The sequence below is a fragment of the Corallibacter sp. genome (assembly GCF_048381695.1).
Classification (GTDB): domain Bacteria; phylum Bacteroidota; class Bacteroidia; order Flavobacteriales; family Flavobacteriaceae; genus Corallibacter; species Corallibacter vietnamensis.
In genome coordinates this window covers 1-57,671 of sequence record NZ_JBLXHI010000008.1, presented here as the reverse complement: position 1 = coordinate 57,671, position 57,671 = coordinate 1, and the positions used below count along the sequence as shown (strand labels likewise).

Genomic DNA, 57,671 nt, shown 5'->3' with positions numbered 1-57,671 from the left:
GGTTATCTATACTTTCATAAAGCACCAAATGCCAAAGAGTTTCATGAAGAAACGGTTCGTAAATTGAGTAAACTGCATATGTATGATTGCTTAAGAGCAAACAAGAGTTTAGCAGCTTGGGGAATTGAAGGTCGTGTGCCGTTTTTAGATAAAGAATTCATGGATGTGGCAATGAGTATCAACCCGCAAGATAAAATGATAACACCAGAGCGTATGGAAAAATGGGTAGTAAGAAAAGCTTTTGAAGACATGCTGCCAGAAAGTGTAGCTTGGAGACAAAAAGAACAGTTTAGTGATGGTGTTGGTTACAGTTGGATTGACACTTTGAAAGAAGTAGTGAATGAAGAAGTAACCGATGAGCAAATGAAAAATGCGCATTTTAGGTTCCCGATACAAACACCTCAAAATAAAGAAGAGTTTTATTATCGTTCTATTTTTGAAGAGCATTTTCCAAGTGACGCAGCAGCATTAAGTGTACCACAAGAACCTAGTGTAGCATGCAGTACAAAAATTGCTTTGGAGTGGGATGAAGCATTTAAAAACATGAATGACCCAAGTGGAAGAGCAGTTGCAAAAGTACATACTGATGCGTATTAAAAAAGTCTAATTTTATAATAATTCATACTTCAAAATCTCGCTTGTGCGAGATTTTGTGTTTTTTGTACTTTTTTAAAGATGTTAAAATTAGTCAAAATCAACTTTAAGATGCTTTTTAGGCGTTTTAAGAAACTTTTTTAGAAATTAACAAATGTTGATAATTTCTTCGTTAACTCGTTAAAATACTTTTAAAAGGCTTAATAATTTATTATCTTTGTTAGTATCTCAAAAATGATGCATATGCGTCATTTTTTTATGCTTAATTTTATTAAATAACATTAAAAATTTATGAGCGAAGAAAATAAAAAACAATATGGTGCTGATAGTATACAAGCATTAGAAGGAATGGAGCATGTTCGCATGCGTCCATCAATGTATATTGGAGACGTAGGTGTAAGAGGTTTGCATCATTTGGTTTATGAAGTAGTTGATAACTCTATTGATGAGGCTTTAGCAGGACATTGTGATAATATTACCGTAACCATAAATGAAGACAACTCTATAACCACAGAAGATGACGGTCGTGGTATTCCTGTTGGTCTTCATAAAAAAGAAGGTGTTTCAGCGCTAGAAGTTGTAATGACTAAAATTGGAGCTGGAGGGAAGTTTGATAAAGATTCTTATAAAGTATCAGGTGGATTACATGGTGTTGGTGTAAGTTGTGTTAACGCACTGTCAGAACACTTAAAAGCTACGGTATATAGAGAAGGTAAAATATGGGAGCAAGAATACGAAAGAGGTAAAACCTTATACCCTGTAAAAACTGTTGGTGATACAGACAAAACAGGAACCATTGTAACTTTTAAACCAGACCCACAAATATTTCAACAAACGTTAGAGTATAATTACGATACTTTAGCTAGTAGAATGCGTGAATTAGCATATCTTAATAAAGGTATTACAGTACATTTAGTAGACAAACGTCACACAAAAGAAGACGGAAGTTTTGAAGGAGAAACATTCCATTCAGAAGAAGGACTTTCAGAATTTGTAAAGTTTTTAGACGGTAACAGAGAGCCATTAATGAACGATGTTATTTCTTTTGAAGGAGAAAAGAACGGCGTTCCTGTTGAGGTTGCTATGGTTTACAACACGTCATATGCAGAAAACTTACATTCTTATGTAAACAACATTAATACACACGAAGGTGGAACCCATCTTTCAGGTTTCCGTCGTGGTTTGACGCATACCTTAAAAAAGTATGCTGACGAGTCGGGAATGTTAGATAAGCTAAAATTTGATATTGCAGGAGATGATTTCCGTGAAGGATTAACAGCTATCGTATCAGTAAAAGTTGCCGAGCCTCAATTTGAAGGACAAACTAAAACGAAGTTAGGAAACAGAGAAGTATCTGCTTCTGTAAGTCAGGCAGTTTCTGAAATGCTTGCAGACTACCTAGAAGAGCATCCTGATGAAGCAAAGACAATTGTTCAAAAAGTAATACTTGCAGCGCAAGCACGTCATGCAGCTCAAAAAGCGCGTGAAATGGTACAGCGTAAAACAGTCATGAGTATTGGTGGCTTGCCAGGTAAATTAAGTGACTGTTCAGAGCAAGATCCAGAAAAATGCGAAGTATTCCTAGTAGAGGGAGATTCGGCAGGTGGAACTGCAAAACAAGGTCGTGATAGAGCCTTTCAAGCTATTCTTCCACTACGTGGTAAGATATTGAATGTTGAAAAAGCAATGACACATAAAGTGTTTGAAAACGAAGAAATTAAAAATATTTTCACAGCACTTGGTGTAACTATTGGTACAGAAGAAGATAGTAAAGCATTAAACTTATCTAAATTACGTTATCACAAAGTAGTTATTATGTGTGATGCCGATATTGATGGTAGTCACATTGCTACACTTATTTTGACATTCTTCTTTAGGTACATGAAAGAACTAATAGAAAACGGTCATATATACATAGCAACTCCTCCTTTATATTTAGTTAAAAAAGGACAAAAGAAACGTTATGCTTGGTCAGATAAGGAACGTGATGCAATTGCTGAAGAGTTTGGAGGTAGTGTAAGTGTACAACGTTATAAGGGTCTTGGAGAGATGAATGCTGAACAATTATGGGATACTACAATGAACCCAGAGTTTAGAACACTTCGTCAAGTAAATATTGATAACGGTGGTGAAGCAGATCGTATTTTCTCAATGCTTATGGGAGACGAAGTGCCTCCTCGTAGAGAATTTATTGAAAAAAATGCCATATACGCAAATATTGATGTGTAAAACAAACAAAAAAGCGAAAGATTAACCTTTCGCTTTTTTAATTACATGATAAATAATTTGTAATTTCGTAATCTTAAAAATCAACACATTAAATACAAATAAACAATAAAAAAATATGAAAGTAACAGTAGTTGGAGCAGGAGCAGTAGGTGCAAGTTGTGCAGAGTATATAGCAATTAAAAATTTTGCTTCAGAAGTCGTTTTATTAGACATTAAAGAAGGTTTTGCTGAAGGTAAAGCAATGGATTTAATGCAAACAGCTTCATTAAATGGTTTTGACACTAAAATAACAGGAGTAACTAACGATTATACTAAAACAGCAAACAGTGATATCTGTGTAATTACATCAGGTATTCCTCGTAAACCAGGAATGACTCGTGAGGAATTAATAGGTATCAATGCAGGTATTGTAAAAACAGTATCAGCTAGTCTTATAGAAAACTCTCCTAACACAATTATAATTGTAGTTAGTAACCCAATGGATACAATGACGTATTTAGTTCACAAAACAACAGGGTTACCTAAGCATAGAATAATTGGTATGGGTGGAGCATTAGATTCTGCACGTTTCAAATACAGGTTGGCAGAAGCTTTAGAAGCGCCTATAAGCGATGTAGATGGTATGGTTATTGGTGGTCATAGTGATGTAGGTATGGTGCCTTTAACACGCTTAGCAACTCGTAATTCAGTTCCTGTATCTAAATTTTTATCAGATGATAGATTAAATCAAGTAAAAGAAGATACTAAAGTAGGTGGAGCTACATTAACAAAATTATTAGGAACATCAGCTTGGTATGCGCCAGGAGCTGCTGTAAGCGGATTGGTTCAAGCTATTGCTTGTGATCAGAAAAAAATGTTCCCATGTTCAGCATTATTACAAGGAGAATATGGCTTAAACGATTTATGTATTGGCGCTCCAGTAATTTTAGGTAGAAAAGGTATCGAGAAAGTTGTAGAAATAGAACTAACTGATGCAGAAAAAGAACACTTACACACAAGTGCTGAAGGTGTTATGAAAACAAATGGGTTATTAGAACTATAATAACTTACTTATTAACCTTAAAACAATCACAATGAAAAAAATATTCTTATTATTAGTTTTAGCCATCAGTTCGTCTGTTTTTTCTCAAGAAAAACTAACAGAAGGTGTTGTGACTTCAAAAATGACACTATCTAGCGAAAATGAGCAAATGAAAGCTCAATTTGCAATGATTGGTGATATCATGTCTACAACATACTTTAAAAATCAGATGTCGCGTTCAGAATCTGATAATCCAATGTCTGGAAAACAAACCGTTATCATTGATAATGATAAAAAAGAGATGTTGATGTTAATGGACAATCCTATGGCAGGAAAAATGTACATGAAACAAAACATTGAGCCATCAGAAGAAGATTTAGAAGGAACAACAGTTACAGAAGGAACCGAAACTAAAAAAGTTTTAGGGTATGACTGTAAGCAGTATTTTATTGAAACAGAAAAAGATGGTAATAAAGCAAAAATTGAATTTTTTGTAACAGATAAGTTAACAGCAGTATCTCAACAAACTGCTAGTTTTGGTGATAAAATAAAAGGATTTCCTCTTTACATGAAAATGGATATGACTCAAATGGGAATGGACATGACAATGACTTATGAAGTGACTGAAATAAAAAAAGAATCAGTTGCTGATGATAAATTTGACATGACACCACCAGAAGGTTATACAGAGGCTCAAGCCGGAATGGGAGGTAATTAAAATACAATACCATTATAAATCAAAAAAACAGCTCTATTGAGCTGTTTTTTTGTTGCATATCTTTTAGAAACTACCAAAACCTTTTGCTAAATCAGTATAGAAAATATATATTTGCTCGTTTTTAAAAATATGAACAAATAAACTAATTAATTTAACACATAATGCAAAATAAAGGATTAGTAAAACTATTTGCAATTTTGTTTGGTTTGGTAAGTATTTATCAACTATCATTTACGTTTAAGGCAAATCAAATTGAAGATGAGGCAAAAGAAGTTGCTATAAGTAAAGTTTCTACAACTGATGAAAATTACATAGAAAAAAGAAGCGCTGCCGAAAGTGAATATTTAGAATCAATTTCTAACGATACAGTTTACAATATTGGTGTTGCTAAATATACTTATAACGAAGTTAAAGAAAACGCCATGAATCTAGGTCTTGACCTTAAAGGTGGTGTAAATGTTATTTTGCAAGTTTCTGTAAAAGACATATTAAAAGGTCTTGCAGCTTACAGTAAAAATCCAGTGTTTAACAAAGCATTAGACGACGCGTCTGAATTACAAAAAAATAGTCAGAATACATATTTAGAAGATTTCTTTGTTGCTTTTGATAAAATTAAAGGAGATACAAAATTAGCTTCTCCAGAGATTTTTGCAAACAGAGCTTTAAGTGATGAGATAACATTTGATATGTCTGATGATGAGGTGAAGCCTATCATAGCTAGAAAAATAGACGAATCTATTGTTTCTGCATTTGAGGTATTACGTAAACGTATTGATGAGTTTGGTGTAACATCTCCAAACATTCAGCGTTTAGGATCTTCAGGACGTATTTTAGTAGAATTACCAGGAGTTAAAGATGCAGAGCGTGCTACAAAATTATTACAAAGTACTGCTCAATTAGAATTCTGGTATGCTTACAAAGGTGAACAATTCTATAACTTTATTAATCAAGCAAACGAATTGCTAAAAGAGATTGTTGTTACAGAAGAGGATAAAACACAAGAAGTAGCTGAAGCTCCTCAAGATGCTGAAGAAGATAAAATTGCTGACTTATTAGGTGATGATCCAGATTCTACTGATGTAGCTCAAAATAATCCTTTAGCTAAATTGATACAAGGATTAGGTTACCAAGGCGGACCTATTATAGCTAGATTTGCTTCTGCAGATAAGCAAACAGTGCTTGACTACCTAAACATGCCTCAAGTGCGTGCATTATTACCAGCAGAACAACGTAACGTAAAGTTTGTTTTTGGTAAGCCAGAGAAAAACAGTGAGATAGTTGACCTTTATGCATTAGAAGGTAACAGAGATAATATTCCACCATTAAGCGGTGCTGTAATTACAGATGCTAGGCAAGAGTATGGCCCAACAGGAAAACCTATGGTAACCATGCAAATGAATGGAAAAGGAGCTAAAATCTGGGAAGAAATGACTGGTAAAGCTTTTGCAGAAGGAAGTGAGATAGCTATCGTACTTGATAATGTTGTTTATTCAGCACCTGGAGTAACTACTGGAGCAATCTCTGGTGGAAACTCTCAAATTTCTGGAAGTTTTACACTTAATGAAGCTACAGATTTAGCAAACGTATTAAGAGCTGGTAAATTACCTGCATCTGCAGATATTATTCAAAGTGACGTGATAGGACCATCATTAGGTCATGAAGCTATTCAAAGTGGTCAAATGTCATTTATAATAGCACTAGCACTTGTACTTTTATGGATGGTTTTTTATTACGGTAAAGCAGGTTTATTTGCTGATATCGCAATGTTATTAAACATATTATTAATCTTTGGTGTGTTATCAGGATTAGGAGCGGTATTAACACTTCCTGGTATTGCAGGTATTGTTCTTACTATAGGTATGTCGGTTGATGCAAACGTACTTATATTTGAAAGAATTAGAGAGGAACTAGATAAAGGGAAATCTCAAAAAGAAGCTATTCAAGATGGTTTCAGTAATGCGTTATCATCAATTCTTGATGCAAACATTACTACAGGTTTAACAGCATTAATCTTATTCATTTTTGGAACAGGTCCAATTAAAGGTTTTGCGACTACGTTATTAATTGGTATTGCTACATCATTATTTACAGCAATCTTTATCACTAGATTAATTGTAGATTGGTACGTAAATAGAGGAGGACAATTAACATTCTCTACAGGAATTACTAAAAACCTATTCAGAGGTATTAATATTAATTTCTTAAAGAAAAGAAAAACAGCTTACATATTCTCTGCTGTACTTATTGTTTTAAGTTTAGGATCATTATTTACTAACGGATTAGATGAAGGTGTAGATTTTGTTGGAGGTAGAACATACCAAGTGCGTTTCTCTGAAGATGTAAACGCATCTGAAGTAACAGCAACACTATCTGATGTGTTTGGTAGCGCTGATGCCAAGTTAATTGGTAACACAAACCGAGAACTTAAAATTACTACAAAATTTAAAGTTGATGAAACTAGCGCTGAAGTAGATGAAGAAATTAGACAAACATTATTCAACAGTTTACAGCCACAATTAAACATTAGCTACGAAGATTTTATAGCTAATGATGAAGGTAAACAAGTAGGTTTAATGAAATATTACAAGGTAAGTCCAACAATTGCTGATGATATTAAAAAAGAATCTTTCTGGGCAATTTTAGGATCACTTATAGTTGTATTCCTTTATATCTTATCACGTTTTAAAAGATGGCAATTCTCTCTTGGAGCTGTTGCGGCAGTTTTCCATGATGTTGTAATCGTGTTAGGAGTATTCTCATTAACATACAAGTTTATGCCTTTTACAATGGAGATTGATCAAGCGTTTATTGCTGCGATATTAACCGTTATTGGTTACTCATTAAATGATACCGTGGTTGTGTTTGATAGAATTCGTGAATTCTTCAATGAGCACACTGGTTGGGATTTTGATAAGGTTATAAATACATCTTTAAGTAGTACATTAAGTAGAACATTAAATACGTCTTTAACAACATTAGTTGTGTTACTAGCTATCTTCATTTTTGGTGGAGATTCTATTAGAGGCTTCATGTTTGCTTTAATTGTAGGTGTTATAATAGGTACTTATTCATCGTTATTTATAGCGACTCCTATTATGTATGACACTGTTAAAAAAGGTGATGCAAAAGACGCTTTAAAAAATAAAGCTAAAGAAGAAGAGGAAGAAGCTCAAGCTTAATTCTCTTATAACATACAATACATAAAAAAATCCCTTTCAAATATTTGAAAGGGATTTTTTATTGAGTGATTTTTATAATGTGTATAACACTTTAAACGGAATGTAGTTTAAGCATCATAATAGCTTTAAAAAGGCCTATTCTTTTGTTCTTGTAAATTGCATGTAGTCGCCAACTTCAAGTTGCCATTGGCGCGCTAAACCACCATTAACTTCTAGTACATATTTAGCAGCAGCTTGAGATGGTAAAGAGCTTTCATCTAAAGGTTTTGCATTTTCTTTAAAACTCACAATAGTATACTTGTCATCAAGATAAATAATATCTAAAGGAATTTTTGTGTTTTTCATATAAAAAGAACGAGGGCGCATATCAGGAAAAACAAATAGCATTCCGCGGTTGTCCTGCATAGAGTTTCTATTCATCATGCCTGTTTGTCGTTCGTAGTCAGAGTCAGCAATTTCAATATCTAATTGCTTTATAATAGAGTCTGTTTGCTTTTTTAATAAGGTTAATTCTCCCTCTTTCTTAAAAGTAGCTATAGTTTGTTTAATTTCTTTTTTTTCTTCCTTACAAGATACAATAGAGGCTGTTAGAGTAGATGCTGATAATAATAAAACACCAATTTTTTTAGAAATCATATTATTTTACAGTATTTTTAGGTTTGTAAGCAAGCATAAAATACAAGCCTAGTATTATAAAAGGAATGCTTAACCATTGTCCGGTATTTAAAAACCATGTTGCGCGTTCATCAACTTGAGCCTCTTTTACAAACTCAACAAAGAAACGTATGGTCCATAATAACACTAAAAACAAACCAAAAAGAAAGCCGGTTTGCTCGCTTTTTGTTGTTTTGGTATAAATATACCATAGTATCAAAAAGACAAATACATAGGCAAATGATTCGTAAAGTTGAGCAGGATGTCTGTAAGGTACAGCGTCTAATAAGTTTTGAAACTGCGGATTATTTGCTATGGCATTATAAGCTTCTTTAGGAGTTTGTAATCCTGTAAGTTGCATAGCTTCTCTCTTTGTGTATTCTTCTTGAATAAAACGGACACCTAATGGCGAATTAGTTACTTTTCCTATTATTTCAGAGTTTATAAAATTTCCTAGTCTAATAAAAATAGCGCCTGAAGCTACTGTAATTACAACACGGTCTAAAATCCACATAAGTGATTTATACTTGTATTTTCTTCGGTATAAATACATACCTATGATGATTCCTATGGCAGCACCATGACTGGCTAAACCTTGAAATCCTGTAAATTCAAATTCAGGTTTAAACCTAAAAGGTAAAAAGATGCTAAAGAAATCTTGAGTAATTAACTCTGATTGATAAAAGATAACATGTCCTAAACGAGCACCTAAAAGCGTTGCTATAACCGTATACAAAAACAATGGATCTAAATAATCTTGATTTACTTTTTCTCTTTTAAAAATCCATTTCATTATGTACCAACCTAATAAAAAGGCTATAATCCACATAACGCTATAAAAATGAAGTTTGAAATTTCCAATAATATCAATACCAGAAACAGGATTCCAGTCAAATTGTAATAACAACATATGTTTTTGTATTTATAAGTGTAAATATAGACAAATGAAAACGGACAGAAAAGGAATGCTAGGTAAGGAAATGTTATTTTTTATCTAATTTTTCAGGAACTGGGTCATAGCCAGAACCGCCCCAAGGATGGCAGCTAAAAATTCGTTTTAAAGCTAATTTACCGCCTTTGAAAAAACCATGTTTTTCTAAAGCTTCTTTAGTGTAATGAGAACAAGTAGGCTGGAACCTGCAAGTAGCTGGTGTAAGAGGAGAAATAGCAACTTGATATATTTTTATTAAAAACAAAAAAGGTGCTATTATTATTTTTTTCATGACTAGTTTGTCGTAAAAGTAGTTCCGTCTTTACCGTCGTTTAATTGAATCCCAGCTTCAGCTAAATCATCTCTAATTTTATCTGATGTAGCAAAGTCTTTGTTCAATCTAGCTTCTTGACGTAGTTGAATTAATAGCTCAACAGCACTAGAAAGCTTGTCTGTACCTGTTTCAGATTTAGAAACATTAACAAGGCCTAAAATGTCAAATACAAATGTTTGTATTGTAGCTTTCAGTGTTTCTAAATCACTTTCAGAGATGTTTGCTTTTGCTTCTTTTAGTTGGTTGATGTATTTAACAGCTTCAAATAAATTAGCAATTAGAATAGGTGAATTAAAATCATCATTCATTGCATCATAGCATTTTTGCTTCCATGCATCAATGTCTATATTAGAACTCGCTGAAGTTTTTATGTCGTCTAATGAATTTATTGCATCCATTAATCTGTAGAATCCTTTTTCACTAGCTAATAAACCATCGTTTGTGAAGTCTAAAATACTTCTGTAATGGGCTTGTAGCATAAAAAATCTAGCAACACTTGGAGAAAAAGCCTTGGTGATATGCGGGTTGTCTCCTGTGAAAATCTCTGTTGGTAAAATGAAGTTTCCAGTAGATTTGGCCATTTTCTTACCATTCATGATAAGCATATTGGCGTGCATCCAGTAATTAACAGGTGATTTTCCTTTTGATGCTTGGTTTTGAGCAATTTCGCATTCGTGATGCGGGAATTTTAAATCCATTCCGCCACCGTGAATATCAAATTGTTCTCCCAAATATTTTGTACTCATTGCAGTACATTCTAAATGCCAACCAGGAAATCCATCGCTCCAAGGAGATGGCCAACGCATAATGTGCGTAGGTTCGGCTTTTTTCCAAAGAGCAAAATCTTGAGGATTTTTTTTGTCGCTTTGTCCGTCAAGTTCACGTGTGTTGTGAATTAAATCTTCAAGTTTTCTACGACTCAAAATACCATATTCGTTGCTTTCATTGTATTTATGAACATCAAAATAAACAGAACCATTTACTTCGTAAGCAAATCCGTTGTCAATAATGGTTTTAATAAGTTCAATTTGTTCTATAATATGTCCAGTTGCTGTTGGCTCTATACTAGGTGGTAAGAAATTGAAAGTGTTTAAGATGTTGTGAAAATCTACAGTGTAGCGTTGCACAACTTCCATAGGTTCTATTTCTTCTAGACGTGCTTTTTTAGCAATACGGTCTTCACCAACGTCAGCATCATTTTCAAGATGTCCAGCATCAGTAATGTTTCTTACATAACGCACTTTATAGCCTAGATGTTTAAGGTATCTAAAAACCATATCAAAAGACATAAAAGTTCTTACATTACCTAAATGCACATTGCTGTAAACTGTTGGGCCGCATACATACATGCCAACATAGCCGTCATTAATAGGTGTAAAAAGTTCTTTTTCTCCAGTTAAGGAGTTATATATTTTTATCTCTTGATTGTTGAATAATTGCATGGTTAGGCTATAAAATCTTAAAATTTACTAAAATTGTGTGTCTAATTTTATGTAGTCTAAAAACTCTCTACGAGTTTCTTTTTCTTTGAATTTGCCACCAAATTCAGATGTTACTGTGCTGCTTTCAATATCTCTAATACCGCGAGAATTTACGCATAAATGTTTTGCATCTATAACACAAGCAACGTCTTCTGTTCCTAAAACATCTTGTAGTTCTTTTACAATCTGAATAGTTAAGCGTTCTTGCACTTGAGGGCGTTTTGCGTAATAATCTACAATACGATTCATTTTTGATAAACCTACAACACTACCATTAGATATATAAGCAACGTGAGCACGTCCTACAATAGGTAGTAAATGGTGTTCGCAAGTAGAATATACCGTAATATTTTTTTCTACAAGCATTTCACCATATTGGTATTTATTATCAAAAGTTGATGCTTTAGGTTTTTTATCTGGGTGTAAACCTCCAAAGATTTCATTTACAAACATTTTAGCAACTCTATTAGGAGTGCCTTTTAAACTATCGTCTGTTAAGTCTAAACCTAAAGTGTTCATAATATTAGTAACATCTTTTTTAATGCTTTCTATTTTTTCTTGATTAGATAAATCAAAAGCATCTTTACGTAAAGGCGTATCCTGACTAGTGCCTATGTGGTTGTCTCCAATAGGATCGTTATTTTCAATATTTTCTAAAGAATTGTCGATCTTCATTTATTTTAAAATGTCATGTTAAAAATAGTTTGCAAAGATAAGAAAATCCCTGTTTATAGGACTTTTATTAACACAGAATTAATTTCGTGTTAATTTTAACTTAAGTTTTGCTAAAAATTTCTTAATTTCCCCCATTATTTTTAATGATTAACCCTTGTTTAGCTCATACTAATTGTTTAGTTAAACAAAAACATTTACACATAAATTCATCCCTATGAAAAAGATAATTACGCTGTGCATTATTTTGTTTGTTAATTTTTCTTTTGCTCAACTCATCGCCATTGATGATGTAGTTATTGGAAGAGCAGATAACCCAAATGCAGCCACATCAAGTGGTGATCGTGTTTTTTTAAACGATTATTTTAATGGTACAGCTATTAATTTTGGAACTTATAGTAACTTTACAATAACAGAAACTATTCCTGATTCTAGCGGATTTACAACGCTTAATCCTTTGGGTTTTGTAAATATTGCAGCAAATACACCTCAAGGTATTTATTATATTACTTATGAAATTTGTGAAAATGCAAACCCAACAAATTGTGATACAGCAGAAGTTGAAATACGAGTTTTTCCTACAACCTCTAGTTCAGGTTCTGGTTCTGCAGAGATGAGTATTTCTGTAGATAGTGGCTCTATTTCGTGTGGTGGTAATGTGTGTATTACAACAGCACCTTGTGTAGATTTAAGTACAGGAACCATACCACCATTAACGCTTTCAGCAGATTATACAGAAGTAGGACACTCTACAGGTTATGATGTGCGTTCTATACCGTTTAATCCACCATTCTCATTTGGTGAAACAGCAACAGGAACTGCCTTAACCGCTGATGATGTTTGGAGTACGCCTATTAATTTTGCCTTTGATTTTGAATTTTATAATAATGACTACACACAATGTGCTTTATCAACAAATGGTGCAGTAGGTTTTAATTTATCAGATGCAGTAGGTGCTCATTATTGGACACCTGCAGCTGGAGCATTAATACCAAACAATACAGACGCAGCCTTAATGGATGGGAATATTTTTGGGGCAATTCATGATACAGACCCTAGTGCTTCGGGTACGTTAGGAGTTGATTACAATATTACTTATAGTGTAAAAGGTGAAGCACCATTTAGAGTATTTGTGTTTAGTTTTTTCAATGTAGCGCAATATAGTGCGGCTTGTAATAGTTTGAAAACAAATCAAATGATTATGTTTTATGAAACGACTAATATTATAGAAACATACATTTTTCAAAAACCTATATGTCCAGGTTGGGCTGGAGGCCGTGCGGCTATTGGTATTCAAAATGATGCTGGTACAGATGGCGTATCGCCTCCAGGAAGAAATACAGGTGTTTGGGATGTCTCACCAACAGGCCCTGAAGCGTGGCAGTTTTATCCAAATGGGGGTGCGCCAATTACGTCTTTTGAGTGGTTGGATGACACTGGAACAGTATTAGGAACTGATCCAAATGCTTTGGTAGTAACACCTAGCGAAACAACAACCTATATTGCACAAGTAACTTATACCGATGCATTAACAGGAGTAGAAAGAGTCGCTTACAGACCAATTACGGTTGTAGTACCGCCAACACCAGTAGTAACACTTTCAGATAGTCCAGATGTTTGTGGTAGTGGTGACGCTATATTCACAATTACAGGTTCTGAAAATGACGTGGTAGAATATAACGTTAATGGAGGTGCTACTCAAACAGTAACACTTGACGCTACAGGAGAGCATATTATTACTATTACAGGTGCTACATCAGATCAAACAGTTAATTTAGAATCAGTAGATAACTTGAACTCTGTTTGTGGAGGGCCTTTAGCAATTTCTGAAACAGTACAAGTGTTTACACAACCAAATGTTGATACGCCTTCTGATGTAACTGCATGTAACGATTATACTTTACCTGCTTTAACGGAAGGTGATTATTATACAGGTTCAGGCGGAACTGGAACCATGCTAAACGCTGGAGATGTTATTACAACAACACAAACTATTTATGTATATGCAGAATCAGGAACAACACCTAATTGTGTTGATGAGCATAGCTTTATTGTAACTATAGATTCATGTACACTATCAGTAACAGCAGTTGCTGATATGCCTTCAATTTGTAATGATGCAGGTGCCGATGTCACATTAACAGCTACTCCAAGTCCAGGCACTGCTGTAGGTGCGTATAGTTATAGTTGGACAGAGCAAGGTGATGCAACTGTTTTAGGAACAGCATCAACATTGGTTTTATCGCCACCACCGGCAGTAACAACAACGTATGAAGTTACTTTGACAGATAGTGGTTTAACAGCACCTAATGACACAGCAACAAATACGGTAACAGTAACAGTAAATAATACACCAACAGTAGACGCTCCAGGAGATGTTACAATGTGTGACACTTATACCTTACCAGCCTTAACAAGTGGTGATTATTACACAGGAGCCGGCGGAACAGGAACATTATTGGCAGCTGGAGACGATATTACGACAACACAGACTATTTATGTGTATGGAGAAACTGGAACAACACCTAATTGTTTTGACGAGAACAGTTTTGTTGTAACCATTAATGATACGCCAGTAGTAGATACACCATCAGATGAAACAATATGTGATAGTTACACATTACCAGCCTTAACAGCAGGAACATATTATGATGCCGCAGGCGGAACAGGAGCTGTGTTAAATGCAGGAGATACAATTTTAACGACACAAACAATATATATTTATGCAGAAACAGGAACAACACCAAACTGTACAGCAGAACATAGTTTTACAGTTACTGTAAATACAACACCAGTAGTTGATGCGCCAGTAGATGTTGAGATTTGTGATAGCTACACATTGCCAGCTTTAGGAAATGGTGATTATTATACAGGTTCAGGCGGAACAGGGACCATGTTAAATGCGGGAGACTCTGTAACAACAACGCAAACTATTTATGTATATGCTGATACAGGAACAACACCAAATTGTTTTGATGAAAATAGCTTTGTGGTAACTATAAATAACACACCGGTAGCTGATGCGCCTACAGATGTAATTGCATGTGATTCTTATGTCTTGCCTGCATTGACTGTAGGTAACTATTATACAGGTTCAGGCGGAACAGGGACCATGTTAAATGCAGGAGATTCTGTAACAACAACGCAAACTATTTATGTATATGCAGAAACAGGAACAACACCAAACTGTTCTGATGAAAATAGTTTTGAAGTTACTATTAACACGACGCCTTTAGCTGATGCACCTGCTGACGTAACAGAATGTGTGACCTATACTTTGCCTGCATTAATTAATGGTGCTTATTATACAGGAGCAGGCGGAACTGGAACTATGTTAAATGCGGGAGATTCTATTACTTCTACACAAACAATTTATGTGTACGCAGAATCAGGGACTACACCTAATTGTATAAATGAGAATAGCTTTATAGTTACTATAAATTCATTGCCTTCGGTTGTAGTGCCAACACCACTTGTTGTTTGTGATGATACTACAATTGATGGTGTAACTGAAATGGATTTAACTGTAAAGAATGACGAAATAACAGGAAGCAATGGTAACTACAGTGTTACATATTATGAGAGTTCTTTGGCTGCTCAAAATGGTACGCCTCAAGTAACTCCTTCTGATACCGCGTATATTGGTACTGATGGTGAAGTTGTTTACGTTAGAGTAGAAGATGTTAATACAGGATGTGTTAACTTTACAACATTAACATTAAATGTTACAAACGGACCAACAGTAGCGGCACCAGCTGATTTATATTATTGTGATCCTGATAATGATAATTTAGGTGTTTTCGATTTATCAGTAGTAAGAGATGATATTTTAGCGGTAGATCCGACATTAAATGTGTCTTTCCACTTAACGTATCAAAATGCAATTGATGGTGTGAATGCTCAAGGAGACACACTTTCAAATGTTGCAGGACAAACAGTTTATGTTAGAGTAGATTATGGAACAAATTCTAACTGTCCTACAGTAGTTTCTGTTAATTTAATTGTCAATCCAACACCTATTGTTCCATCAACTATTGATGATTATGCAATTTGTGACGATGATGATGATGGTATCGGATCATTTAATTTGACTACAATGAATGGTGATATTTTAGGTTCACAAAGCCCTAGTGACTTTACATTAACATATCATGAAACTTTGGCAGACGCTGAAGCAGAGCCTGCAGCAAACCCAATAACAGGATCTGATCTTACAAATTACCAATCAGGAAATACAACAATATATGTGCGTCTTGAAAATAATAATACACAATGTGTTACTGTAGGAGAGTTTAATTTAGTTGTTAATCCGTTACCTGTAATTCCAGTTGATGCAGAAGATGCAATTTTTGAAATTTGTGATGATAGTAATGATAATGATGGATATGCAATATTTGATTTAACAACTAGAAATAGTGGTTTAACAGGAGGAAATGCATCATATGTGGTTGACTATTATGAGACAATGGCAGATATACCAAATAATCCAATACCTAATTATTCAGCTTATGCTAATACATCTGTAGGAGGATTACCTCATAACCCACAAACAATTTTTGCAACAGTAACAGAAACAACAAGCGGTAGTAATTGTTATGCTTTAACAACAGTAACACTTGTAGTAAATACGTTACCAACACCTAATGATGCGTTACCAGATTTAGTAGCTTGTGATGATAATAATCCTGGGGATATGCAGGAAGAATTCGTTTTAGATCAAAATGAGGCATTAATGTTAAATGATTTTGATGAAACAGTAACATATCACGAGTCGTTAACAGAAGCAGAATTGGGAGACAATGAAATTACAAATCTAGGAAACTACATAAATACAAGTGCTATACAAACTATTTATGTTAGAGTAACAGATACAGGAGATCCAAATGATGCTAATGATGATGGAACAGGTTGTTATACAATTGTAACGTTTGATTTAATAGTAAATCCATTACCAGAGTTTATACCTGATAATCCTTATATTATCTGTGTAGATACAAATGGAACAGAAGTTATAGGTTTACCAACAATAGATACAGGATTAAATCCTTTAGACTATACTTTTGAATGGTTAGATGAAAATGGTGTTATTGTTAGTATTGATTCAAGTTATACACCAAATTTAGCAGGTCTTTACACTGTAGAGATTACAAATTCGGCTACAGGATGTTCTAATATATTCACGGCTGAAGCTGTAGAAAGTGCTCCACCTGTTTTATCGGCTGAAGTGTCAACACAGGCATTTTCTGATCCTAATGTTATTGTAGCTACAGTTACAGGAACAGGAGATTATGAGTTTAGTATAGATAACGGTCCGTGGTTAGGTGATGGTTCAAATTCATATACTTTTACTGATGTTAGATTTGGAGAGCACCTAATTATGGCAAGAGATGCTAATGGATGTGGAATTTCTAAAGATACAGTATTTGTTCTAGATTACCCATTATTTTTCACGCCAAATAACGATGGAGACAATGATACATGGCAAATATCTGGAATTGATAATCAGCCTGATGCCAAAATATATATCTTTGACAGATATGGTAAACTTTTAAAACAGTTAAACCCTACAGGATTAGGATGGGATGGAACATTAAATGGAAAACCTTTACCATCTAGTGACTATTGGTTTACTATAGAATATAGAGAGCCATCTGATGATAGTAGAAAACAATTTCAAGCTCACTTCACTTTAAAACGATAAGAGAAGTAATAGTTGAAAAACTAATAAAATAGTAAAAGCCCAAACATTAATTGTTTGGGCTTTTTGTTTTTTCTCATAGTCTCTTATTGTGTGTTTAAGAATATGTTTAGTCAATCAATTAAAGCAATGCTATTTAAATGCGTATAAAATGAGTTGATAAGGTTTGTTACTAAATGACTGGTTTGTGTTTAGTGAATAGAGGTAAAGGGTATTTTGTAAAAGTAAAAAGGCTCTAAAATTACTTTTAGAGCCTTTTAAAGTGAGTTTTCATTAATTATAGCTATTACATAGTTAATTAGTTTTAGACTATAAATTAAAGCTTAAAGATAATGATACGTTTGATGTTTTATTGTCTACAAAAGCAGCATCGGTTAGTCCAACACTATAAAGACTGTTAGCGTCTTCTCTTTGGAATTGGTCAAAAGTAAGGTCTAGTTTAACCAAGCTTCCAAAGCTATAACCTAACCCCAAAGAGTAACCTTTAAGTTCACCAATGTTTGTTTCGTTTTTATACGGGCTTTCTTCAAAACGATAACCAGCTCTAAAACTCAACTGTCTAAATCTGTATTCGCCACCAATTTTGTAAGTTGAAGCTGTTGTTAAGCTATTTTGAATAATAGCATTTTGTCTAGAAAAATACTCGTCAGATTTAGGTCTAAACTTTGTGTTGCTGTAGTCTTTTATAGAATAGTCAAAACTAATAAGGCCATGGTTCCCAAAAATATAAGCTAAACTACCAGTAAATTTACCCGGGTTTGTAAGTTTGTAATTTGGGAAAATATTTATTGTCTGTGGATTAATGATTTGGCTAACATTAGACCCTGAATCATCTCTTATAGTTGATATATATTGAGAACCTTCTTCATCAATACTATACCAAGTAGGAGAGTTGTAAGTTAAGCCAGCTCTTAAGCCTTCAGTTACTTTCATGATACCTCCTATTTGAAATGAAAAACCAGAACCTGTGGTGATAAGATTGTTACCAAAATTTACTTGGCTAACGGTACCTGAATTGGCATTGGTTTCATATAAATTGGTAAAGCGCTCATAGTTTATAAAATGAGAATTTAGGTTAACTCCTAAATAAAACTTATCTCCAATTTGCGTTGCTGTATTTATTGTAAACTTTCCGTTATATCCTGTAGCAGCATATGAGTATTCATGGTAATAATCACCATTGCCTATGTTTGAGCCATAAACAGTATTATCATTATTACCTGAAGCAGGCTCTAATATGTAAGATTCATAGCCTAAATAAGCTTGTTGGTTACTGTAACCATATAGGCTTCCAATTTCAGCATAAGCATCAGAGTAGCTTTCTCCTGGAAGAGCAGAGATTTCATCTAGCCTTAATCCGTTTGCATAGCCTAAAAAATAACTGTCAATAGAATTATTTGTGTTAACACCATTAGCAAACCAATCATCATCATAATCCTTAAGCTTGTCATAAGCAACGCCAAGTGTAAATTTTTTCATTACAGCATTTGGGTTTCTGTTGTCAAACACAAAAACAGCTCCTGTTTGGTTTAAATCTATAACAGAGCTAGATGAGTTGTCTAGTCCGTTAAAATAGCTTGTCTTGTTTTTTAAATTAGCATATGAAAGTGTTAATGAAATGTGGCTTGTGTTAAATATAGCTGAACCAGCTGGATTGATACTCATGGCACTTACATCACCACCTAAAGCTCCAAAAGCACCGCTTAAAGCTCTATATCTAGCAGATCCTTGAATGTTGTCTTGAGAGTACCTTAAAGCGTCTGATATGTCTTGTGCAAAAACGATAGGCGCACAAAGTACGCCTGCAATGAATAATAATTTCTTCATAATGATTCGTAGGTTTCTTAATTTTATTTTGATGTCTATCTTCCTCCTCTTCTTCCACCACGGCTCATAGAACCAGAAGATCTTGTTCTAGAAGGTGCAGAGTTTATTGTGCTGCTTCTTCTTGGTGCTGAAGACCTAGTTCTAACTTGAGGAGTTGTAGTTCTTGTTCTTACTCTAGGAGTTGTTGTACGAGTTCTTACACTGTTTGTATTAGATCTTGTTCTAGGAGTAGTTCTTATGCTGCGAGACGTATTATTTGATGATCTTACACGTGTGGAATTGTTATATGTTCTTCTTGTGTTATTTAATATAGAACTACGTCTTACAGTTCTTGTGTTTCGAGTATTAGTGTCGTATTGACGAGCTATAGTGCCTCGTGAATATAAGTTACCACGTCTTCCGGGTTGATAAACAATACCTCTTCTTGAGTAAGCATAAGGAGCATAATAATTATAGTTATGGTAACCGTATCCGTAGCCATACCAGTGGTAAGGATAGTAAGCGTCATAATAACCGCCGTAGAAAAAAGGTGAGTAACCATAATAATCCCAGCCAATATTCCAGTAAGGAGAATATCCCCAACCAAAACCGGCTCTGTAAGGATTATACCAACCAAAATTATTGAACCCAGAATTGTATACATTTACAGTTACATCTTCTGTGTTGTTTCCCCAACCAGCATAGCCTGTTGTGTATTCAGATTCGTTAGAATTTTCAGTAGCATAATTTCCTTCATAAGAGTCTACATCAGTAAAAACGTCTCCTTCTTCTTCAGGCATTTCATATTCTAATGATTTCTCTTTAAAATAATTTTCGTAAAAACCACCGTTATTTGAGGTTTGAGTAACTTCACGTTCGTATTCAACAGTGTTGCTGTCTGAATTATAAATACCATCATTGTCTTGACCAGCATACTGATAGGAACCACAAGATGTCAAAACAATAGATAGACTAAAGAGCGTTAATAGAGGAATTTTTCTTAATATGTAGTTATTAAATTGCATATCTCATAGTTTTTTATTGTTGAACATAACAAAAATAGTTAGTTTTGCCGAACTATTTTCTATATTTAACATAGTCACAATATTTGTGCCAAAACCCTGTATATGAGCAAAAAATTAACTAGTAGATCAGAAGACTATTCTAAATGGTATAATGAATTGGTTGTTAAAGCAGATTTAGCAGAAAATTCAGCAGTAAGAGGTTGTATGGTTATAAAACCATATGGCTATGCAATTTGGGAAAAAATGCAAGCAGAATTAGATAGAATGTTTAAAGAAACAGGACATCAAAATGCTTATTTCCCCTTATTTGTACCAAAAAGTTTATTTGAAGCTGAAGAGAAAAATGCCGAAGGGTTTGCTAAAGAATGCGCAGTAGTTACCCATTATAGATTACAGAATGATCCAGATAAACCAGGAAAACTGCGTGTTGATCCAGAAGCAAAACTTGAAGAAGAGCTTGTAGTAAGACCAACTAGTGAAGCGATTATTTGGAATACTTACAAAAATTGGATTCAATCATACAGAGATTTACCAATTTTAGTAAACCAATGGGCCAACGTAGTACGTTGGGAAATGCGTACGCGCTTATTTTTACGTACAGCAGAGTTTTTATGGCAAGAAGGTCATACAGCTCACGAAACAGAGGCAGAGGCTATTGCAGAAGCGAAGCAAATGAATGAAGTTTACGCAACTTTTGCTGAAAACTTTATGGCAATTCCGGTAATCCAAGGTGTAAAAACAGAAAGTGAGCGTTTTGCAGGAGCTGTTGAGACATTTTGTATTGAAGCGTTAATGCAAGATGGTAAAGCATTGCAAGCCGGAACGTCGCATTTCCTTGGTCAGAACTTCGCAAAAGCTTTTGATGTTAAATATGCTAATAAAGAAGGTAAACAAGATTATGTTTGGGCAACTTCTTGGGGTGTATCTACGAGATTAATGGGAGCGCTTATTATGACACATAGTGATGATAACGGATTGGTATTACCACCTAACTTGGCACCAAACCAAGTTGTAATTGTTCCTATATATAAGAATGAAGAGCAATTAGATGCTATTACAGAGGTTGTAAACGGAATTGTTAAAGATTTACGTAGTAAACATATAACGGTTAAATACGACAGTAGAGATACATTGCGCCCAGGAGCTAAATTTGCTCAGCATGAACTACAAGGAGTGCCATTACGCATTGCAATAGGAGCAAGAGATTTAGAAAACGGAACTGTTGAATTAGCAAGACGTGATACGTTAACAAAAGAAGTAGTATCATTAGACGGCTTAACTGATAAGGTAGAAGGGTTAATGACAGAGATTCAAGAATCGTTGTTTAAAAAAGCATTAGACTTTAGAGATTCTCACATTACTGAAGTGAATTCCTTTGAAGAGTTTAAAGATGTTTTAGAAAATAAAACAGGATTTATCTCGGCGCATTGGGATGGAACTCCAGAAACTGAAAATAAAATAAAAGAACTTACAAAAGCCACTATTAGATGTGTGCCTTTTGTAAATAAAGAAGAATCAGGTGTTTGTGTGTATACTGGAACACCTTCAAAAGGAAGAGTTTTATTCGCAAAAGCGTATTAAATAAATTTTTTTTGAAAAAAAATCAAATAAGTGTTGTAGCATTCAAAAAGAGTTGTATATTTGCATCCGCAATCACGAATTGCACAGTTCATTAAATAATGAAATAACCTTAATGGCCCGTTCGTCTATCGGCTAGGACGCCAGGTTTTCATCCTGGTAAGAGGGGTTCGATTCCCCTACGGGCTACAATTTTTTTCAATAAAAAATATTAGTAATAAAATGGCAAATCATAAGTCAGCATTAAAAAGAATCAGAAGCAACGAAGCTAAACGCTTAAGAAATAAGTATCAGCACAAAACTACGCGTAATGCTATAAAGAAATTACGTGATTTAAGTTCTAAGAAAGAAGCTGAAGCGTTAATGCCTTCTGTGTTTTCTATGATTGATAAGTTAGCAAAAAAGAATATTATTCATGCTAATAAAGCAGCGAATATTAAATCTGGTTTAGCTTCTCACATAGCTACGCTTTAAGATATTAAAATAATATAATAATGAAGCTTCTCATTATGAGAAGCTTTTTTTTTATTATAAATTTAGTTTTGTTTGTAGTAAAAGCCTTGGTTTAAATCAAGGCTTTTTTTTGTCTCTTTATGCGAATTAATTTGGCTAGTTTTAGTTTGTAATATTCATATAAAATGATAAAACAAATAACTCCACTTACAGCAAAGAAGACTAAAAACTTTGTTTTGAAATAAATTACTCCAGCTAAAATACCGCCTGTTAAATATGAAAAGGCAATAGCTAAAAACACATTAAATTTTCCTCGTAAGCTTTTATTGTTTCTATATTTTTTTTAGTGAACATAGCTGTTAGTATACCAACATCAGTTGTAAGCCCTGTAAGGTGAGTGGTTTTTACAGAGAAGTTAGAAATACTAGCTGTTAAACCGTTTTGTAATCCCATAGCTAGTAGCATTAATGCAACCATTATTTCAGTCTCGGAGAGTGTTTCTTTGTAAAATAGGTGACCGTAAAATCCAACAGACAACAAACAAATGATTTCTAATATTAATGGAGCCGCATGTGCAGCATACGAGTTTTTACTATTAAAGTTTATGATAATGATTGATGTTTATTTTTTCATAAGGAAGTTGCTCTAAATACTCTTGTCTAATTTCTTTTACAGTTCTTGTATCATCAAGGTTTTCTAGTTTTATTGTAGCGGTTGTAATAGATCTAATTTCTAGTCTTTTGTAAAAGTCGTCATATGAGTAATTTGAAATAGAATAATATATAAAACCACTAAACATTAATGTAAACAACAAAAATATTGAGGATAGAAATAGAATGATTTTAGTTTGCGTCCTCATCAGCTTCTTTTAATACATAACCCATGCCTATTATGGTTTGAATTATTCTTGTTGGGTTATTTTTTTCTCAAATAGTATATGTAAACGTCAACTACGTTAGTCGCTAAATTAAAGTTTATACCCCAAACATGTTCTAGAATGGTGTTTCTAGAAAGTACTCGCTCTTTATTATTTAGAAAAAGAAGTAGTAGTTTATATTCTGTAAGCGTAAGAGAGAGCTCAATACCACTTCTTGTAGCGGTTTTTTTTGTGTCATTAACTTCTACGCCTAAAAACGTATAAAGGTTTTCTTCTGTTTTGTGTTTGTAATCTTCAGAGCGTCTTATAAGGCTATTTATTCTAGCTGTAAGCTCCTCAAATTTAAAAGGTTTAACAAGATAGTCTTCTGCGCCATTGTCTAAACCTAGAGCTATATTTTCTACACTTCCTAAAGCGGTTAAAATAAAATGGGAACTTGCTGGTTTTTAGCTCTGATTTTTTTTTGCAAATTTCAATACCATTCATGTCAGGAAGCATTATATCAAGAATATTAATGTTAAACTTATTGCCTAAAGCCCAATTTAATCCATGTTCGCCATTAAGAGCAATAGTAACCTCAAATCCTTTTTCAGAAAGTCCTTTGTTTATAAAGGAGCAAACTTTAATATCATCTTCAATTAACAAGATTTTTTTTTGAGAGTTTGGCATTATAATATGTGTTATAAAAAATGGATTTTAAAGCTATAAATTTAATGAATTTTAAAAAAAAATGCTTTCAAAAAAATGAATTCTTGAAAGCATTAGTTTAATCTTTTTTTTAGATTTTTTATTATCCGTTCATAGAGATCAGGAACTCTTCGTTGTTTCTTGTTTGTTTAAAACGTTCGTTAATGAATTCCATAGCTTCAACAGGGTTCATATCTGCAAGGTACTTTCGCATTACCCACATACGCTGAATTGTGTTGTCGTCAAGTAAAATATCATCACGACGAGTGCTTGATGAAGTAAGGTCTATGGCAGGGAAAATACGACGGTTAGATATTTTTCTATCTAACTGTAGCTCCATGTTACCTGTTCCTTTAAATTCTTCAAAAATAACTTCGTCCATTTTAGAGCCAGTTTCTGTAAGTGCTGTAGCTATAATGGTTAATGAACCTCCGTTTTCAATGTTTCTTGCTGCACCAAAAAAGCGTTTAGGTCTGTGTAAAGCATTAGCATCAACACCACCACTTAAAATTTTACCTGAAGCAGGTTGTACAGTGTTATATGCTCTAGCTAAACGCGTAATAGAGTCAAGAAGTATTACAACATCATGACCGCACTCAACTAGACGTTTCGCTTTTTCTAATACAATATCGGCTATTTTAACGTGTTCGTGAGCTTCTTTATCAAAAGTAGAAGCAATAACTTCACCACGTACATTACGTTGCATATCTGTTACTTCTTCAGGACGTTCGTCTATTAACAAAATCATTTGATATACTTCAGGATGATTTGCAGCAATAGCGTTAGCAACGTCTTTAAGTAGCATTGTTTTACCTGTTTTAGGTTGTGAAACAATCATACCACGCTGGCCTTTTCCTATAGGAGAAAATAAGTCCATAATTCGAGTAGAAATAGTACTTTGTCTTTCAGCAATATTAAATTTTTCTTGAGGAAAAAGAGGTGTTAAATGCTCAAATGAAACACGGTCACGCACTACATTAGGATCTTGGCCGTTTATTTTATTTACTTTGATAAGCGGGAAGTATTTTTCGCCTTCTTTTGGTGGGCGTACGTTACCTAAAACGGTATCACCTTTTTTAAGACCAAATAATCTTATTTGTGATTGTGATACATATATGTCGTCAGGTGAAGATAGATAGTTATAATCTGAAGATCTTAAAAATCCGTATCCATCTTGCATGATGTCTAAAACACCTTCGCTCTCTATAATAGCATCAAATTCAAAATCAGGCTCACGATAACGGTTTCTATTGTCTTTGTTACCGTTGTTTCCTTTGTTGCTGTTGTTGTTATTGTTGTTGTCTCTTTTGTTAGAGCGGTTATTGTCTTTTCTTTGAGGCTTATTGTTTGTGTTTTGTGGAGTGTCTTCTTTTTTGGTAGAAGCTGTGTTGTTGTCTTTAGCTGCTGGTTTGTTTTGCGTTTTAGCTTCGTGGTTTGCAGCTTGAGACTTGTTGTCGTTTTGAGGTTTATCGTCGCTTTTTTCTTGTTGCGGCTTATTCTCTTTATTTGTTTGAGGTGCTTTTTTTGCAGCAGGTTTTTGTACGCGTTGTCTTGGAGCTCTTTTAGGTTTTTCCTTTTCCTGTTCTTGTTTGTTGTCATCTTGTTTAGCAACTTCTTTTACTGCTTTAGGGTTTGCAGCTTGATGATCTAATATTTGATAAACAAGATCTAATTTTTTTAACGAACGGTATTTAGAAACGTTCAGTTTTTTAGCTATTTCCTGTAATTCAGGAAGCTTCATTTCTTTTAATTGCGTGATTTCAAACATTGATGTTGAATTGTGAATATTTGAGTTAAATATTAAATTAGAATTTTTCTGAAAAAAATGATTTTATTCTGAAGAATTAACAACTTACAACTCTGATAGTTGGTGATTGTTACTGCAATTATACAACATTTATTTTAATAATTTCACGTATTTTTTAAAAAGAAACTATTATTTTTGTGCCATAATTAAAGAAAATTAATGCTTCAAAGAGTACAAACCATATACTTGTTATTATCTGTAATAGTGTCTGCAGGATTAACTTTTGTATTTCATTTATGGACAACAAATGATGATGTTATGGTTTTTGCTAAAGATCATGTGGTATATTTTGCTATGTTTTTAGCATCAGCAATACTATCTTTAATTTCTGTATTTATGTTTAAAAATAGGAAGTCTCAATTTGTTTTGGGGCGTCTTAACATCATATTAAACTTTATTTTACTAGGATTATTTGTGTATCAATCTCTAAATTTATCTGGAGAAACAAACGTTTCTGAGAAAGGTATTGGGATTTTTCTTCCTATTGTTTCTATCGTGTTATTGGCCTTGGCCAATAAAGCCATTAAAAAGGATGAAGATCTTGTAAAATCTGTAGATCGATTACGATAAACCTATCATCTTAGTAGTATTAGTGCGTGAGCCCAAGGTGAAGATCTTGGGCTTTTTTATTTTTTAAATTCAATAACTTCTAAATCTTTAATAGTTCCATTATCTACAATAAACCGTAGCATGGTTCGCACTTTATGAAATCCGTGTTTTCCAACAGCACCAGGATTCATATGTAATAAATTTAGTTTTTTATCAGGCATCACTTTCAAAATATGAGAGTGACCAGAAATAAAAAGTTTTGGTGGGTTTTTTGTAATAGCTTCTTTAACACGAATATTATATTTGGGAGGATAACCACCAATGTGTGTTATCCAAACATCAACACCTTCACAAGTAAACCGATTGTGTTCAGGAAACTCTTGTCTGGCCTTATCGTCATCTATATTGCCATATACGGCGCGTAGCGGTTTTAAAGCTTTTATGGCATCAGTGACTTTTAGATCTCCAATATCTCCTGCGTGCCATACTTCATCAGCGTGTTTTACATGTTTTAAAATGACATCATCAATGTAACTATGGGTATCTGAAAGTAGGAGAATTTTTTTCATTATAATAAATACAGAAATCTTAAGTTTTTATTAGCGTTTTATTTAAAAATTAAAGAGAGATAAAATTCTATCTTTGTAGCTTCAGAAACAAAAGTAGCAATTCAATTTGAGATATTTTATTAAGCTTTCGTATAACGGAAAAGCGTATCATGGTTGGCAAAATCAGCCTAACGCAATTTCAGTACAAGAGGTTTTAGAAAAAGCGTTATCTACGTTACTTCAGCAACCAATAGCTATAGTAGGTGCCGGACGTACAGATGCCGGAGTACATGCTTCTCAAATGTTTGCACATTTTGATACAGAGCAAGAGTTTTCAGAAGAACAGCTTGTGTTTAAGATGAATTCATTTTTGCCAAACGATATTGCAATACAAGATATTTTTAAGGTACAGCCAGAGGCTCATGCAAGATTTGATGCCTTAAGTAGAGAGTATGTTTATAGAATTTCGTTAGAAAAAGATGTTTTTAATTTTAATCAAACGTACTATATGAAAATGATGCCGGATGTTGATAAGATGAATGAAGCATCAAATATTTTATTTGAGTATAAAGATTTTCAATGTTTTTCTAAAAGCAATACCGATGTAAAAACGTATAATTGTGAGATTATGAAAGCGCAATGGCAATATGTTGATGGAGAATTACAATTTACAGTAAAAGCTGATCGTTTTTTGAGAAACATGGTAAGAGCTATTGTAGGAACAATGATTAATATAGGTTTAGGTAAAATTAAAGTTGCTGACTTACATGAGATTATAAAGTCTAAAAATAGGAGTGAAGCCGGATATTCTGTTCCAGGACATGCGCTGTATTTGATAAAAATTGAATATCCAGATTCGATCATGTTTCAAGAGTAATTTTTTTAAAACGTTTCTATTTGTATAGAAAATATTATGAGTAAAAAGAAAGAACAGGTACTTGATGTTAATTTATTTAAACGATTAACAGTTTATATAAAACCTTATAAAGGTGTGTTTTTTGGTGTGCTTATTGCTGTTATTTTATTAGCAATTTTTACAGCGGCAATTCCTTATATCACCCAGCAAGCAATAGATCAGAATATAGCCCAACAAAAGGAGCAGGATTTTCTGTATTATATTATTGCTATGTTGGTGCTTTTGCTTTTTCAAACAGTTTGTCAACTGCTATTCATTTATTATGCTGGATGGCTAGGTCAAAGTGTTGTAAAAGATGTAAGAGTGAAGCTTTTTAACCATATTCTTGGTTTCAAAATGAAGTACTATGATAATTCTTCTGTAGGTGTTTTAATTACTAGGGCAGTTACAGATATGGAGCGTATTGCAGATATTTTTGGCGAAGGATTATTTATGATTTTTAGAGACCTACTTACCATGTTAGTAGTGTCATCTGTAATGGTTTATATGAATTGGAAATTAAGCTTTATAGTGTTTTTAATGCTTCCTTTGGTATTGTATGCAACACGCTTATTTCAAAAGTATATGAAACGCGCTTTTGAAGAAGTACGTACTGAAGTTTCAAACTTAAATTCATTTGTTCAAGAGCGTTTAACTGGAATGAAAATCTTACAGTTATTTACTAGGGAAGATACCGAGTACAAAAAGTTTAAAGAAATAAATGAACGCCATAAAAAAGGTTGGCTAAAAACAGTTTGGTATAACTCAATTTTCTTTCCAATAGCAGAATTGTCTTCTTCTATAACTATAGGGTTGATTGCTTGGTATGGCGGACTTAATGCTGTAATGAATAATACAGCTTCTTTAGGAGATTTAACAGCATTTATTATGATGATTCCAATGTTGTTCAGACCATTACGTCAAATAGCAGATAAGTTTAATACGTTTCAGATGGGAATGGTTGCGGCCAATCGTGTTTTTAAAGTGCTTGATACAACATCTCAAATTGATAATTCAGGAACAGAAGAAGCTACTAATTTTAAAGGAGATATAGCTTTTGAAAAAGTGCATTTTAGTTATGTAGATAATGAAGAAGTATTAAAAGGTATATCGCTTAATGTTAAAGCTGGTCAAACCGTTGCAATAGTTGGAGCTACAGGAGCAGGAAAATCAACCATCATTAATTTATTAAATAGATTTTACGATATAAATAGTGGTGTTATAAAAGTTGATGGTATAGATATAAAGACACTTACATTACAATCTTTAAGAAAGCAAATAGCTGTTGTTCTTCAAGATGTTTTTCTATTTGCTGATACCATACTAAACAACATAACCTTAAACGATACTAATATTACTCAAAGCCAAGTTGAACAGGCAGCAAAAGATATTGGTATACACGAGTTTATAATGAGCTTGCCTAATGGATATCAATATAATGTAAAAGAACGTGGTGTTATGTTATCTTCTGGTCAGCGTCAGTTAATTTCATTTTTAAGGGCTTACGTTACAAATCCTAGTATACTAGTTTTAGATGAGGCAACATCGTCTATAGACTCACATTCAGAACAATTAATACAAACAGCTACAGATAAGATCACTCAAAACCGAACATCAATAATAATAGCACATAGGCTAGCAACAATAAAAAAAGCAGATACTATTATTGTTATGGATGCAGGTAAAATTGTAGAACAAGGCACACACGAAGAGTTACTTGCTAAACAGAGTGGTTATTACAAAAACCTATATGAAGTGCAATTCTTAAAAAAGGAAGAACTGGCTTGATAATTGAGAGGCTTCTTTTGCAGATTTTTTTGCTTCAATCATTTTTTGTAAATCTCCGTTTAAGTACATGAATGCTCCCATAACGATTGTAACTACAAACATTATAAAAATTAAAATAAGGATAAATAAAAAGGTTTTTAGTGCAATTTCACTTGTTTTAATTTGATATAAACGCTTAAAGCAGTAAGCTGTAAATAGAACTTGAAATATAATAACAATACTACTTGTTATTGAAAAGTGAATACCAAACAGTGATGTTATTATAATAAATAAAGAACTTATAATAGAAAAATGCGCTGAAGTGTACATGTTAATTACCAAATGCTCGGTATAGTTGTATTTTTTATGATTAAAGAAAACAACTTTAGAAATTAAAGCATAAATAGGAACAGCAAGCATAAAAATAAGCCCCTGATAGTCTTTGCTAAAATCCATGTTTTTTTGCTGAAAACCTTCCATGCCTTCTTGGTCAAGAAAATCCATGTTTAATAATTCTGGGAAAAACTTATTTAAAATAAACATTTGAAAACCAGCAATTGTTAGCGCTATGGCAAAGTAACTAACAACGTTAACATACTTTTTTCTTGTGCCGCTTATATAGTTGTCTATAACTATTTCTGGTTTTGAAAAAAGACTAGTAAATGTTTTGAAAAATTTATTGTCAACATTAAAATATTGTTGGGTAACGTCAACAAATAGGTTGTTTAGAGTTAGTCGGTTTCGTATAACTTTTGCACCACACTTATTGCAGTAATCATCATTGTTGTGCAGAGCGTTTTTGCAATTTTTACAAGTCATTTTTATGGTTTCATTATTTAACCTAAATCTTGTTTTATTAAGTCAACAAGCTCATGAGTGTCTTTAAACATAATAAACTCACCGTCTTTAAAGTAAGATATTTGTCCGGTTTCTTCGCTCACAGCAATAGCTAAAGCATCAGTCTTTTCACATATTCCTACAGCAGCTCTATGGCGTAAACCAAATCTGTTAGGAAGGTTTTTTTCATTGTTTACAGGTAAAATTACACGCGTTGCTTTTACGATGTTATCAGCAATAATGATAGCACCATCATGTAGCGGACTGTTTTTAAAAAAAATGCTTTCAATGATAGGTTGTGTGACTTTAATATTCATTTCGTCACCTGTGTTGGTCAGGAAATCTAGGTTGTTATTGCGCTCTAAAACAATAAGTGCTCCTGTTTTTGTTACGCTCATTTTATTGCAAGCGTTTACAATGGCTTCAACGTCAGTCTCTGTGTTAGTTTCATTTTTTAAAAACTTAAGTTGCTTAAAAAACTTCCCACGTTTACTAAAATTTGTAGAGCCAATCATAAGAAGAAACTTTCTTATTTCTTGCTGAAAAACAACAATTAACGCAATAAGCCCAACACTCATAAAACCACCTAGAATTTTGCTTAACATTTTCATTTGTAAAGCTTCTGTGATAACATAGATAAAGTAAATAATTACAATACCTATAAAGATGTTTATAGCAACAGTACCTTTTACTAACTTGTATACATAGTAGAGTAGTAGTGCTACAAGAACAACATCTATAATGTCTATAATGGTAAATTTTAATAGGTCGTCAAAGATTTCCAATTGGATGGCTTTTTGGTAAATTTAAAAAAATTAAAAAGAGTCTGTAGGTAATTCAGAAAATAATTTTACGCATTCCATAGCTTCTTTTACATCATGTACTCTTAAGATAGAAGCGCCTTTTTGCAATGCCATAGTGTTAATTACCGTGGTTCCATTTAGTGCTTCTTTAGGTGTAATATTTAGAGTTTTATATATCATAGATTTTCTTGAAACACCAGCAAGTAAGGGTTTTTCAATATGTTTAAAAAGCTCTAAATTGTTTAAGAGTTCAAAGTTTTGTTCGCGTGTTTTTGCAAATCCAAAACCAGGATCTACAATAATATCTATAATGCCAAGGGCCTTTGCTTCTGTAATTTTCTCTGAAAAATAAAACAAAATATCTTTTGTAAGATTGTTGTATGAGGTTAGTTGTTGCATGGTTTTAGGAGTTCCGCGCATATGCATCATAATATACGGCACTTGCAGTTTTGCAACGGTTTCAAGCATTTTGTTATCAAGTTGTCCTGCTGAAATATCATTAATTATTGCAGCACCTGCGTGAATAGCTTGTTTGGCTACTTCACTTCTAAAAGTATCTATAGATATACATATATCGGGAAATGTTTTAGTGAGCAAAGTAATTACAGGCAATAAACGTTTAAGCTCATCAGCTTCAGAAACAAAATCAGCATTAGGCCTTGAGCTGTAAGCTCCAATATCAATAAAAGTAGCGCCTTCTTCTAGCATGAGAGCTACTTGTTCTGTAATGCTTTTTTCACTTTTATATTGTCCGCCATCAAAAAAAGAATCAGGTGTAAGGTTTAAAATTCCCATCACTTTTGGGGTAGATAAATCTATGAGTTTGCCTTTGCAATTTATGGTCATTTGATAATTGTTTGTTGTTATAAATTCTTGTTAAGAAAACTTTAAACCTGAAACTTTTGAAGGTTAAATATTTTATGCGAAATTTACGCAAAATTGATTTTAATTTATGCAAGATACTTCAAAACTATACGATGGTGTGATTACAAACTGTAGGAGTTTGTTTATAAATAAAATGAAAGATTATGGAAGTGCTTGGCGAATATTACGCTTGCCGTCACTTACAGATCAAATATTTATAAAAGCACAGCGTATTCGTGGTCTTCAAGAAAATGATGTAAGAAAAGTAGATGAAGATGAATCTAGTGAGTTTATAGGTATTATAAATTATTCAATTATGGCTTTAATTCAGCTAGAAAAAGGTGTAGCTAACAAGCCTGATTTATCTGTAGAAGATGCAACTGCACAATATGACGAAAAAATAGCGATTACTAAAAAGCTAATGATGGACAAAAACCACGATTATGGAGAAGCCTGGCGTGATATGCGTGTAAGTTCATTGACAGATTTAATTCTTCAAAAACTATTGCGCGTAAAACAAATAGAAGATAATAAAGGTGAAACACTAGTAAGCGAAGGCATTGATGCTAATTATCAAGATATGATAAACTATGCCGTTTTTGCAATGATTCATTTAAACAAATAAATAAAAACGAATGAAATTTATAGTCAATATTAGTAGGGTATTAGTAGGTGTTTTATTCATCATATCTGGATTTATAAAACTTAATGATCCATTAGGGTTTTCATATAAGCTTCAAGAGTATTTTAGTGTAGAAGTTTTAAACCTGCCTTTTTTAGAACCTTATGCATTGATTATTTCTGTGTTAGTCGTCGTTTTTGAGGTTGTTTTAGGGATATTTTTACTTATAGGTTATAAGCCTAAATTTACAGTTTGGAGCTTGTTGTTAATGATTGTCTTCTTTACATTTCTAACATTTTATTCAGCTTATTTTGATAAAGTAAAAGACTGCGGATGCTTTGGAGATGCATTAAAACTTACACCATGGGAAAGCTTTACTAAAGACGTCGTTTTACTAGCCTTAATTCTTATTCTATTTTATGGAGTAAAGCATATAAAGCCAATTTTAGGAAGATTGGGCTTATCTGTTGCAGCATTATTAAGTTTTGTGGCTTGTTTATGGTTTGCCTATCATGTGCTTATGCATTTACCTGCTATAGATTTTAGACCATACAATGTAGGAGCTAATATTACAGATAATATGACAGTGCCTGATGATGCTCCTAAAGCAGATATAAACTATAATTGGGTTTTTGAAATAAACGGAAAACAAGAGGTTATAACTACAAAAGGAGATTATCCTAGTGTAGATGGAAAATATATTGATGTAACTACAGAAGTTTTAGACCCAGGTTACGAGGCGCCTATTCATGATTTTACTATTGAAAAAGATGGTCAAGATTTTGCTGAAGATATGCTATCAGAAGATAACCTAATTATGATTGTTGCTTACAATCTGTCTAATTCAGAACCAGATGGTTTAAGTGCATTAAAAGAAATGACAATGCAAGCATCAAAAAAAGGATATCGAGTTATAGGAATGACAGCTAGTGGTCCAGATGTACAAGAAAAAATAAAAACTACGTATGGGTTAGACTTTGATTTTTATTTCTGTGATGAAACAGCATTAAAAACCATTGTAAGATCAAGTCCAGGTATTTTAAAGCTTAAAAAAGGAACCATCATTCAAAAATTACACTGGAATGATATTGATGAATTAGAGTTGTAATTGTTTGATAAGCTATTTTTTAAATAAAATATTTTATGCCTTACTTACATTATTTGGAGTAGTAACTGTTATTTTCTTCCTATTTAATGTTTTGCCAGGAGATCCTGCGCAAATGATGTTGGGTCAAAATGAAAATAGCGAACAATTGGCTATAGTAAAAGCAAAGTATGGTTTTGATAAGCCTATAAGCACGCAGTATTTTTATTACCTAAATGATTTGTCTCCCATATCGTTTCATTCTAACACAGAAACGGATTATACGTATTTAAAAGAAGGTAAGTATTCGGCAATATCATTATTTACAATAGGAAATACCACAACAGCTTTAAAGTTTCCATACTTAAGAGAATCTTTTACAAAACAAGGAAAAAAAGTGAGTCATGTTTTAGCAGAAACTTTACCCAATACATTTGTTTTGGCTGTCAGCGCAATAACTATTGCATTATTTTTAGGCATGCTTTTAGGAGTTTTGTCTGCATTACAAAAAGATACGGTTATTGATAAAACAATTCAGATATTAAGTACTTTAGGAATGAGTGTGCCTTCCTTTTTTAGTGCTATTTTATTTGCTTGGTTATTTGGTTTTGTATTACATAATTATACAAATTTAGAAATGACTGGGAGTTTGTATGAGTTAGACGATTTTGGTGAGGCTATGCACATTCAATGGAAAAACTTATTGCTGCCAGCAATAGTTTTAGGTATTCGCCCGCTTGCAGTCGTTATTCAGCTTATGAGGAACTCATTATTAGAGGTTTTTAATCAAGATTATATTCGTACGGCAAGAGCAAAAGGCTTAAGTGAGTTTCAAATCATAAAAAAGCATGCTATAAAAAATGCTTTAAATCCTGTAGTTACTGCTGTTTCAGGTTGGTTTGCGTCCATGTTAGCAGGAGCTGTTTTTGTGGAGTATATTTTTGGCTGGAATGGTTTAGGAAAAGAAATAGTAAATGCTTTAAATACATTAGATTTACCAGTAATAATGGGATCAGTGTTAATTATTGCTTTGCTTTTTGTAATTATCAATATTTTTGTCGACATAATTTATACATGGTTAGACCCAAAAGTTAAATTAGAATGAAAAACATGAAAAACGTATTAAAAGTACTCATCGTTAGCTTATTTTTTATAAGTTGTAAAGCACAAGAGCCTACAGAGTTTTCAGAGAAAGCATTGCAGGACATATTTATTACACTAAAAGGAGAATCAGTAACTTTTCAAAGTATATTAGATGCTCACAAAGGAAAAACAGTATTAATAGACATTTGGGCCTCATGGTGTGGTGATTGTATAAAAGGAATGCCAAAAGTAAAAGCGTTACAAGCAAATTACCCAGATGTATCTTATGTGTTTTTGTCTTTAGATAAAGGTGTTGATAACTGGAAAAAAGGAATAAAAAAGTTTGAAGTTGAAGGCTCTCATTACTTTATGCAATCAGGTTGGAAAGGTGATTTTGGCACTTTTGTAAATTTAGACTGGATTCCAAGGTATATGGTTGTTGATAAACAAGGAACTATAAAAGTATTTAAAGCTGTAAAAGCAAACGACAAACAAATAAAACAAGCATTACAATGAGAAAACATATTGTAGCAGGAAATTGGAAAATGAATAATGATTTAGCACAAACCGAATCATTAATAACAGACTTAAAATCACAAACAAGAACTTCAGATGCAGAGGTTATGATTGCGCCAACATTTACAAACGTATGGCAAGCATACCAAAGCCTAAAAGATAGCTATGTTGAAGTTGTAGCACAAAACATGCACTTTGCTGAAAATGGGGCTTACACAGGAGAAGTTAGTGCTTCTATGTTAAAAAGTGTTGGTGTAAAAACGGTTATTTTAGGACACAGTGAGCGTCGTGCTTATTTCAATGAGACAGATGAATTACTTGCTAAAAAAGTAGATGCGGCTTTAGTTAATGATATGCGCGTTATTTTTTGTTTTGGAGAAGAATTAAGTGATAGAAAATCAAATAACCAAGAAGCTATTGTTGCTAGCCAAATAAAGAATGCATTATTTCATTTAGACGCAGCGGCATTTCAAAACATAGTTTTAGCTTATGAGCCAGTTTGGGCCATAGGAACTGGAGAAACAGCAAGTCCAGAGCAAGCTCAAGAAATGCATGCTTTTATTAGAAAAACCCTAGCAGATACTTATGGAGAGTCTATAGCAAATGATGTGTCTATTTTATATGGAGGTAGCGTAAAACCAAATAACGCTAAAGAAATATTCTCTAAACCAGATGTAGATGGTGGTTTAATAGGAGGCGCTTCTTTAAAAGCTGAAGATTTTTATGCTATTGTAAACGCATTTTAACATCACATAACTTATAAAAAAAGGCTTACTGTTTAGTAAGCCTTTTTTTGTTTATATACCTATCTCAACTTGAAAACGGACATACCAATTATTATCAGTTGTATTATTTAAATAATTGAGTTCGCTTTTTGTGACTTCAGCTTGTAACTTTAGTGCATGTTCCCAAATGTATTTGGTAACACCAAAACTATATTGGTTTGTTTGTGGTGTAAGCATTTCTATATCACTATGAGGTTTTTGGTGAGAATACCTACCAATTAATTCATAATTGTTTTCAAATAAATAACTTAATTGGGCATCATAACCTTCTCCAGCAAAAACATATCGTATGTCAGTTGCATCATCCGGATTGTATGTTAGCGGATTTTTTGATGTTCTATTCATGTACGCCGTTTGAAAAGCCCAACCATTGTACTTTAAAATAGCATCAAATAAAAGCGATTGCATATCACGCTTTTCAAACAAATCATCACCTAGAGTTCCGCGTGTTCTTCTAGCATTATTATTAAAGTGGTACACGCCAGAAAGCATTAGTTTAGGAGTCGCTTCGCGTTTTATATCACCTTCAAATAAGGTTCCGTTGTTTTGAAATGCTCCAAAAGGAAAAAGTTCTAATCGCCCTGTAAATGCCAAACCGTTGTCAGGACTTTCAGTCCAGTTTCTACCTTCTCCAGTACTTATTGCTGATTTAAAGTTGTAAGAGAATTTGTCATTCAATTCATTTAAGTAATAAACTTGTAAACCAAAATCTCTGTCTATATTAAAACGGGCATTGTTTATTGAACGGTCAGTTAGTTGCAAAGCACCTGACGAATTAATACGTTGTCTGTTTCCTGGTAATTTTGTTTGTCCAAAACCAATGTTCCAATGATTGTTAGGTCTGTAAAAAACAATAGCATCTCTTATTATATTTAGGTTGTCACCATCTTCAATCGCACCAACATCATTAGGAGAAAATGATAATTGAATCACATAAATAATACGAGGGTCACCAACGTAACCGTCAAAACGTAAACGTAAACGGCGTATCATAGCTTCATACGAAGAAGGTTCGTCTTCGTTGTCTATAAAGGTGACACGGTTTTGCATTCTAAAACGAATATTTAATTTAAAAATACTGTCAGGAGATGTAATTCCTAATCCTTTTCCGTAGCTGTAGTAAGGAAGTGCAGATAGCTTAATGTCGTTATTATCTTTGCTTATAGTGATTTGAGCATTTACTGAAAACGATGCCAAAGCAAAAAATAATAAAATAAGTGTTTTTTTCATGATAAGTTGTGTTATAATAATTGCAAAAATACAGTTAACTTGAAAACGATTGCTAAATTTGCAAAATAAATATTCCAATCTATGATTTATATATCCTATAGCTTTGAGGTAAAACCACTACAACCTGCTGTTGAAATTTTAATTGCTGAATTAGGTTTCGCTGGTTTTGAAAGCTTTGTTGAAACAGAAGAAGGCGTAACAGCTTATATTCAAAAAGAAGCGTGGAGTGCAGATATTCTTGATGACATACAAATTTTAAATTCTAGCGAATTTGAAATCTCTCATACATTTGAAGAAATAGAGCAAACAAATTGGAATGAAGAATGGGAAAAAAACTTTAGTCCAATAGTTGTAGATGATGTTTGTGCTGTAAGAGCACCATTTCATGAAAAGTTTAACACGGATTATGATATTGTAATTGAACCAAAAATGAGCTTTGGAACAGGTCATCATGAAACCACGCATATGATGATACAGCATATCTTAAAAAATGATTTTACAAATAAATCTGTATTAGATATGGGTTGCGGAACTGGAGTATTGGCAATTTTAGCTGAAATGAAAGGCGCAAAACCTATAGATGCTATAGATATAGATAATTGGTGCTATTTAAACAGTTTAGAAAATGTAGAAAGAAATAACTGTGAGCACATCACAGTTATAGAAGGTGATGCAGGTTTATTGGTAAATAAAAGTTATGACATTATCATAGCCAATATAAACCGAAATATCTTACTTAATGATTTAAAAAAGTATGCAACTTGCTTAAAACCAAAAGGATTGTTATTTTTAAGTGGTTTTTACAAGGATGATATTTCTGTTATAGAAGAAACATGTAATAAACTAGGCTTAAATCACGTTGAAACATTAGAAAAAAACCAATGGGTTGCCTTAAAATTTATTAACTAATCTTTGGTTTGGTTTTTTCGTACCCCTTAATTATAAAAATACTTGAATAGCTATGAGTACTATAGAAAAAACATTAGAAGACGTTTTATTAAAAGAAGATGTTTTAAAAAATAATGAAATTGTATTGTATAATGATGATGTAAATACTTTTGATCATGTTATTGATACACTTATATATGCTTGCGATCATATGCCAGAGCAAGCAGAGCAATGTGCTATTATTGTACATTATAAAGGTAAATGTACGGTAAAAACCGGAGCTTATGATGATTTAAAGCCACGTTGCTCAATGTTACTTGAAGCGGGTTTAAGTGCAGAAATTATATAAACATCAACATTTTTTTAAAATAACTTTTGCAATATAAATTAATGCCTTATATTTGCACTCTCTAAAAAACGGCCTCGTAGCATAACTGAATAGTGCACTTGATTACGGCTCAAGAGGTTGCAGGTTTGAATCCTGCCGAGGTCACAAAAAAAAACCTGCTTTAAGCAGGTTTTTTATTTAACACATTTTGAGAATGTTTCTTTTTAATCTAATGCATTTTTTGTTACAAAAACACGCCAACCTATTATAGCAAGCTGAACTTTTGAAGCTTTACTTAAGTCTAATTGCTGTTTTGAATAGCTTGGTAGAAGATGTTTATTAACTCTTGCTAAAAATTTAAAAAACTTTTTTTTCATTGTAATTACCATCTTACTTATAACAAAGATAAGGTCTTTGGTTTTAAATCAAAGTAAAACGTATTCTAGACTACGCTTCACAAGATTGTTTTTTTTAGAATAAGGATAAAATCCATTCTATTAAATAAATGGCAAAAGCAATCATAATTTTGGTTTTTTAGTGGTTAATAAATTCTTGTTTTTTTGATTGAGTTTTCAATATATATTTTTGCAATTCTATCTTCCAAACAAAACATATAAAATCTATGAAATTAACTTTTGTTTTATAAGTAAAAAAATGGTTTGTATTTCATTTTGAAATATTTTTGTCTTTATTATTGTTTTAAAATGTAGTGTTTTGTGTTGATTTATGTTTTAAAGTGTAATAATTCAAGGCGTTTTTTTGATGTGCTTTGTTCTTTCAAGGGAATAAAACCTTAAAAAGTAAGCTTTTTTGATGTTTTCATCTTTTTTTTTAAAGAATGAGGTTATGTTAAAATTAACCATTTAATTACTTGAAAATGAAGTTCAGGAAAATAGGATGCTTACATTTGCAAAAAATATCCCTAATGAAAAAAATTACTTATTTAATAGTATGTGTTCTTTTTACACAATTTCTTGTTGCCCAAGATTTGTTTATAAATGAACTAGATTGTGATACACCAGGAGTAGATGATAAAGAGTTTCTGGAGTTAAAGTCTACGACACCAAATTTTAGTTTAGACGGTTACGTTGTTGTTTTTTTTAATGGCTCAACATCTGGAAATAACTCAAATTATTTTTTAATTGATTTAGACGGTTATTCTACAGACGGTAACGGTTTGTTTTTAATAGGTAGTGAGTCGGTAACACCATTTCCACAGCTATTAATTTCAGCAAATACAATTCAAAATGGCGCTGATGCTGTTGCAATTTATCAAGCAAGTGATGTTGATTTTCCTGATGGAACAGTAGCAACAATAGATAATTTAGTTGATGTCTTACTGTATGATACTTCAGATAGTGATGATGCTGATATGATAGCAATTTTTAGTGCGCATCCTAACTTTACAGATATTCAGCAAATAAATGAAGGGTCAGGAAATAATACAAATTCTATTCAGCGTTTAGATGATGGTTCTTATGTGTCAACAACACCAACGCCAAGAGCGCTTAACGAAAACGGAGGTTCAGGTATAGATTTTAACGCAATAAGCATCTCTACATCACAAACACAATATACAGAGGGCGAATCATTTGATATTGTTTTTACAGCTCAAGAAAATGTGGTAGCAGATTATCAGTTTTCTTTTACGTTAAACAATTACGGTTTTAATACATCAGATTTTACAGGAAATACTACTGTAACAATTCCTGCCGGAAGCAATACAGTAACAACAACAATCACGCTGATAGATGATGATTTTGATGAAGGAGATGAAGAACCACTTATACGATTTGTAGATATTGAAGAGCCATTTATACCATTCAATAACTTTGTAAAGCTACGAGCTATTGATAATGATTTTACGGTTGCTCCTTTTGGTACACCAATAAACCCTACTTATGGTGTTGTTGCAAGTACACAACCAAGTGGTTACTATGATACTTTAGACGGGTTATCTGATGATGCATTAAAACAAGCTTTACAAGATATAGTTGCAGATCCAACCGTGGTGAGAACTCAAACCTATGCAGATGTTATAGATATTTTAAAAGAAGCCGATCAAAATCCGGAAAACAGTAACGAAGTTTGGTTGGTGTATTTAGAGCAAGGTATGCCAAAGCTAGATTTTCAAACAACTTCAAATAATGTAGGAAGTTGGAATAGAGAACATACGTTTCCTAGATCTAGAGGAGGTTTTTATAGTATAGATGATGATGATATTGCAAATGGCATAGATGCTTATTGGACAACAAATGCTGATTCTTTACGTCATGGAAATTCTGATGCTCATGCCTTAAGAGCTGTTGATGGTCCTGAAAACAGTTCTCGTGGAAACCAGTTTTATGGTGAGTATAATGGTCCGTCAGGAACATTAGGAGGTTTTAAAGGCGATGTAGCAAGAAGTGTTTTTTATATGGCTGTTCGTTATAACGGGTTAAGTATTGTAAATGGCTTTCCAGAAGGAAATGTTGGGCAGTTTGGAGATTTACAAACTCTTTTAGAGTGGCATCGTAATGATCCGCCAGATGATTTTGAAATGAATAGAAACAATGTTGTTTATAATTGGCAATTTAATAGAAACCCATTTATTGATCAGCCAGATATGATAGAGTATATTTGGGGGAATATGATTGGAGAAACTTGGCAACAAAACTTAAGCGTATCTGATAATGTGTTAAATGAGGTTGTTGTTTATCCCAACCCAACAAAAGGAAAAATTTCTTTTAGAGGTTTTGATACTTCAATTGAAGCCACATTGTTTTCAGTTGATGGAAGACAATTGTCTACAAGTTTAGTAGAGCCCAATACTTATATAGATTTAAACGTGTCTAGCGGGATGTATTTATTAAAGTTGTCATTAGAAGATAAATCTATCATTAAGAAAATTATTGTTGAATAATATTTTAAATGTTTATCATAAAAAAAGCCCAAGTTTTGAACTTGGGCTTTTTTATTAATAGTATAGTTTGTTGTGTATATTTATGATTGACTAAAACTGTATATCATAACTAAATAGTATCTTCGCAAAAAAATATTTATGAGTGTATTGTGGGTTATTTTAGGGCTAATATTATTGGTAGTAGGAGGTGAGTTTTTGGTAAGGTCGTCTGTGGCTTTATCTTTTAAGTTTAATATTTCTAAACTGGTAATAGGTATGACGGTTGTTTCTTTTGCAACATCAGCGCCAGAATTATTGGTGAGTTTACAAGCGGCTTTAGATGGTGTTTCTGATATTGCATTAGGAAATGTTATAGGTTCTAATGTAGCAAATATAGGATTGGTTTTAGGGATTACGGCGTTGATATCTCCTTTGGCAATAGATAAAGATTTTTATAAATTGAATTGGCCAATGATGATGGTGGTCTCTTTTGCTTTATACTTTTGTTTGAAAAATGATAATGTTTTAACGGCTTTAGAAGGAGGTCTATTCTTTTTAGTATTAATTATTTTTCTCTTTATTTTAATAAAAAAATCAAGAAAATCAGTTGCAGTTTCTGTAGAAGAGGTGGATGATACTTTAGCGGTTGTGTCAAACTTCAAGATAACTATTTGGTTATTAATAGGTGCGGCAGGTTTGTATTTCGGTTCAGAATGGTTGGTGCAAGGCGCTAAAGAGTTGGCTAAAGCTGTTGGTATTAGTGATTATGCTATTTCGGTGACTGTAATTGCTATAGGTACAAGTGTACCAGAGTTGGCAGCATCTGTAATTGCAGCTTTAAAAAAGGAAAAAGCTATTTCGTTAGGGAATTTGATAGGTTCTAATATATTTAATATAGCATCTGTTTTAGGTTTAACAGCTATTGTAAAGCCTATTGTTGTTAATCCAGATACACCTGAAATCCTATCGACTAATATTTTTTGGATGATAGCATTTGCAGGGATACTTGTGCCTTTGGCTTTTTTACCAAAAAGGTTTGAATTAGGAAGATATAAAGGTATGTTGCTTTTAGGGGCATATTTGGTGTTTGTTTATATCTCTTTGTAAAAAAGATCGTTATAGACATTTTTTTCTTATAATAAAATACTCTTCCTTAAATTTAAGTAAGAAAACATTGTTTATAGCCACTTTACTATTAGAAATATGTGAAGTTTTGTTTAGGCTAATATTCAGATTATTTTTTAATATTCGCCGTTTCTAGATCAGCCATGGTTGGTATCGTAGACCTAATAAGATAATCAAATGAGTTTCTTTTAGATTGTTTTTTTTGCTGCTTTATAACGCTCAAATTCAGGAATTTTCTTAAAAGGACTCTCAATTTTAGTTTTGCTTCTTGTGTTTTGTGTTAGGAGGTGGTCATTCAGCAAAATGTACTCAAAATCTATATTTATTCATGATTTGATTATTTTAAGTTAAAAATAAAATTTTGTTTTTTTATTGAAAAGGCATTAAAAAATAGGGGTGTTTAGCTTAAATTTAATTTAATAAAGATTTAACCCGTAAAATTTAAAGGGTTGTTTGTGTGAAATGAATTATTTTGTAAATTTGAAGCGTTAAATTTATAAACCAATAATTATGTCTACATTGAGATTTCATGCCATTAAAGAATCCCTTAACAGAAAACCAATTAAAATAGAAGAGCTAGAACGTCGTTCAGCGATATTTGGTCAAAATGTTTTTAACGAAGATACTATGCGTCAGTTTCTTACCAAAGAAGCTTTTAATAGTGTTATGGATGCTATACAAAATGGTTCTAAAATAGATCGCGTTGTTGCAGATCATATTTCTACAGGTATGAAAGAGTGGGCAATTTCTAAAGGAGCAACACACTATACACATTGGTTTCAACCGTTAACAGGAGCAACAGCAGAAAAACATGATGCGTTTTTTGAACCAATAGGTAGTGGCAGAGCGATTGAAAAATTTGGTGGCGGACAGTTAGTTCAGCAAGAGCCAGATGCTTCAAGTTTTCCTAATGGAGGTATAAGAAACACTTTTGAGGCTCGTGGTTATACAGCTTGGGATCCAACGTCACCAGCATTTATTTATGGAACAACGCTTTGTATTCCTACGGTGTTTGTAGCTTATACAGGAGAAGCTTTAGATTATAAAACACCTTTATTAAGAGCTTTACAAGCTGTTGATAGTGCCGCAGTTGATGTTTGTAAGTATTTTGATAAAAATGTGAAAAAAGTAAATGCGTCTTTAGGTTGGGAGCAAGAGTACTTTTTGATTGATAGAGCCTTGGCAACATCAAGACCAGATATTTTAATGACAGGAAGAACTTTGTTAGGTCATTCTTCTGCAAAAGGACAGCAATTAGATGATCACTATTTCGGAACTATCCCTAATAGAGCTATGGCATATATGAGAGATTTAGAAACTGAATGTATGTTGTTAGGAATACCTGTAAAAACAAGACATAATGAGGTTGCTCCAAATCAGTTTGAGTTAGCGCCAATTTATGATGAAGCTAACCTTGCGGTAGATCATAACTCCTTATTAATGGATGTCATGGATAAAATAGCAGAGCGTCATAACTTTAAAGTTTTATTCCATGAGAAACCGTTTGCAGGTGTAAATGGTTCAGGAAAACACAATAACTGGAGTTTAAGTACAGATACAGGTGTTAATTTATTAGGACCAGGAAAAACTCCTATGAGTAATTTACAGTTTTTAACCTTTTTTATAAATACTATAAAAGCGGTAAACGATAACGAAGAACTGTTAAGAGCTACTATTGCATCTGCTAGTAATGATCATCGTTTAGGTGCAAATGAAGCGCCACCAGCAATTATTTCTGTATTCATAGGTGAGCAACTTACCAAAGTGTTAAACGAGCTGGAAAATGTTACTACAGGAAAATTATCACCAGAAGAAAAAACAGACTTAAAGCTGAATGTTGTAGGTAAAATTCCTGAAATTTTATTAGATAACACAGATAGAAATAGAACATCTCCTTTTGCCTTTACAGGAAACAAGTTTGAGTTTAGAGCAGTAGGATCAAAAGCTAATTGTGCAAGCCCTATGACGGTTTTAAACTCAATCATGGCAAAGCAGCTTATTGATTTTAAAGCAGAAGTTGATGCGCTTATAGAAAAGAAAAGCTTGAAAAAGGATGAAGCTATTTTCAACGTATTAAGAGAGTATATCAAAAAATCGAAAAATATTCTTTTTGAAGGAAACGGTTATAGTGAAGAGTGGGAAAAAGAAGCGAAGAAAAGAGGTTTAAGTAATAATAAAACAACGCCAGAAGCCTTAAAAGTAAAAGTGTCTAAAAAGGCTATTAAACTTTTTGAAGAGCTTGGTGTTATGAATAAAATAGAATCTGAAGCTCGCTATGAAATAGAAGTAGAAGAGTATGTGTTGCATATTCAAATAGAAGGTCGTGTTTTAGGTGATATTGCCAGAAATCATGTGGTGCCAACAGCTGTGAGGTACCAAAATATCTTAATTGAGAACGTAAAAGGACTAAAAGAAATATATGGTTCAGATTTTAAGAAATTTGCAAAAGAGCAACTTAACCTTATAGAAGATATTTCAGGACATATTGAAGCAATAAACTCTAATGTTACAAAAATGACAGATGAGCGAAGAAGTGCCAATAATGTATCTGATGTAGAAAAGAAAGCACATGCATATTGCTTTAAGGTAAAACCTCTATTTGATGAAATTAGATACCACTGTGATAAACTAGAACTTTTAGTTGATGATGAGCTATGGCCGCTAACAAAATATAGAGAATTGTTATTCACTAAATAGTCTCATAATAATCTTAAAAAAAGAGCTTTACTAACTGTAAAGCTCTTTTTTTTAACTAGATAAAGGACTTGAGATGTATTTGGTCTGATTAAAAATGTAGGTTATCGAAAAGTTGGTTTTAAGTAGCAAAAATCTCACTTCAGCCAAGAAGATGGAGTAGAAAAATCATTAAATTTGTCTTGCTATTAATCAATGATTCAATTTTTAAATTATGAAAAAGCTAATCATCAGTATGCTATTGCTTTTGGCTGCTACATTCATTTTTTCTCAGGGAAACAACGAAAACAAGAAAAACAACAGTAAAGACATTGCAAAGTACGAAAAGGTTACTCCATTACATTAATTAATGTATCAATAGTCCTTTTTTAAGTGCTTATAAATGTCATTATTATATTGAGTTCTTAAAGTGTGTTTTTATGTTTGTATACCTAATAGGGTATGCATATTACGGTTCTTTGTATGATATATAAATTTAAGTTTATAAGTATCTTATGTGTCTTTTATATGTCTGTTTGTAGCTATTCACAAACAGATACTTCTGCAAATAACCAAACGTCTCAATTTCCCAATATAGATTTTTATAGATATAGAGGTACCAATGTTTTAGACATTGGATTAGGAACTTCTATTATGAATGGAGATTTTACGCATCCTATACTCGAAATTTACTCTCATGTTGGGTATAAGCGTTTTATTAAGCCATATCTCAATATCAATGTAGGTTACAATAAGTTTAATTTAGCTTACAGAAACATTTTTAATAATGGCTATATGTCTTTTGATTTAAATGTTGAAACCGTTATTTTTCCTAATAATCGTTTTTCTCCTTATGCTTTTGCTGGAGCAGGAGTTCATGCTTCAAATTATTTTAAGCAAGTAGATTCAAAGCTACAAGGCGGCTTGGGAATTGAGTATATTGTATTTGAGAATTTAGGAGTAAAACTGTTTTCAGATTACAATCATGTTTTTAGTGATGAAGTAGATGGAAAGATTTTTGGAGCTTCAGATGATATTTATTGGCGAATTGCCTGTGGTGTAAATTATTATTTTGGAGGAAAAAAACAGTTAGAAAAACTACTAAAACGTTATCCAAGCGTTATTAAAACAAATCAATTATAGCCCATAAATAGATTACAATTCTTATTTTTGTGATTCTAAACTAACACAATGAGTCAAGAAATAAGTAAGCGCTACATGCAACGAGGTGTATCTGCCTCAAAAGAAGATGTTCACAATGCTATAAAAAATATAGATAAAGGGCTTTTTCCTAAAGCTTTTTGTAAAATAGTTCCAGATTACCTTACAAATGATGATGAATATTGTTTAGTTATGCATGCTGATGGTGCAGGTACAAAAAGTTCGTTGGCATACATGTACTGGAAAGAAACTGGTGATTTATCAGTATGGAAAGGTATCGCTCAAGATGCACTTATAATGAATGTAGATGATCTTTTGTGTGTAGGAGCTACTGATAATATCATGTTATCATCAACTATAGGAAGAAACAAAAATGTAATTCCAGGAGATGTTATTTCGGCAATTATTAACGGAACAGAATCACTTATTTCAGAGTTAAAAGATTTTGGTGTGACAATTCATTCTACAGGAGGCGAAACAGCTGATGTTGGTGATTTAGTACGTACCATAATTGTAGATTCTACAGTGACAGCTAGAATGAAACGTAGCGATGTTATAGACAATGCAAATATTAAAGCAGGAGATGTAATAGTTGGTTTAGAATCGTTTGGTCAAGCTTCATATGAGAAAGATTATAATGGAGGTATGGGAAGCAACGGATTGACATCAGCTAGACATGATGTGTTTCATAATTATTTAGCAGAAAAATATCCAGAAAGTTATGACGCAGCTGTTCCTGAAGATTTGGTTTATTCTGGACAAGTAAAACTTACTGATTCTGTAGAAAACTCTCCAATAGACGCAGGAAAACTTGTTTTGTCGCCAACACGAACTTATGCGCCAATTATAAAAAATATTTTATCAAAATATAAAAGCGATACGATTCACGGTATGATACATTGTAGTGGTGGTGCGCAAACAAAAATTCTTCATTTTGTAGAAAATCTTCATATTATAAAAGATAATATGTTTCCAATACCTCCGTTATTTAAATTAATTCAGGAGCAATCTAAAACAAATTGGAAAGAAATGTATCAAGTATTCAATTGCGGACACCGTATGGAATTGTATGTTTCTCCTGAAGTAGCAGATGATATTATAAATATCTCAAAATCATTTCAAGTAGATGCAAAAATTGTAGGTCGTGTTGAAGCATCAAGCACAAAAAAGCTTACAATAAAAAGCGATTTTGGAACATTTGAGTATTAAGTAACCCCTTTTTTAAGCTTATATAATGAGGCAAATTATTATTGTAACTGTATTGTTTTTTAGTATTCAGTTTTCATGGGCACAACCCGATTCTTTGTATTTTAAACCAGAAATTGTTAAACCAGCTATTCCTGTTTGGGAATTAAAAAATAAAGCCGGTTTAGATATTAGTGAAGTTGCTTTTGTTAATTGGAATGCAGGTGGTAGTAACTCTATTTCTGCATTAGTTGGTGTTGTAACCGAGTTAAAATACCGCTACAAAAATTTCATATGGAATAATATTGTTCAAGCTAGATACGGTATTAATAGCCAACAAGGGCAAAAACCTCGTAAAACAGATGATCTTATGGATATCAGTTCTACGCTAGGCTTTAGAAAAGATACATTAACAAACTGGTATTATTCTGCAAGGTTTAATTTTAAGTCTCAATTTTCTAACGGATATAATTACCCAAACACATCTAAAGAAATATCAAAATTCATGGCTCCAGGATATTTATTTGTCGGAGGAGGAATTGAGTATGGTAAAAACATAGAAACCTTTTCTATGTACTTTTCTCCATTAACACTTAAATCTACATTTGTGTTAGATAAAGAGTTAGCTAATGCAGGTGCTTTTGGAGTAGAAGGCGCTGTTTATAATGATGATGGAAGTATTTTAACCGAAGGCGAACAGCTACGAATGGAATTTGGTATATTGTTTACCAGTGCTTTTGAAAAAGAAGTTTTCAAGAATATTCATTTAATGAACTTTGTTAGTTTCTATACAGATTACCTTAACAACTTTGGAAACGTAGATGTAGATTGGCAAGTAAACTTTAACTTCAAAGTAAATGATTTTGTAAAAGCGACATTAGGATCTCACTTAAAGTATGACGACGATGTAAAAACACTAGAGCCAATTAATGCAGAAGAAACAGAATTTGTTGAGGCAGGCGCTAAAGTACAATGGAAACAAATGCTTGGTGTTGGTGTTGTTGTCGATTTTTAAAGTATTGTATTTTCACTCACATACTTATAAAACTTTAAGTCTTCCAAATCGTTTATCTCTCTAGAGTATCCGTTTTCTAATAAATATAGTTTATCACTAATATTAATAATGTGCTGATAAATATGATCAGTAAGTATAATTATTTTAGATGATTTTATCGTGTTTATAAGGTTGATAAAGTATTCAATATAATGTGGCGATAGATGAGAAAAAGGTTCGTCTAATATGAGGCCCTTTTAAAACTAAATATGTTTCAATAACGCGCTGTTCGCCTCCTGAAAGTTTGTTAATTTTACTGTTGTAATATTTTGAAAAATCACTAAATAAAGAAGTGAATTCGTGCCAATCAACTTTTAAAAACTTAAAAAGCTTTTTAATCTTGAGGTTTTTGGGAGAAAAATACTGTTGTGGTAAATAGGCAACAAGTTTTGTTTTGTAAAAAGCTTTAGTTATCGGTTTATTGTCAATTCTAATAAGCTTGTATTTTGGTGTCAAGTGCCTGAAAATAATTTTTAATAAGCAACTTTTTCCCGAGCCATTACTGCCTAAAATCCCTGTTACTTTTCCTTTTTTAGCCTTTAAATAGATGCCGTGTAATATGCGTTTATCCTTAAACTATAACTCTACATTGTCTATTTCTGAAATTATACAAATTCCTTTAAGAATTGAAGGAAGGTAACTGTAATAAAGGTATCAATTAAAAAGAGAATAGAAAATAATTTAAAAGAAGAGATTCCTAAATTTTTATAAAAAATGAGTTTCTGTTTATGCTGTGTTTCAGATATAACATACCATAAAAATAAGATTAAAATTAATTTAATAATAACAGTAGGAATTAACTCGTGACTTAAACCTAAAAGTAATAAGTCAACACCAATAGACCATAAAAAAAATGGCTTATAAAATATTAGTATGGCTTGAAACTGTTGCATAATCTTCAATAAAACGAAAAAAAACAACAATTATTTTTTGAGACTATAATTTGAATAAATGATTTGATTTAAAATTTATCAATCAATAAAATATCGTATTTTTGAACTCGAAATTATTAAAGGCAGATGTTAGAGAAATTAGAAATAATAAAACAGCGTTTTGATGAAGTGAGTGATTTAATCATTCAACCTGATATTATATCAGATCAAAAACGTTATGTAGAACTAAATAAAGAATATAAGGATTTACGTTTATTAATGGATAAGCGCGAAGCTTATATTGAGTTTACCAACAACCTTAAAGAAGCTGAAGAAATTATTGCTGATGGTAGTGATGCTGAAATGGTTGAAATGGCAAAAATGCAATATGACGAAGCCAAAGAAGGTATTCCAAAATTAGAAGACGAAATTAGGTTTTTACTTATTCCAAAAGATCCTGAAGATTCTAAAAATGCCGTTGTTGAATTACGTGCTGGAACTGGTGGAGATGAAGCAAGTATTTTTGCAGGTGATTTATTTAGAATGTATACTAAATATTGTGAGAGTAAAGGCTGGAAAGTTGATACAGTAGATTTTAGTGAAGGAACCAATGGTGGATTTAAAGAAATCCAGTTCGAGGTAAGCGGAGAAGATGTTTACGGAACTCTAAAGTTTGAAGCAGGTGTTCATCGTGTGCAACGTGTACCTCAAACAGAAACACAAGGGCGTGTTCACACAAGTGCTGCAACCTGTATGGTGTTTCCAGAAGCTGAAGAGTTTGATGTGGAAATAGATCCAAAAGAAGTTCGTATTGATTATTTCTGTTCTTCAGGTCCTGGAGGTCAGTCTGTAAATACAACCTATTCTGCCGTGCGTTTAACACACATTCCAACAGGTTTAGTGGCGCAATGTCAAGATCAAAAATCTCAACATAAAAACAAAGAGAAAGCGTTTAGAGTATTACGTTCTCGTTTATATGATTTAGAGTTAGCTAAAAAACAAGAAGAAGATGCTGCAAAGCGTGGTAGCATGGTAACTTCTGGAGATAGAAGTGCTAAAATTAGAACCTATAACTATCCGCAAGGCCGTGTAACAGATCATAGAATAGGATTAACTCTGTATGATTTGCAAAATATTGTAAATGGAGATATTCAAAAAATTATAGATGAATTAATGCTTGCAGAAAATACTGAAAAGCTAAAAGCAAGCGACGAACATATTTAATAACAAGCCTCTTTTTTGAGGCTTTTTTTTAACCATGACAACACAACAACTCACACAACAAATCCAGAAAAAAAAATCCTTTCTATGCATAGGATTAGACGTTGATTTAAATAAAATACCGCAACATTTACTGCAAGAAGAAGATCCTATTTTTGCATTTAATAAAGCTATTATAGATGCAACACACCATTTATGTGTGGCATACAAACCTAATACAGCATTTTATGAAGCTTACGGATTAAAAGGCTGGAAAGCACTTGAAAAAACCATAAACTACATAAATCAAAATCACCCTGAAATATTCACAATAGCTGATGCTAAACGTGGTGATATAGGAAACACAAGCAGTATGTATGCCAAAGCTTTTTTTGAAGATTTAGCTTTTGATAGTGTTACTGTAGCGCCATATATGGGTAAAGATTCCGTTGAGCCTTTTTTAGCATTTGAGAATAAACATACTATTCTTTTGGCGTTAACATCAAATCAAGGTGCGTTTGATTTTCAAACTAAAATGATAGATGAAAAGGAAGTTTATAAACATGTTTTAGAAACTTCAAAGACTTGGCAAAATTCTGAAAACCTTATGTATGTTGTTGGTGCAACAAAAGCTGAATTTTTAGCAGATATAAGACAAATCATTCCAAATAGTTTTTTACTAGTGCCAGGAGTTGGTGCACAAGGCGGAAATTTACAAGATGTTTGTAAGTACGGTATGAATGATCGTGTTGGTTTGCTAATCAACTCTTCAAGAGGCATTATTTATGCGTCAAATCAAGACGATTTTGCACAGGCAGCAGCAAAGAAAGCTGAAGCTTTACAGCAAGAGATGGAAGTCATTCTGAAATAAGTTTGAGATGGTATTTCAAGACCAATTGCAGAGATCTATTCAATTACATGGCGTGCCTAAACGTATTGTTTCATTGGTGCCAAGCCAAACGGAGTTGTTATGTGATTTGGGTTTAGAACAATTTATAGTTGGTGTTACCAAGTTTTGTGTTCATCCTAATCATCTTATAAAGGAAAAAACAATTGTAGGCGGAACAAAGCAAGTTCATTTAGATAGAATAAAAGCGTTGCAACCAGATATTATTTTATGCAATAAAGAGGAAAATACCCAAGAGATTGTAGAGGCTTGCAAAGCCATAGCAGCTGTTCATGTTAGTGATATTTTTACCATAAATGATACGTTAGAGCTCGTATCAATGTATGGAGATATGTTTTCGGTAAAAGAAAAAGCTACTGCTATATCTCAAGCTATACAAGTTGAAGCAACTAGTTTTAAAGAGTGGGTTCAAGATAAACCTGTTAAAAATGTAGTGTATTTTATCTGGAAAAAACCGTGGATGGTTGCTGCGAATAATACGTTTATTAACTACTTACTTTCTATTAATAATTTTAAAAACAGCTTTGGTGATTTAAGTCGTTATCCAGAAATAACATTGGATAATGAAGATGTAACTGTTGATTATGTGTTGCTGTCAAGCGAGCCTTATCCGTTTAAAGAAAAGCATAAGAAAGACTTAAAGAACTTTTTTCCAAATGCTAAAATATGTTTAGTTGATGGTGAAATGTTCTCTTGGTATGGTTCAAGACTTATAAAAGCGTTCCGTTATTTTAAAACGCTGCATCAAGATTATTTGCATTAGCCTTAATACTTAATAGCTGACGCTTAATTTTTTGCGCTTCATGATATAAGGTGTCACTCAAGCTGGCATCTGTTTGTTTTACATTGTAAGCCTCTTCAATTTGATTGCTGTAAGCTTTTTCTAATTTTGATGTGTCCTTTTTTGGCTCGTTGTTGGTCTTGTTGGAAACGTATCTTACTTTTCCAACCTTGCAAAAATGTGTGTTCATAAACGTGTTTTTAAATTATACTATAAATACGTGTTTATGATGCTTTTAGACGTGTTAATAACGTTAAATTTATGTAAAACTTCTACCTTTAAACTGGTTGTGAAGGGTCTCTGTTTAGATATTTCAATTTGTTTAACTCATCTAAAAGTTTGATGGCATTAAATTCTGAAATGTCACTTTCGGCAGAATCGGTTTGACGTAAGTTGTATGCTTGTTCAATAAGACTCTTGTAGCGTTTTTGTAGCTTTAATTGGTGCTGCTTGATTTTGGTTAGATTTTTCATGTCTACAACAGTTAGATATTAAATATATTTAAAATATTGCAAAAGAGCAACTTGTAAAATGCTTTTATAAAAAAAATCGATCTAATTATCTAGACCGATTTTTTCAACTAACTAACTCGTAACTAATTCAAACGTGATTGAATTCAATGTTTTTATCACTGCAAAGATGCGATAGAAATCAAAACCCAATGTTATGTAAACATTAGGTTTTGATTATGAATAATTTAAGAATTTATATCTTGATTGTCAAGATGTTATTGTGTGTAGGTGTTTATTTACATTAATCTTGTAAAGCAAAAACACGTCTCAATAAGTCGGTTGTTCTTGAGCCTACTTTATTTCTGATTTCTTTTTCCTCAACAGCTATCATTTTGTAAACACCATTTAAGGCTTCAGAAGTAACATAATCTGTTAAATCAGGGTTTACATCACTTGTAAAAGGAATGGCATTGTATTTATTTATTAGGTTAGACCAAATTTGATCAGCACCAACTTTAGCAAATGAATTATTAATTACTGGGTGAAATTTATCATACAAAGCAGTTTTTGTTCTTGTAGATAAGTATTGTGTCGCAGCATCATCAGTACCTAATAAAATATTTTTAGCATCAGTAAACGTAATACCTTTTACAGCGTCAACAAAAATAGGTGTCGCTTGGCTTACAGCATCTTCAGCAGCGCGATTAAGTACTTTTAACCCTTCATCAGCCAGATTACCTAACCCTATGTCACGTAAACCTTTATCTACTTTTTTTAATTCTTCCGGTAGTAAAATTTTAACTAACTCATTTCTGTAGAAACCATCTTTTTGTGTAAGCTTGGTTACCTGTTTGTCTATTCCCATGTCTAATGCTTGGCGTAATCCAGCAGCAATATCTGTGTTGCTTAAGCCTGGTGTGCTCTCTGGTAATTGATCAACAACTTGTTGTAATTCGGCACAAGCTGTAAGATTGAATACTAAAAGTCCTATCAGTAATTTTCGTAACATAATTTTTATTTGTTTTTTAGATAAGCAAATATAAGTCAACGTACTAAAATAAACCTTTGCTTTGTTTAATTTAAATACAGTACAAGTCTGTTTAAACTATTTTGTTTTCTGTTTTTTTATTATTGATTATATAATAAAAGGACTTTTATAAACTAAAGCGTTAATCATTTTTAAATAATACAATAATATTTTTGAATATTCCGTAAATTTGCAACTCTTAAAATTTGAATTTTTTATCAATGAAGCAAGTAGCACCTTATAAACCAAAGTACAAAGTAAGAATTGTAACCGCAGCATCGCTGTTTGATGGTCACGATGCCTCAATAAACATCATGCGTCGTATTATTCAATCTACTGGCGTTGAGGTTATTCATCTTGGGCATGACAGAAGTGTTGAAGAAGTTGTAAATACAGCCATTCAAGAAGATGCCAATGCCATCTGTTTAACATCATATCAAGGAGGTCACAATGAATATTTTAAATATATGTATGACTTACTTAAAGAGCGTGGTGCTGGACATATTAAAATCTTTGGCGGCGGCGGCGGCGTTATTCTTCCTTCAGAGATTAAGGAATTAATGGATTATGGTATTTCCAGAATCTACTCGCCTGATGATGGTCGTGAAATGGGACTTCAAGGGATGATTAATGATTTAGTACAACAATCTGACTTTGCTATTGGTGACCAGCTTAATGGTGAAGTAGCGACTTTAGAAGAGAAAAACCCAAAAGCTATTGCACGTGTTATTTCGTCTGCTGAAAACTTCCCAGAAGTTGCTAAAGAAGCTTTAGATGAAATTCATGAGAAAAATAAAACGTCTAAAACGCCTGTATTAGGAATTACAGGAACTGGTGGTGCCGGAAAATCTAGTTTGGTAGATGAGTTGGTGCGTCGTTTTTTAATTGACTTCCCAGAAAAAACTATTGGTATTGTTTCGGTTGATCCATCAAAACGTAAAACAGGTGGTGCGCTTTTAGGTGATAGAATTCGTATGAATGCGATTAATTCACCACGTGTATACATGCGTAGTTTGGCAACGCGTCAATCTAATTTAGCCTTATCAAAATATGTAAACGAAGCTGTTGAAGTATTAAAAGCAGCGCACTACGATATCATTATTTTAGAAACGTCTGGTATTGGACAAAGTGATACCGAAATTTTAGAGCATAGCGATGTGTCCTTGTATGTGATGACACCAGAATTTGGTGCAGCAACACAGCTGGAAAAAATTGATATGTTAGACTTTGCCGACTTGGTAGCGATTAACAAATTTGATAAACGTGGTGCATTGGATGCGCTTCGCGATGTGAAAAAGCAGTACATGCGTAACCACCAATTGTGGGATACTAATCAAGATGATTTACCTGTTTTTGGAACGATTGCTTCGCAGTTTAACGATCCAGGAATGAACACGCTTTACAAAGCGATAATGGATAAGGTAGTTGAAAAAACTGATGCTGACCTGAACTCAACTTTTGAAATTTCAAAAGAAATGAGTGAGAAAATCTTTGTGATTCCACCAAACAGAACACGTTACTTATCAGAGATTGCAGAAAACAATCGTGCGTATGATAAAACAGCTAACGAGCAAGTTGAGGTAGCTCAAAAACTATATGGTATTTATAAAACTATTGGTTCGGTAGCAGGAATTTCAAACGAAAAGGAATACGCATTTTTAGATAACAAAGGCATTAATCAGGATGAGATTCTTGAATTGGTTAAGAGTGATAACGATAAAGCGTTTTTAGACTTATTAATCAAAGAGTTTGACCGTGTGAAAATGAATTTAGATCCTTACAACTGGGAAGTTGTAATAGGTTGGAATGAGAAGGTCAACAAATACAAAAACCCTGTTTATACATTTAAAGTAAGAGACAAAGAAATTAAAATAGACACGCATACCGAGTCTTTATCACATACACAAATTCCAAAAGTCGCTTTGCCAAAGTATCAAGCTTGGGGCGATATTTTACGATGGACACTTCAAGAGAATGTACCTGGAGAATTTCCGTATACATCAGGATTGTATCCTTTTAAACGAACAGGAGAAGATCCTGCGCGTATGTTTGCAGGAGAAGGTGGTCCAGAGCGTACCAACAAACGTTTTCATTATGTAAGTCAAGGTATGCCAGCTAAACGACTATCAACAGCTTTTGATAGTGTAACACTTTACGGTAATGATCCAGACTTACGTCCTGATATTTATGGTAAAATAGGAAATGCAGGTGTATCTATTTGCTGTTTGGACGATGCTAAAAAACTTTACTCTGGTTTTAACCTAGCCGATGTGATGACTTCGGTAAGTATGACTATTAATGGTCCTGCGCCAATGTTGTTAGGTTTCTTTATGAATGCTGCCATAGACCAACAATGTGAGCTTTACATCAAAGAAAACGGTTTAGAGAAAGAGGTTGAAGCAAAGATTGCCAAAATATATAAGGAAAAAGGTGTAGAGCGTCCTATATATAATGGTGAGCTACCAGAAGGCAATGATGGTTTAGGTCTGTTTTTATTAGGCGTTACAGGTGATCAAGTATTGCCAAAAGATGTTTACAATGATATAAAAACACGTACCATTGCACAAGTTCGTGGTACTGTACAAGCAGATATTTTAAAAGAAGATCAAGCGCAAAATACGTGTATTTTCTCTACGGAATTTGCACTGCGTTTAATGGGAGACGTACAAGAGTACTTTATTGAAAACAATGTGCGTAACTTCTATTCGGTGTCTATTTCTGGATATCATATTGCAGAAGCAGGAGCCAACCCTATTACGCAATTGGCATTGACATTATCTAATGGTTTCACTTATGTAGAATATTACTTAAGTAGAGGTATGGATATTAATAAGTTTGGTCCAAACTTATCGTTCTTTTTTTCTAATGGTATCGATCCTGAATATGCTGTTATTGGTCGTGTGGCACGTAAAATTTGGGCAAAAGCCTTAAAGAATAAGTATGGTGCCAACCCAAGAGCGCAGATGTTGAAATACCATATACAAACTTCGGGTCGTAGTTTGCATGCTCAAGAAATTGACTTTAACGATATTCGTACGACACTTCAAGCGTTATATGCTATTTATGATAACTGTAACTCGTTGCACACAAATGCTTATGACGAAGCAATTACTACGCCAACCGAAGAGAGTGTGCGTCGTGCAATGGCTATTCAGTTGATTATTAATAAGGAGTTAGGACTTGCTAAAAACGAAAACCCAATACAAGGGTCGTTTATTATAGAAGAGCTTACTGATTTGGTTGAAGAAGCGGTATTACTAGAGTTTGATAGAATTACGGAGCGTGGTGGTGTGCTTGGCGCTATGGAAACCATGTACCAACGTAGTAAAATCCAGGAGGAAAGCTTGTATTATGAAACTTTAAAGCACAATGGTGATTTCCCAATTATTGGTGTAAACACCTTTTTGAGTAGTAAAGGATCGCCAACGGTACAACCTGCTGAAGTTATAAGAGCTACAGAAGAGGAGAAGCAATACCAAATACAAACCCTTGAGAATTTACATAAGAGCAATGATACCAAGGCATTGCTAAAAGCGCTTCAGCATAAAGCGATTAATAACGAAAACATTTTTGAAGCCTTAATGGATGTTTGTAAAGTGTGTTCTTTAGGACAAATTACTGAAGCCTTATTTGAAGTAGGCGGACAGTATAGACGTAATATGTAGTGTATTTTTTACACCTTAAGATATAAGAATCCCGAGTGTTTGCTCGGGATTTTTTTATGGAGTTCTTGTTCATTTTTGAGGGACCAAAAACGAACCAAAAAGTCCTTTTACTGTCGGTAGGCATTTCGCTATTCAGCGAACCACA

The 57,671-nt window shown here is 33.0% G+C and carries 50 protein-coding genes and 2 tRNA genes (1 of these 52 running past the window's edge); 30 read left to right on the top strand and 22 right to left on the bottom strand.

Features of this window, described 5'->3' with window-relative positions:
• The 5 genes from asnB to secDF form a co-directional block, all read left to right on the top strand.
• Window positions 1-597: the 3' portion of an asparagine synthase B gene (gene asnB / locus ACN5J3_RS11125; RefSeq protein WP_417289826.1), read on the top strand. The gene continues 1,065 nt to the left of window position 1, outside the view; only the last 597 of its 1,662 coding nucleotides appear in the window; its start codon lies beyond the left edge, outside the window; its stop codon occupies window positions 595-597.
• Between the two features lie 288 nt (window positions 598-885).
• A complete protein-coding gene (gene gyrB, locus ACN5J3_RS11120; protein WP_418511795.1) occupies window positions 886-2,823 on the top strand; it encodes a DNA topoisomerase (ATP-hydrolyzing) subunit B in 1,938 nt (645 codons plus the stop codon).
• A gap of 115 nt (window positions 2,824-2,938) precedes the next feature.
• Window positions 2,939-3,865: a malate dehydrogenase gene (gene mdh, locus ACN5J3_RS11115; protein ID WP_344728472.1), complete on the top strand. Its 927-nt coding sequence runs from the start codon at window positions 2,939-2,941 to the stop codon at window positions 3,863-3,865.
• Window positions 3,866-3,896: 31 nt separating this feature from the next.
• Window positions 3,897-4,562, top strand: a complete 666-nt coding sequence (locus ACN5J3_RS11110) for a hypothetical protein (RefSeq protein WP_418511794.1) — start codon at window positions 3,897-3,899, stop codon at window positions 4,560-4,562.
• A gap of 161 nt (window positions 4,563-4,723) precedes the next feature.
• Window positions 4,724-7,741, top strand: a complete 3,018-nt coding sequence (gene secDF, locus ACN5J3_RS11105; RefSeq protein ID WP_418511793.1) for a protein translocase subunit SecDF — start codon at window positions 4,724-4,726, stop codon at window positions 7,739-7,741.
• Window positions 7,742-7,876: 135 nt separating this feature from the next.
• Here secDF and ACN5J3_RS11100 read toward each other — a convergent pair whose 3' ends face one another.
• The 5 genes from ACN5J3_RS11100 to folE all read right to left on the bottom strand — a co-directional run bounded on the left by ACN5J3_RS11100 (window position 7,877) and on the right by folE (window position 11,816).
• Window positions 7,877-8,377 carry a DUF192 domain-containing protein gene (locus ACN5J3_RS11100; protein ID WP_418511792.1) on the bottom strand — a complete coding sequence of 167 codons (501 nt, stop codon included), beginning with the start codon at window positions 8,375-8,377 and terminating at the stop codon, window positions 7,877-7,879.
• A gap of 1 nt (window position 8,378) precedes the next feature.
• Window positions 8,379-9,305 carry a prolipoprotein diacylglyceryl transferase gene (gene lgt, locus ACN5J3_RS11095; RefSeq protein ID WP_344728480.1) on the bottom strand — a complete coding sequence of 309 codons (927 nt, stop codon included), beginning with the start codon at window positions 9,303-9,305 and terminating at the stop codon, window positions 8,379-8,381.
• Between the two features lie 73 nt (window positions 9,306-9,378).
• On the bottom strand, window positions 9,379-9,618 hold the full coding sequence (gene yidD / locus ACN5J3_RS11090; protein WP_417289821.1) for a membrane protein insertion efficiency factor YidD: 240 nt from the start codon (window positions 9,616-9,618) through the stop codon (window positions 9,379-9,381).
• A 2-nt stretch (window positions 9,619-9,620) separates the two neighbouring features.
• A complete protein-coding gene (cysS, locus tag ACN5J3_RS11085) occupies window positions 9,621-11,102 on the bottom strand; it encodes a cysteine--tRNA ligase (RefSeq protein ID WP_418511791.1) in 1,482 nt (493 codons plus the stop codon).
• Between the two features lie 27 nt (window positions 11,103-11,129).
• A complete protein-coding gene (gene folE, locus ACN5J3_RS11080) occupies window positions 11,130-11,816 on the bottom strand; it encodes a GTP cyclohydrolase I FolE (RefSeq protein ID WP_417289819.1) in 687 nt (228 codons plus the stop codon).
• A 214-nt stretch (window positions 11,817-12,030) separates the two neighbouring features.
• Between folE and ACN5J3_RS11075 the strand changes: the two genes are divergently transcribed.
• Window positions 12,031-17,514, top strand: coding sequence for a T9SS type B sorting domain-containing protein (locus tag ACN5J3_RS11075; protein ID WP_418511790.1), 5,484 nt, complete (start codon window positions 12,031-12,033; stop codon window positions 17,512-17,514).
• 306 nt (window positions 17,515-17,820) lie between these two features.
• Here the strand turns inward: ACN5J3_RS11075 and ACN5J3_RS11070 are convergent, their stop codons facing one another.
• Both ACN5J3_RS11070 and ACN5J3_RS11065 read right to left on the bottom strand, forming a co-directional pair.
• Window positions 17,821-19,338 (bottom strand): OmpP1/FadL family transporter, encoded by a 1,518-nt coding sequence (locus tag ACN5J3_RS11070; protein ID WP_418511789.1) that lies wholly within the window; start codon window positions 19,336-19,338, stop codon window positions 17,821-17,823.
• A gap of 35 nt (window positions 19,339-19,373) precedes the next feature.
• Entirely contained in the window at window positions 19,374-20,342 is a 969-nt protein-coding gene (locus ACN5J3_RS11065) for a hypothetical protein (protein WP_418511788.1), read from the bottom strand.
• A gap of 102 nt (window positions 20,343-20,444) precedes the next feature.
• Between ACN5J3_RS11065 and proS the strand changes: the two genes are divergently transcribed.
• From proS to rpsT, 3 genes are all read left to right on the top strand, one after another.
• Window positions 20,445-21,923: a proline--tRNA ligase gene (gene proS / locus ACN5J3_RS11060; RefSeq protein ID WP_418511787.1), complete on the top strand. Its 1,479-nt coding sequence runs from the start codon at window positions 20,445-20,447 to the stop codon at window positions 21,921-21,923.
• 114 nt (window positions 21,924-22,037) lie between these two features.
• Window positions 22,038-22,109, top strand: a tRNA-Glu gene (locus ACN5J3_RS11055).
• 33 nt (window positions 22,110-22,142) lie between these two features.
• On the top strand, window positions 22,143-22,394 hold the full coding sequence (rpsT, locus tag ACN5J3_RS11050) for a 30S ribosomal protein S20 (RefSeq protein ID WP_417289814.1): 252 nt from the start codon (window positions 22,143-22,145) through the stop codon (window positions 22,392-22,394).
• A gap of 270 nt (window positions 22,395-22,664) precedes the next feature.
• Here the strand turns inward: rpsT and ACN5J3_RS11045 are convergent, their stop codons facing one another.
• From ACN5J3_RS11045 to rho, 5 genes are all read right to left on the bottom strand, one after another.
• Window positions 22,665-22,910, bottom strand: coding sequence for a DUF1275 family protein (locus ACN5J3_RS11045; protein ID WP_418511786.1), 246 nt, complete (start codon window positions 22,908-22,910; stop codon window positions 22,665-22,667).
• Window positions 22,911-22,968: 58 nt separating this feature from the next.
• Window positions 22,969-23,232: a hypothetical protein gene (locus tag ACN5J3_RS11040; RefSeq protein WP_418511785.1), complete on the bottom strand. Its 264-nt coding sequence runs from the start codon at window positions 23,230-23,232 to the stop codon at window positions 22,969-22,971.
• A 56-nt stretch (window positions 23,233-23,288) separates the two neighbouring features.
• Window positions 23,289-23,456, bottom strand: a complete 168-nt coding sequence (locus ACN5J3_RS11035; protein ID WP_417289906.1) for a winged helix-turn-helix domain-containing protein — start codon at window positions 23,454-23,456, stop codon at window positions 23,289-23,291.
• 145 nt (window positions 23,457-23,601) lie between these two features.
• Window positions 23,602-23,919 (bottom strand): response regulator, encoded by a 318-nt coding sequence (locus tag ACN5J3_RS11030; RefSeq protein WP_418511783.1) that lies wholly within the window; start codon window positions 23,917-23,919, stop codon window positions 23,602-23,604.
• A 121-nt stretch (window positions 23,920-24,040) separates the two neighbouring features.
• Entirely contained in the window at window positions 24,041-25,705 is a 1,665-nt protein-coding gene (gene rho, locus ACN5J3_RS11025; protein WP_418511782.1) for a transcription termination factor Rho, read from the bottom strand.
• A 198-nt stretch (window positions 25,706-25,903) separates the two neighbouring features.
• On the opposite strand from rho, the gene ACN5J3_RS11020 reads away from it, so the two are divergent.
• A complete protein-coding gene (locus ACN5J3_RS11020) occupies window positions 25,904-26,314 on the top strand; it encodes a DUF4293 domain-containing protein (protein WP_417289808.1) in 411 nt (136 codons plus the stop codon).
• Between the two features lie 56 nt (window positions 26,315-26,370).
• On the opposite strand, the gene ACN5J3_RS11015 is transcribed toward ACN5J3_RS11020, so the two are convergent.
• The gene (locus ACN5J3_RS11015; protein WP_417289806.1) at window positions 26,371-26,862 is read right to left on the bottom strand and encodes a metallophosphoesterase family protein; all 492 of its coding nucleotides are present in this window, start codon (window positions 26,860-26,862) and stop codon (window positions 26,371-26,373) included.
• Between the two features lie 106 nt (window positions 26,863-26,968).
• Here ACN5J3_RS11015 and truA point away from each other — a divergent pair, with 106 nt between their 5' ends.
• Entirely contained in the window at window positions 26,969-27,718 is a 750-nt protein-coding gene (gene truA, locus ACN5J3_RS11010) for a tRNA pseudouridine(38-40) synthase TruA (protein ID WP_418511781.1), read from the top strand.
• Between the two features lie 36 nt (window positions 27,719-27,754).
• Window positions 27,755-29,524, top strand: a complete 1,770-nt coding sequence (locus ACN5J3_RS11005) for an ABC transporter ATP-binding protein (RefSeq protein ID WP_418511780.1) — start codon at window positions 27,755-27,757, stop codon at window positions 29,522-29,524.
• On the opposite strand, the gene ACN5J3_RS11000 is transcribed toward ACN5J3_RS11005, so the two are convergent.
• The 3 genes from ACN5J3_RS11000 to folP are packed head-to-tail and all read right to left on the bottom strand — an operon-like array spanning window position 29,501 to window position 31,989.
• Complete coding sequence (locus ACN5J3_RS11000; protein WP_418511779.1) at window positions 29,501-30,322, bottom strand: DUF3667 domain-containing protein; 822 nt, start codon at window positions 30,320-30,322, stop codon at window positions 29,501-29,503. The genes ACN5J3_RS11005 and ACN5J3_RS11000 overlap by 24 nt on opposite strands.
• Window positions 30,323-30,339: 17 nt before the next feature.
• A complete protein-coding gene (gene cdaA / locus ACN5J3_RS10995; protein WP_344728513.1) occupies window positions 30,340-31,125 on the bottom strand; it encodes a diadenylate cyclase CdaA in 786 nt (261 codons plus the stop codon).
• A 30-nt stretch (window positions 31,126-31,155) separates the two neighbouring features.
• Window positions 31,156-31,989 carry a dihydropteroate synthase gene (gene folP / locus ACN5J3_RS10990; protein ID WP_418511778.1) on the bottom strand — a complete coding sequence of 278 codons (834 nt, stop codon included), beginning with the start codon at window positions 31,987-31,989 and terminating at the stop codon, window positions 31,156-31,158.
• Window positions 31,990-32,095: 106 nt separating this feature from the next.
• Here folP and ACN5J3_RS10985 point away from each other — a divergent pair, with 106 nt between their 5' ends.
• From ACN5J3_RS10985 to tpiA, 5 genes are read left to right on the top strand one after another with little or no spacing between them, the layout of a single operon-like run.
• Entirely contained in the window at window positions 32,096-32,632 is a 537-nt protein-coding gene (locus ACN5J3_RS10985) for a DUF1599 domain-containing protein (protein WP_417289801.1), read from the top strand.
• 10 nt (window positions 32,633-32,642) lie between these two features.
• A complete protein-coding gene (locus ACN5J3_RS10980) occupies window positions 32,643-33,737 on the top strand; it encodes a BT_3928 family protein (protein ID WP_417289800.1) in 1,095 nt (364 codons plus the stop codon).
• 4 nt (window positions 33,738-33,741) lie between these two features.
• Window positions 33,742-34,818, top strand: a complete 1,077-nt coding sequence (locus ACN5J3_RS10975; protein ID WP_418509324.1) for an ABC transporter permease — start codon at window positions 33,742-33,744, stop codon at window positions 34,816-34,818.
• 5 nt (window positions 34,819-34,823) lie between these two features.
• Window positions 34,824-35,312: a TlpA family protein disulfide reductase gene (locus ACN5J3_RS10970; protein ID WP_418511777.1), complete on the top strand. Its 489-nt coding sequence runs from the start codon at window positions 34,824-34,826 to the stop codon at window positions 35,310-35,312.
• Window positions 35,309-36,058: a triose-phosphate isomerase gene (gene tpiA / locus ACN5J3_RS10965; protein ID WP_418511776.1), complete on the top strand. Its 750-nt coding sequence runs from the start codon at window positions 35,309-35,311 to the stop codon at window positions 36,056-36,058. The genes ACN5J3_RS10970 and tpiA overlap by 4 nt, the downstream gene beginning before the upstream one ends.
• A 51-nt stretch (window positions 36,059-36,109) precedes the next feature.
• On the opposite strand, the gene ACN5J3_RS10960 is transcribed toward tpiA, so the two are convergent.
• Window positions 36,110-37,327, bottom strand: coding sequence for a porin (locus tag ACN5J3_RS10960; protein ID WP_417289796.1), 1,218 nt, complete (start codon window positions 37,325-37,327; stop codon window positions 36,110-36,112).
• A gap of 81 nt (window positions 37,328-37,408) precedes the next feature.
• On the opposite strand from ACN5J3_RS10960, the gene prmA reads away from it, so the two are divergent.
• The 3 genes from prmA to ACN5J3_RS10945 all read left to right on the top strand — a co-directional run bounded on the left by prmA (window position 37,409) and on the right by ACN5J3_RS10945 (window position 38,708).
• On the top strand, window positions 37,409-38,236 hold the full coding sequence (gene prmA, locus ACN5J3_RS10955; RefSeq protein ID WP_344728529.1) for a 50S ribosomal protein L11 methyltransferase: 828 nt from the start codon (window positions 37,409-37,411) through the stop codon (window positions 38,234-38,236).
• A gap of 52 nt (window positions 38,237-38,288) precedes the next feature.
• Window positions 38,289-38,564 carry an ATP-dependent Clp protease adaptor ClpS gene (locus ACN5J3_RS10950; RefSeq protein WP_418511775.1) on the top strand — a complete coding sequence of 92 codons (276 nt, stop codon included), beginning with the start codon at window positions 38,289-38,291 and terminating at the stop codon, window positions 38,562-38,564.
• 70 nt (window positions 38,565-38,634) lie between these two features.
• Window positions 38,635-38,708: transfer RNA gene (locus ACN5J3_RS10945), tRNA-Arg, on the top strand.
• Window positions 38,709-38,767: 59 nt separating this feature from the next.
• On the opposite strand, the gene ACN5J3_RS10940 is transcribed toward ACN5J3_RS10945, so the two are convergent.
• The gene (locus ACN5J3_RS10940; RefSeq protein WP_418509329.1) at window positions 38,768-38,920 is read right to left on the bottom strand and encodes an SsrA-binding protein; all 153 of its coding nucleotides are present in this window, start codon (window positions 38,918-38,920) and stop codon (window positions 38,768-38,770) included.
• Window positions 38,921-39,468: 548 nt separating this feature from the next.
• On the opposite strand from ACN5J3_RS10940, the gene ACN5J3_RS10935 reads away from it, so the two are divergent.
• The 6 genes from ACN5J3_RS10935 to ACN5J3_RS10910 all read left to right on the top strand — a co-directional run bounded on the left by ACN5J3_RS10935 (window position 39,469) and on the right by ACN5J3_RS10910 (window position 48,583).
• The gene (locus tag ACN5J3_RS10935) at window positions 39,469-41,445 is read left to right on the top strand and encodes an endonuclease (protein ID WP_418511774.1); all 1,977 of its coding nucleotides are present in this window, start codon (window positions 39,469-39,471) and stop codon (window positions 41,443-41,445) included.
• A 138-nt stretch (window positions 41,446-41,583) separates the two neighbouring features.
• A complete protein-coding gene (locus tag ACN5J3_RS10930) occupies window positions 41,584-42,531 on the top strand; it encodes a calcium/sodium antiporter (RefSeq protein ID WP_418511773.1) in 948 nt (315 codons plus the stop codon).
• A gap of 528 nt (window positions 42,532-43,059) precedes the next feature.
• Window positions 43,060-45,246 carry a glutamine synthetase III gene (locus ACN5J3_RS10925; RefSeq protein ID WP_418511772.1) on the top strand — a complete coding sequence of 729 codons (2,187 nt, stop codon included), beginning with the start codon at window positions 43,060-43,062 and terminating at the stop codon, window positions 45,244-45,246.
• 459 nt (window positions 45,247-45,705) lie between these two features.
• A complete protein-coding gene (locus tag ACN5J3_RS10920; protein ID WP_418509333.1) occupies window positions 45,706-46,365 on the top strand; it encodes a Curli production assembly/transport component CsgG in 660 nt (219 codons plus the stop codon).
• Window positions 46,366-46,413: 48 nt separating this feature from the next.
• Window positions 46,414-47,592, top strand: a complete 1,179-nt coding sequence (locus ACN5J3_RS10915; RefSeq protein WP_417289789.1) for an AIR synthase related protein — start codon at window positions 46,414-46,416, stop codon at window positions 47,590-47,592.
• A gap of 25 nt (window positions 47,593-47,617) precedes the next feature.
• The gene (locus tag ACN5J3_RS10910) at window positions 47,618-48,583 is read left to right on the top strand and encodes a DUF3078 domain-containing protein (RefSeq protein WP_418511771.1); all 966 of its coding nucleotides are present in this window, start codon (window positions 47,618-47,620) and stop codon (window positions 48,581-48,583) included.
• A 183-nt stretch (window positions 48,584-48,766) separates the two neighbouring features.
• Here ACN5J3_RS10910 and ACN5J3_RS10905 read toward each other — a convergent pair whose 3' ends face one another.
• A complete protein-coding gene (locus ACN5J3_RS10905) occupies window positions 48,767-49,135 on the bottom strand; it encodes an ATP-binding cassette domain-containing protein (RefSeq protein WP_418511836.1) in 369 nt (122 codons plus the stop codon).
• A gap of 506 nt (window positions 49,136-49,641) precedes the next feature.
• On the opposite strand from ACN5J3_RS10905, the gene prfA reads away from it, so the two are divergent.
• From prfA to ACN5J3_RS10890, 3 genes are read left to right on the top strand one after another with little or no spacing between them, the layout of a single operon-like run.
• Window positions 49,642-50,718: a peptide chain release factor 1 gene (gene prfA, locus ACN5J3_RS10900; RefSeq protein ID WP_344728551.1), complete on the top strand. Its 1,077-nt coding sequence runs from the start codon at window positions 49,642-49,644 to the stop codon at window positions 50,716-50,718.
• 34 nt (window positions 50,719-50,752) lie between these two features.
• Window positions 50,753-51,565, top strand: coding sequence for an orotidine-5'-phosphate decarboxylase (gene pyrF / locus ACN5J3_RS10895; protein ID WP_418511770.1), 813 nt, complete (start codon window positions 50,753-50,755; stop codon window positions 51,563-51,565).
• A 7-nt stretch (window positions 51,566-51,572) separates the two neighbouring features.
• Window positions 51,573-52,364: an ABC transporter substrate-binding protein gene (locus ACN5J3_RS10890; RefSeq protein WP_418511769.1), complete on the top strand. Its 792-nt coding sequence runs from the start codon at window positions 51,573-51,575 to the stop codon at window positions 52,362-52,364.
• Here ACN5J3_RS10890 and ACN5J3_RS10885 read toward each other — a convergent pair.
• From ACN5J3_RS10885 to ACN5J3_RS10875, 3 genes are all read right to left on the bottom strand, one after another.
• The gene (locus tag ACN5J3_RS10885) at window positions 52,333-52,572 is read right to left on the bottom strand and encodes a Lacal_2735 family protein (protein ID WP_417289783.1); all 240 of its coding nucleotides are present in this window, start codon (window positions 52,570-52,572) and stop codon (window positions 52,333-52,335) included. The two genes, ACN5J3_RS10890 and ACN5J3_RS10885, sit on opposite strands and share 32 nt — an antisense overlap.
• Window positions 52,573-52,660: 88 nt before the next feature.
• A complete protein-coding gene (locus ACN5J3_RS10880) occupies window positions 52,661-52,855 on the bottom strand; it encodes a Lacal_2735 family protein (RefSeq protein WP_418511768.1) in 195 nt (64 codons plus the stop codon).
• 280 nt (window positions 52,856-53,135) lie between these two features.
• Entirely contained in the window at window positions 53,136-53,843 is a 708-nt protein-coding gene (locus tag ACN5J3_RS10875) for a DUF4197 domain-containing protein (RefSeq protein ID WP_418511767.1), read from the bottom strand.
• A 239-nt stretch (window positions 53,844-54,082) separates the two neighbouring features.
• Between ACN5J3_RS10875 and ACN5J3_RS10870 the strand changes: the two genes are divergently transcribed.
• Window positions 54,083-57,526, top strand: coding sequence for a methylmalonyl-CoA mutase family protein (locus ACN5J3_RS10870; RefSeq protein WP_418511766.1), 3,444 nt, complete (start codon window positions 54,083-54,085; stop codon window positions 57,524-57,526).
• The last annotated feature ends 145 nt before the right edge of the window (window positions 57,527-57,671 follow it).

Excerpts from the sequence above, each read along its gene's own strand:
- ACN5J3_RS10930 (WP_418511773.1), top strand. The coding sequence starts at position 41,584 with ATGAGTGTATTGTGGGTTATTTTAGGGCTAATATTATTGGTAGTAGGA.
- ACN5J3_RS11000 (WP_418511779.1), bottom strand. The coding sequence starts at position 30,322 with ATGACTTGTAAAAATTGCAAAAACGCTCTGCACAACAATGATGATTAC.
- ACN5J3_RS11015 (WP_417289806.1), bottom strand. The coding sequence starts at position 26,862 with ATGAAAAAAATTCTCCTACTTTCAGATACCCATAGTTACATTGATGAT.
- rpsT (WP_417289814.1), top strand. The coding sequence starts at position 22,143 with ATGGCAAATCATAAGTCAGCATTAAAAAGAATCAGAAGCAACGAAGCT.
- ACN5J3_RS11070 (WP_418511789.1), bottom strand. The coding sequence starts at position 19,338 with ATGAAGAAATTATTATTCATTGCAGGCGTACTTTGTGCGCCTATCGTT.
- ACN5J3_RS11075 (WP_418511790.1), top strand. The coding sequence starts at position 12,031 with ATGAAAAAGATAATTACGCTGTGCATTATTTTGTTTGTTAATTTTTCT.
- ACN5J3_RS10950 (WP_418511775.1), top strand. The coding sequence starts at position 38,289 with ATGAGTACTATAGAAAAAACATTAGAAGACGTTTTATTAAAAGAAGAT.
- ACN5J3_RS11020 (WP_417289808.1), top strand. The coding sequence starts at position 25,904 with ATGCTTCAAAGAGTACAAACCATATACTTGTTATTATCTGTAATAGTG.
- ACN5J3_RS10980 (WP_417289800.1), top strand. The coding sequence starts at position 32,643 with ATGAAATTTATAGTCAATATTAGTAGGGTATTAGTAGGTGTTTTATTC.
- mdh (WP_344728472.1), top strand. The coding sequence starts at position 2,939 with ATGAAAGTAACAGTAGTTGGAGCAGGAGCAGTAGGTGCAAGTTGTGCA.
- prfA (WP_344728551.1), top strand. The coding sequence starts at position 49,642 with ATGTTAGAGAAATTAGAAATAATAAAACAGCGTTTTGATGAAGTGAGT.
- rho (WP_418511782.1), bottom strand. The coding sequence starts at position 25,705 with ATGTTTGAAATCACGCAATTAAAAGAAATGAAGCTTCCTGAATTACAG.
- cysS (WP_418511791.1), bottom strand. The coding sequence starts at position 11,102 with ATGCAATTATTCAACAATCAAGAGATAAAAATATATAACTCCTTAACT.
- ACN5J3_RS11065 (WP_418511788.1), bottom strand. The coding sequence starts at position 20,342 with ATGCAATTTAATAACTACATATTAAGAAAAATTCCTCTATTAACGCTC.
- prmA (WP_344728529.1), top strand. The coding sequence starts at position 37,409 with ATGATTTATATATCCTATAGCTTTGAGGTAAAACCACTACAACCTGCT.
- ACN5J3_RS10960 (WP_417289796.1), bottom strand. The coding sequence starts at position 37,327 with ATGAAAAAAACACTTATTTTATTATTTTTTGCTTTGGCATCGTTTTCA.
- folP (WP_418511778.1), bottom strand. The coding sequence starts at position 31,989 with ATGACCATAAATTGCAAAGGCAAACTCATAGATTTATCTACCCCAAAA.
- ACN5J3_RS11040 (WP_418511785.1), bottom strand. The coding sequence starts at position 23,232 with ATGAGGACGCAAACTAAAATCATTCTATTTCTATCCTCAATATTTTTG.
- ACN5J3_RS11100 (WP_418511792.1), bottom strand. The coding sequence starts at position 8,377 with ATGATTTCTAAAAAAATTGGTGTTTTATTATTATCAGCATCTACTCTA.
- ACN5J3_RS11030 (WP_418511783.1), bottom strand. The coding sequence starts at position 23,919 with ATGCCAAACTCTCAAAAAAAAATCTTGTTAATTGAAGATGATATTAAA.
- ACN5J3_RS10910 (WP_418511771.1), top strand. The coding sequence starts at position 47,618 with ATGAGGCAAATTATTATTGTAACTGTATTGTTTTTTAGTATTCAGTTT.
- ACN5J3_RS11005 (WP_418511780.1), top strand. The coding sequence starts at position 27,755 with ATGAGTAAAAAGAAAGAACAGGTACTTGATGTTAATTTATTTAAACGA.
- ACN5J3_RS11110 (WP_418511794.1), top strand. The coding sequence starts at position 3,897 with ATGAAAAAAATATTCTTATTATTAGTTTTAGCCATCAGTTCGTCTGTT.
- ACN5J3_RS10940 (WP_418509329.1), bottom strand. The coding sequence starts at position 38,920 with ATGAAAAAAAAGTTTTTTAAATTTTTAGCAAGAGTTAATAAACATCTT.
- yidD (WP_417289821.1), bottom strand. The coding sequence starts at position 9,618 with ATGAAAAAAATAATAATAGCACCTTTTTTGTTTTTAATAAAAATATAT.
- ACN5J3_RS10875 (WP_418511767.1), bottom strand. The coding sequence starts at position 53,843 with ATGTTACGAAAATTACTGATAGGACTTTTAGTATTCAATCTTACAGCT.
- ACN5J3_RS10925 (WP_418511772.1), top strand. The coding sequence starts at position 43,060 with ATGTCTACATTGAGATTTCATGCCATTAAAGAATCCCTTAACAGAAAA.
- ACN5J3_RS10920 (WP_418509333.1), top strand. The coding sequence starts at position 45,706 with ATGATATATAAATTTAAGTTTATAAGTATCTTATGTGTCTTTTATATG.
- ACN5J3_RS10890 (WP_418511769.1), top strand. The coding sequence starts at position 51,573 with ATGGTATTTCAAGACCAATTGCAGAGATCTATTCAATTACATGGCGTG.
- tpiA (WP_418511776.1), top strand. The coding sequence starts at position 35,309 with ATGAGAAAACATATTGTAGCAGGAAATTGGAAAATGAATAATGATTTA.
- ACN5J3_RS10935 (WP_418511774.1), top strand. The coding sequence starts at position 39,469 with ATGAAAAAAATTACTTATTTAATAGTATGTGTTCTTTTTACACAATTT.
- ACN5J3_RS10880 (WP_418511768.1), bottom strand. The coding sequence starts at position 52,855 with ATGAAAAATCTAACCAAAATCAAGCAGCACCAATTAAAGCTACAAAAA.
- proS (WP_418511787.1), top strand. The coding sequence starts at position 20,445 with ATGAGCAAAAAATTAACTAGTAGATCAGAAGACTATTCTAAATGGTAT.
- ACN5J3_RS10915 (WP_417289789.1), top strand. The coding sequence starts at position 46,414 with ATGAGTCAAGAAATAAGTAAGCGCTACATGCAACGAGGTGTATCTGCC.
- folE (WP_417289819.1), bottom strand. The coding sequence starts at position 11,816 with ATGAAGATCGACAATTCTTTAGAAAATATTGAAAATAACGATCCTATT.
- ACN5J3_RS10885 (WP_417289783.1), bottom strand. The coding sequence starts at position 52,572 with ATGAACACACATTTTTGCAAGGTTGGAAAAGTAAGATACGTTTCCAAC.
- lgt (WP_344728480.1), bottom strand. The coding sequence starts at position 9,305 with ATGTTGTTATTACAATTTGACTGGAATCCTGTTTCTGGTATTGATATT.
- ACN5J3_RS10970 (WP_418511777.1), top strand. The coding sequence starts at position 34,824 with ATGAAAAACGTATTAAAAGTACTCATCGTTAGCTTATTTTTTATAAGT.
- ACN5J3_RS10985 (WP_417289801.1), top strand. The coding sequence starts at position 32,096 with ATGCAAGATACTTCAAAACTATACGATGGTGTGATTACAAACTGTAGG.
- gyrB (WP_418511795.1), top strand. The coding sequence starts at position 886 with ATGAGCGAAGAAAATAAAAAACAATATGGTGCTGATAGTATACAAGCA.
- secDF (WP_418511793.1), top strand. The coding sequence starts at position 4,724 with ATGCAAAATAAAGGATTAGTAAAACTATTTGCAATTTTGTTTGGTTTG.
- pyrF (WP_418511770.1), top strand. The coding sequence starts at position 50,753 with ATGACAACACAACAACTCACACAACAAATCCAGAAAAAAAAATCCTTT.
- ACN5J3_RS10870 (WP_418511766.1), top strand. The coding sequence starts at position 54,083 with ATGAAGCAAGTAGCACCTTATAAACCAAAGTACAAAGTAAGAATTGTA.